This is a genomic window from Flintibacter sp., assembly GCF_046973065.1.
This window is the reverse complement of sequence record NZ_JBKVXZ010000001.1, coordinates 114,811-172,481: the sequence shown is the minus strand read 5'-3', so window position 1 is coordinate 172,481 and position 57,671 is coordinate 114,811. Positions and strand designations below refer to the sequence as shown.

Below are 57,671 nucleotides of genomic sequence, written 5' to 3'. Positions count from 1 at the left end.
CTGGGCGGTGACCACAGCATCGCAGCGGGCAGCATCTCCGCAGTCTCCAAGTTTTATGGTTCCATCGGCATTATCTGGGTGGATGCCCACGGCGACTGGAACAACGAGGAGAGCAGCCAGACCGGCAACATGCACGGCATGCCCTTCTCCGCTGTGTGCGGCTACGGTCCCGACTGTATGGTGGATTTCGGCCAGGGTCCCGTCTATGTGGATGTGGCCCACTGCGTCCAGATCGGCGGACGGGATATCGACACCCAGGAGCGCATCCGCATGAAGGAGGCCGGGGTGACCATCTTCCCCATCGATATGATCGACGAGCTGGGCATGGCGGAGGTCATGCGCCGGGCTATGGCGGTGGCCGGCGAGGGCACCAAGGGTATTCACCTGAGCTTTGACGTGGACGCCATCACCCCCGAGGCCGCGCCGGGCACGGGCACCGTGGTGCACAGCGGTCTCACCACCCGCGAGGCCTTCCTGGCGGTGGAGACCATCGCCCGCTCTCAAAAGCTGGTCTCCCTGGACATGGTAGAGGTCAATCCCATCCTGGACGAGCGCAACAAGACCGGCATTCTGGCCTCGGAGCTGGTCCAGTCCGCCCTGGGCAAAGTGGTATTTTAATCTTATGTTCCCTCTCTCAGCCCCACCGGCACTCTTTGCCGGCGGGGCTGTTTTCATCCCCGGCACTCCCTGCCGCATGTTTCCTCTTTCGATACAATATAGATGATTATAATCTGCTTTTGGGAGATGATCGGAATGAGAAAACCAATCCGCGCCTTTCACATCGTTCTCATGAGGAAGAGGTGGTGGACTGCCGCGGCATGTCTGTGTCTGGCCGCGGTCATGTTCTGCGTGGTTAATTACTACCCCGCCGCAGTGGGCGCTTCCGCCTCTGTACGGCAGCTGCCCATCTACTGTGTCCAGCGGGACCAGAAGCTGATCTCCATCAGCTTTGACGCGGCCTGGGGCAATGAGGACACCCAGCAGCTCATTGACATTCTGGACCGCTACGGGGTAAAAGCCACCTTTTTTGTGGTGGGCTCCTGGGTGGATAAATATCCTGAATCGGTAAAAGCACTTTCCGACGCGGGACACGAGGTCATGAATCACTCCAACACCCACGCCCACTATCCTCAGCTCACCGCCGACGAGGTGATCGCTGACCTCAACGCCTGCAACGACAAAATTGAGGCAGTCACCGGGGTGCGGCCCACGCTGGTTCGGATGCCCTACGGAGACTACGACGACAAGTCGGTGCAGGCCGCCCGGTCCATCGGGATGGAGCCCATCCAGTGGGATGTGGACAGCCTGGACTGGAAGGAGATCCCCGCCGACGAGATCACCCAGCGGGTGACCAGCAAGGTAGGCCCGGGGTCCATCGTTCTCTTTCATAACGCGGCCCTCCACACCCCCGAGGCCCTGCCCTCCATCCTGGAACAGCTCACTCAGGAGGGCTATACCTTTGTACCCATCTCCCAGCTGATCCTCACCGGCAACTATTCCATCGACCACACCGGGCGGCAGTGCCCGTGCTGAAAAATCAAATAAACACCTATTTTTGTCCCGCTCACTTCAACAAATCCAGAAACTGTCATCCATTATTTTTCCTGTATATCGCTTAAACGCAATCTTCTCTAAACTTATTTAAAAAGCGCCGCTGTCTCTGCTAAACATTTCGCACAGAGACAGCGGCACTTTTTTCTTTCTTCAAGCATTCTTAAGCTCTCCATTTTTCTTGATTCAGTTGCTTTGCACAATTCTTCCACTTAAAAATAGTGCACATAAGCAACAAAAAAATCAGATATTGCTCTTGACATCCTGTGCAAATGATGGTATTTTTTCACATAAATAACACGTTTACATTTGATGTAATTTTTTACACAGCAAGAATGAAAACACTTTAGGAGGAGCACTATGGAGACGTATGAAAAATTTAGTTTGGCGGGAAAAGTAGCCATTGTTACTGGTGCCACCCGCGGTCTTGGTCAGGGAATTGCTCTTGGCCTAGCCGGAGCCGGAGCTGATATTGTAGGTGTGGGGCGCTCCGATCACAGAGACACAAAAGAAAAGGTAGAAGCTCTTGGGCGGCGCTATCTGGAACTGAAACTGGATGTAGCGGACGAGAATACTCCGGATGTGGTAATCCAGAAAACCGTCGAACAGTTTGGAAAAGTAGATATCCTGGTCAATGCGGCCGGTATCACCCGGCGAGTCATGGCCATTGATATCTCTCGAAAGGATTGGCAGGATGTCTTGGATGTCAATCTGACTGCTCTGTTTTTCATGTGCCAAGCAGCGGCTCGGCAGTTTATCAAGCAGGGCGGCGGAGGAAAAATTATCAACATTGGTTCAATGACATCCTATCAAGGCGGCGTAAAAGTAATCCCCTATACCGCCAGTAAAGCAGCGGTACGCAATATCACCATGCATATGTGTAATGAGTGGGCAGCTCCCTATGGCATTCACATTAACTGCATCGCCCCTGGCTACATGGTTACCGATATGACCGCTCCTATGCGCTCCGAAGCTTCCCGCATGGCCGAAACTAACACCCGGATTCCTATGGAGCGCTGGGGTGTACCCGAAGATCTGGCCGGTGCAGCAATCTTCCTAGCCTCCGACGCCTCCGACTATGTCAATGGCTTTACCATTGCCGTGGACGGTGGATTCTTAGCAAAGTCTTAAGCAGCATAAAGGAGCTATTTTTGTTATGGGAAAAAAATATCGTGTCGGCCTGATTGGTGTGGGATCCATTGCACACATTGCACATCTTCCCATTCTGGCTGCCAGAAATGATGTAGAAATGGTTGGTGCCTTTGCTAAGCACATTGAAAGTGTGGAAAAAACACAAAAGAGCTATGCTATTCAGCACGCAGTACATAATCTGGATGAGTTACTTTCATTAGACCTGGACTGTGCTTTTGTGTTGTCTCCCAAAACCGTCCACGCGGAGCAAGTGATCCGGCTCTTGGAAGCTGGAGTTGATGTATTTTGCGAAAAGCCCATGGGAATGACGCTGAAGGAAGCCTATGATATGGCTGACGCTTCCGCCCGCACAGGCAAGAAGCTGATGATTGCTTTTAACCGCCGCTATGCACCGGTCTACCGAAAGGCCAAAGAGGTATATGGGCAATTATCCCCCGATGTGCTTATTGCGCAGAAAAACCGTCCGGCCAGCGAATACCGCGCCACTCTTGAAAATGCGATTCACATGGTCGATATTCTGCGTTATTTCTGCGGAGAATGTGTAAAGGTGGAAGCCTGTTCCAAATTTACAGATCCTCTCTATGAAACTTTAGCTACCGCATAGCTTCAGTTCGAAAATGGATCTGTGGCCATGCTTGTGGCGGATCGCGCTTCCGGCCAGTGGGTGGAGACCCTTGAAATGCACGGCCATAACAAAAGCGTTTTGGTCAACTGTCCGGACACAATTACCATTACCGATGGTCAGCAATCCCACACTACCTCTATGACTCCCTTGGCCTATGGCTGGGCTAAAGTCATTGATAAGATGGGCTTTACTCAGGAGGTCGACCACTTCTTTGACTGCCTCAGCAATGACAAGGAGCCTTTAACCAGCGGTGCAGACGCCTATAAAACCCAAGAACTAATGCACCGTATTCTCACCACAGCTGGGCTCCCCGGTTTGGAATGAGGTGAGTGGCTTGTTCAAAATCGCCGGACACACCATGGGAACACCCGAATACACTTTGCCCCAAGCTCTGGAACTTTTCCACCATATTGGTCTGGATGGCGCAGAGATCGTGGTCCAAGACGGTTATCGCTGCGCCATCCCGCAGCAGGCAGATTTGGACGAACTAAATTCTCTGCGCCGCCAGGCGGACAAGCTCGGTCTTCGCATCATTGCCTTGACCCCATATTATTCCCGTTTTAATGATTTGAGCTCTCAGGTCCGCGAGAAAGAAATTGATGGTTTGACACAGGTCATCGGTTATGCAAAGGTAATGGGAGCAGAATTTATTCGAATCTATGCCGGCAACTTTGCTCAAGGGGATACAGATCCTTCGGGAGAAAAACGTCAGGTCTTAGTGGACAGCATGCGCCTCTTGGGAGACCGCGCAGCAGAATACGGGATCAAACTCGTCATGGAAAATCACTTTAATACCATGACCGTATCCGCTGCGGACAGCATCTCTTTAGCACAGGAAATCAATCACCCTGCGGTCGGCATTCTCTACGATCAAGCAAACTTGACCTTTACAAACAACGAACCGTGGAATCAAGCCTTGCCCTTACAGTTCTCCAAAGTATACTATACTCATGTAAAAGATCTGGTTTTCCGGGATGGTTGTCGTACCTTCACTTCCTCTGATGTCTCTCATCCGAAAGAAGAGGAACGAAATGTTATCACCCGAATCGTAGGAGAAGGAATCGTTCCCTGGCCTGCAATTCTTCAGGAAATGAAGCGCCTTGGCTACGACGGTTGGCTATCTTTGGAATACGAACGGAGATGGCACCCTCAGGATATTCCAGACGCCTCTATCGGCATGAAGAAATCTGCCGAGTATCTCAGATCGTGTTTTAAAACCCTAAACTAACATATTAAGGAGGATTCTCACATGAAACGGATGAAAAAGACTCTGGCTTTGGCTCTGACCGGTGTTATGCTGCTGTCAGCCGCTGCATGCAGCAATTCCAGCGCGGGTTCCGGTTCCTCTACCGGTTCCAACTCGTCCAATTCTTCTGGATCTGGCGGCCTGAACGGATATCCGAATCAAAACGTAAACGTAGTAGTCCAGTACTCCGCTGGCGGCGGCACCGATCTGTCGGTCCGCGGCGTGTTGGATGGCGTACCCGATTTCCCTGTCAATTTCTCTGTAGCTAACGTCACCGGAAACGGCGGTTTAATTGGTTTGACTCAGGTAGCCAACTCTGCCGCCGACGGCTATACTCTGGGCGTCATGAATACCGACTTTATTATCAATATCATCCTGGGCAACACGGACCTGACAGTGGATGACTTCTCTCCTCTCGCCTGTGCTCTGATGGATCCCTTTGTACTTATTATCGGCAACAATGAAAATTACTCCACTTTGGAAGAGTTCGTGGCCTATGCCAAGGAGCATCCCGGTGAAATTGTAATTGGTGAAACCGGCACTGGTGCTGCCCCCACCCTGGCTATTACCGCCATGGAAAACGCTCTTGGCATTGACGTGTCCAACGTGACCTATGAGGGCAGCGCCGACTGCGTCACCGCCATCGTTGGCGGTCACATCGACGCCACCTTTGCCCAGCCCAGCAACGCCACCGCCCAGGTGGAGGCTGGCAACGCCAAGATCATCGGCACCCTTTCCAACGAGCGCCTGCCCGCTTTCCCCGACGTGCCTACCTTCGCAGAGGTTTTCCCCGACGAGATTGATTATGAGATGATGGGCTTCTGTATCATTTCCTCCCCTGCCGGCGTGGATCCTGCTATTCAGAGCTATCTGTCTGAGAACCTGCGCAAGGGCGTAGAGAGCGAGAGTTATGCCAATACTCTTTCCAGCTTGGGTATGCAGACAGAAAACCTTTCCCCCGAGGAACTGTCTGACTTTTTGGATCAGCAGATGGATCTGTATACGGATCTGCTCTCCTCCCATTCTTAAATTAACGCCTTACCTTTAAGGTTATTCCAACACAACATTAGTATCGTTCATGTAGCGTCTGAACACCGGGGCACCGGAATTGATTTTCCATTCCGGTGCCCCGCAGCTTGTCTGAAGAGAAAGGAGGGGTTGTATTCGTGAGAAAATACAACTATTTCTTGTCTGTATTCCTAATTATCATTGGGTTTTCAGGTATTTACATGGCATCAAACTTTGAAACCCGCAGTGGTAACAGTGGCGATCCCGGCGCTGCCTTTTGGCCTGTTTTGCTATGCTGCGGTCTGATTCTCTGTTCTGTCATTTTATTGATCCAGACTATTCTGGAATCCAAAAAGGCCACTGAAAAAGAAGATCCTCTGATTGACTATCGCTCTGCGGGCGTCCATTGTGTCTTCTTGATCTTTGTGATCATGATCGCTTATGCGGTCATTATGAATTACTTTGGCTTTATTCCTGCTACTTTGCTGTTCGTCATCGCCACTATGCTGGCCATGGGGGAGCGCCGCCCAATCTGGATTGGGCTCACCACGGTTGTAATCACTGGATTTATCTATGTGGTCTTCACCGTGATCATGGGTGTTATCCTTCCCCAAGGCAAGTTCTTCTAAGGAGGGATCCGATCCATGTTGACTGCTTTTACCGCCGGCTTGATGTCGGTATTTACTCCTATGGGATTATTAGCCATCCTGGGCGGTGTTCTATGTGGAATCTTTGTCGGCGTAATGCCCGGGCTTTCCTCCGTCATGGGCATGTCCATCATGTTGCCTGTCGCACTGGCTATGGACGGCAATATGGGCGTGCTGATGATGCTGGGTATTTTCTGCGGTGCTATCTACGGCGGCTCCATTACCGCTATCATGATCGACACCCCCGGCACAGCCAATTCTGCTGCCACTTGCCTGGACGGTTATCCCATGGCCCATAAATATCACCAGCCCGGTCGTGCCATCTCTATTTCCACCACTGCCTCTACTTTCGGCGGCCTGTTCTCTGCTTTAATGCTGCTGTGGACTTCTCCCATTCTGTCCAGTTTTGCTCTGAAGTTCAGTGCACAAGAGAGTTTTGCACTTGCCCTGTTTGGCATCAGCGTAGTGGCCAGTACTCCAGTGAAAATGTTTTAAAAGGTATTATGGGTGCTCTTATCGGCCTGCTTTTGGCCACAGTTGGAGTGGATACCACCACCGGTGCATACCGTTTCACCTTTGATACTGTTTATCTCACTGGCGGCATCTCCAACATCCCAGTTTTAATTGGTTTGTTTGCTTTCTCCCAGGGCTTGATCAACGTAGCAGACAATTTTGGCAAACACCGCGATAAGGTCAGCCAGAAACTGGAGCGTATTCTTCCTACAAAAGAAGATTTGGTTGCTATTTTCCCCACGCTGATTCGCTCTAGTGTTATTGGCACCATCATCGGAGCTATTCCCGGCACCGGCGGTGATATCGCTTCCTGGGTGGGTTATAACGAAGCCAAACGCTGGTCTAAGCATCCTGAGAAGTTTGGTGACGGAGCGCCAGACGGCATTGCTGCTCCTGAGGCTGCAAACAATGCTATTTCCGGCGGTGCTCTTATTCCCCTGCTTTCTCTGAGCATCCCTGGCGATGCTTGTACTGCCATTATGTTGGGTGCTTTAATGATGCTCGGCATCACTCCGGGGCCTTTGCTGATGAGTGAGTCCCCTGACAAGGTCTATATGATTGTCATTGGCCTATTTTTTGCCAATGTGTTTATGGGAATCTGTGGATTTGGTGGTATCAAGATTTTTGCCAGAATCTCCTCTGTTCCCGAAATCATTCTCACCCCCTTGATTTTTGTATTCTGCTTTGTGGGCACTTTTGCCGTCAACCATACGGTACAGGACATCTACCTGATGATCGTATGCGGTATTCTCGGCTTCTTCCTTATCAAAATGCAGTTCTCCATTCCTCCCATTATTTTGGGTATGATTCTGGGCGGCATTTTGGAAAAGAACTTCCGGCGTGCCTTGGTGCTGCCCAATGGCGATTGGACCACCTTCTTTACCCGTCCCATCTCCTGCGTGTTTATTATCATCGCCATTCTCTCTCTGTTCTACCCCTTTGTTCTTCCTATGTTGAAAAAGCGTAAAGCCCAGAAAGCTGAGGCGAAGAACCATGACTGAATGCTGTAAATTCTGCGGCGGAGAGGACCTGAGGCCTGATCTGATAGAAATTGGCGCACTTCCCGGTGGACGACTGTATCTTCATCGCGACCAAACGCATCCCGGACGAGTCATTCTGGTCGCTGACCGTCATGTCAAAAAGGTTACTGACCTGTCTCTTCCAGAATACAAAGCTCTGATGGAAAGTGTTTATCACACAGCCCAAGCAATTACTGACCAATTCAGTCCAGACAAGATTAACTATCTCATCTTTGGCGACACCAGCACTCACCTGCATGTTCATATTGTACCTAAATATCAAAACGGGAAGGATTGGGGCAAAGTTTTTCTTACTGATGAGCCGGAACCTCTTTTTCTGGAAGAAGATGCATATCAGAGTATCTGCGCTGATCTGTGTCGTCGGCTTGGACTGAATTAGAGGGGGTAATGTAATGGGAAAGGTTTTAATTACAGCGTCCCACTTTCAGACCCTGTGTCAGGAAGCTATCCAGCTGCTGGAATCCAATGGCCATAGCCTCATTCTCAACGACCACGAGCTCCCCTATTATTCCTTTGAGGAACTGGCTGTATGGGCCGGGGAAATCGATGCAGCTATTATCGGGATGGATCGCTGGGATGATCAAGTATTTCAAATTGCTCCCAAGCTGAAGATTCTTGCCCGGTTTGGTGTGGGTGTGGATAACATCGACCTAGAAGCTGCAAAGCGCCACGGGGTACAGGTTGTCAACGCCGCAGGTATGAACGCCAACGCAGTAGCCGAGTTGGCTGTTGCCATGATTTTAAACTGTCTGCGGGGCGTGCCGGAACTGAGCCAAAAGCTATCCCAAGGACAATGGCTTCGTTCTGTGGGGCGCGATTTACAGGGACAGACTGTTGGTCTTCTTGGCTTTGGAGATATCGGGGGGCGGGTCGCAAAAAAGCTTTCTGGCTTTGACGTCAAGCTGCTGGCCTATGATCCTTACCCCAACCAAGAAAAAGCAAGCGCCCTTGGTGTGACTCTGGCCGATCTTGATACTGTTCTGTCCAGCAGTGACATTTTGAGTATTCATATGCCCAGTCTCCCCGCGACTCACCACTTCATGAATCAGGATACATTCTCCAAAATGAAGGAAGGCGCCTATTTTATCAACACAGCCAGAGGCGCTCTGGTGGACACTCAGGCCTTAGTCCAGGCAGTATCCAGCGGCCATCTGGCAGGCGCTGCCGTAGATGTTTACGAGCAGGAACCTCTGCCCATGGATGCCTCCATTCTTCATACTCCTGGAATCCAATGCACTCCGCATGCCGGAGCCGAGACTCGTGAGACTTACCGAAATATCAGCCTAATGACCGCCCAAGCTGTGATTGACAGTCTCAGCGGAAAAGAGCCCAAAAATTGGCTGAATAAATAAGGAGTGAAGCAACATGAAAAAAATGAAGGGTGTTATTACTGCCATGACCACCCCCTTTGATAGTAAGGACCAGGTTGATATTCACGCTCTGGAAGAGCAGGTAGAATTTCTTATTGAAAAAGGCGTAGACTGCCTCTACCCGTGTGGAACTACGGGAGAAATGCTTATTATGACCCCTGAAGAGCGGGAATTGGTTGCCGAAACAGTTTTGAAAGCTGCTGCCGGCCGAGTTACCGTCTATATCCATGTGGGCGCTATGACTCTGAAAGAAACCGTGCGTTTGGCTCGCCACGCTGAGCGCATTGGTGCTGACGGTATCGGCGTGGTAACCCCTGCTTTCTTTGGCGTAAAAGATAAGGCTATGCTTCGCTACTATCAGCAAGTATCCGCCAGCGTCTCCAAAGACTTCCCCATTTACCTGTACGCCATCCCACAGTGTGCCGCCAACGACCTTTCCCCCGCCCTGGTGGCTCAGATCATCGAGACCTGTCCCAATGTGATTGGTATCAAATACAGCTATTCTGACATGATCCGTCTGAAAGACTACTTAAATCTGAACAACGGTAATTTCTCCGTTCTCTTCGGCGCAGACCGTCTTTTCCTCCCGGCGCTGGTCATGGGATGTGAAGGAACCGTATCCGGCTGCTCGGGCCCCATGCCTGAACACTTTGTAAATGTCTACCGTGCTTATCTCAAAGGCGATATGAAAACTGCTTTGGCCGAACAAAAAATTGCCAATGAGATCTGCGAAATTATGAAAAGCGGTGCAGATATGGGGATCTTCAAAGCCGTCCTTCAGTTCCGGGGTATGACTGGCGGACATATGCGGGCTCCTCTGATTGATCTGGATGAGGAGGAGAAGGCAGCCCTCCACACACAGATCGCGCCCTATCTGCCCCAATGAAAGTGCTGTGTTATGGTTCCCTGAATCTGGACCATATTTACAACGTGCTGGAGTTTATCCGCCCGGGGGAGACACTTCAGGCCCTGTCTGTGGAACAGCACTGCGGAGGAAAGGGATTTAACCAAGCGGTAGCAGCCGCAAAAGCGGGTCTGCCCGTGTACCTGGCAGGATGTATCGGCCCAGACGGAGGGATCTTTCGTGAGATTTGCCGCACCGTAGGAGTGGACGATACTTATCTGCGTGAGGAGAACCTCCCTACCGGCAGTGCGGTAATTCAGGTGAACCAGCGTGGAGAAAACTGCATCCTGCTTTACGGCGGCGCCAATCAGGCGGTAACCGAGGAACAGATTGAGCAGACTCTGGAAAATTTTCAGCCAGGAGATGTACTCATTGCCCAAAATGAAATCAGTCAGCTACCCAAGCTGCTCTCCTGTGCAGAAAAACATGGACTGCGCATTGCATGGAACCCTTCCCCCATGAACGAGAAAATTACCCCAGATATGCTCTCCAGCGTAAACTGGCTGTTTGTCAACGAGGTAGAAGCCGAGCAATTGTGCGGTAGCAATCAGCCCGAGATCTGCCTGGATCGTCTGTCGGCCTTGTGTCCCAAAGGAGCTGTGATTCTGACCTTGGGCAGCGCTGGCTCTTGCTATGCCGGTCCGGAAGGTCATTTTTTCCAACCCGCCTTCTCTGTACAGGCAGTGGATACCACCGCTGCCGGTGATACCTTTACTGGATATTTTTTGGCTAGTATACTGAAGGATGGAGTACCTCAGTCCGCTTTGGAACTGGCCAGCAAGGCATCTGCATTGGCAGTTACACGAAAAGGGGCATATGACTCCATCCCGTGGAAACGTGAAGTAGATGGTACGGCACTAAACTGAAATATACTTTTACCAAAAGCGGCTCCAACCCAAAATTGGCGCCGCTTTTCCTTTTCTTAATACGAAAACGATAACAATTGACATGATAAGCAACTCATGATATGCTGAAATAAAATGGATTGATAATTATTCCATCATCGGTCAATCGTTTTTTTATCTGGGACACAGTATCCCAATTTAAAAATCCTCTGTTTGTTAATGTGTGAAAGATAGATGGCTTCAAAGAAGGAGAGTATTTATGGCAGCAACTTTAAAAGATGTGGCAGAATATGCCGGAGTCAGCATCGCCACTGTATCACGCGTCTTAAATGATCCTGAAAAGGTGGCTGAGCAGTCTCGCAGCAGAGTTCTCAACGCAATCGATGTGCTGGGCTACTCATCCAATCTGCTTGCAAAGAGTCTGCGGAAAGATGGATTGAATGCCGTATCTGTTTTACTGCCAAGTTTAAGCGATCCCTTTTTCGCCCAAATGAACCAGGGAATTTCCGATGTACTGGCTACTTGCGGATATTTGATGCTTACTGTCGCTACAGAAGGTGTCCAAAGTATGGAAGAGGAATATCTGCTGAAGGCCAAATCCATGGGACTTGCGGGAGTTTTGGTATATACCCCTGCCCGTTGTATCCCCTCTAGTTGGGAATCTTTCTGCGGCAGTTTTCCAATCCTTTTTCTTTCTGATACCGACGCTCGCGGGCTCCCTAAAACAGAGCAACTGCCAGCGTCCTGGGAAGCTTTGGGAGATCAAGTGGCCAACTATTTTCTCAATCAAAAACGGCATCATTTGGTATATTTAGCCGATCACACATCCAGATTTTCTTCCGCATTCTTTACCCGCCTTCAAAACACAATTCGTGCAGAGGGAGGAACCTGTCAGCATTGCAGCGCAGGTTCTTCCTTGGACGATGCTTACAGAGAACTTACCCGGTATCTCAACCAAACCGAAACCCTGCCCGACGCAATCATCACCCAAAACTGCTACCAAGGCGCAGGGGCGCTGTCTGCACTAAAGCAGCAGGGAATTCGAGTGCCAGAACAAGCCGCTGTCCTTAGTCTGGAAAATGCTCAATTAGCCCAATTAACTTCTCCTCAGCTGTCTGTCTGGGGACCCTCCGGTTATCAGGTAGGCGTCTTGGGCGCTCAGCGTCTGTTGGAGTTAATCCGCCTGAATGAAGATACGCCTGCCGCCCCAAAAGAAGAGGTCAGTCTGACTTTAATTGTAAGGGGGTCCACAGATGTTAAAGCATGACTCTCCCCGGATTCTTTCTCTGGGCGTACTCAATCTGGACTTTGTTATGGAACTCGGCAATGAAATGATTGGGAAAAAGAAGATGGGCCGTCAGATCTCGATTAACGCAGGCGGCCACGGAAGTTCCCAGGCCATTGCCGCTGTACGATGTGGTGTTCCTACTGCATTAATTGGCAAAGTCGGAGACGATGCCTTTGGCCAACAGATTCAGTGCACTCTGGAAAAGGAGCATGTGGACTGCCGCTTTCTCACCCATGTTCCAAACGTCCACAGCGGTCTAGCTACTATTATCATTGAAGATCACACAGACAATACTTTTATCGACTTTCTGGGTGCAAACTATGAGTTGACCAATGAGGATATTGACCACTGCAAAGATGCAATCTGTCAGGCGGACTTGGTCATGATCCATATGGGACCGGCAATTATGGATGTAGCCACCCATATGATCGAACTGGCAAATGAATGTCATACTCCAGTTTTGGTTACGCCTTCTGTCATGACCGCAGATGTCCCGCTCCATTTTTGGAAGAAAGTAGACTACCTGGCTATGAATCTGGCTCAGGCAGCCGCTATCAGTTGTCTCTCTGGTGAAAATGCAAAAACAGCCCGAATTTCTGCCAGTATTCTTTCCAACCAAGTACGACAGGGCGTCGTTGTACACATGGACGGAGCCGGAGTGTTGGTTGCGGAAAAAGGTACTATGAGTCTTATGGACACTTGTTTTTCTGGTGAGATTCTGGATTATTCCGGTGCCACATCCTTTTTTACCGGTGTACTCGCAGCGGAATTGGTAAAAAACAGTTCCATCCAAGAAGCAGCCATCAAAGCCCACCGGGCCGCTCTTCTTTGCATGGGAAAAGTTGGTGTATATACGTCCTTCCCCTCCGCCGAGGTATTGAAAACATTATAACGCTCGTTAAAAGAGAAAATTTCCCACAAAAACTTCTTGACAAACGCCGGACTTCTATGATACTTTAACCACAACAGAGACTGACAACCGAATACCGAATCCATACAGCGGATGAACGATTCAGGAGAGACCGCGTATCTTACGCGGCACCGAAGGAGCAATGCCACACTCTCTCAGGTAAAAGGACTGGGTCGGGACGCAAATCTGAAAAGCATCCTTTGGGTGCACCGACGGGGCAACTGTCTGGAGGCGTTCAGGCTGGAATCTCTCAGGTTCTATGTACAGAGGCGCAGCGATATTAGGTATCGTTGCGTCTCTGTTTTTCTTTGCCCGAGAGATTATATTCTGAACGGAGGGAATCCCCATGAGCGAACTGAAACGCACCCAGCTTTACGACGTACATGTGGCAGCCGGTGCCACCATGGTGGACTTCGGCGGGTGGGAAATGCCCATCAAGTACCCCACCGACATCGTGGCCGAGCACCTGTACACCCGCAGCTTCTGCAGCCTGTTCGACGTCTCCCACATGGGCCGCATCCTGGTGGATGGTCCCCAGGCCGTCCCCTTCCTGCAGCATGTGCTCTCTAGCAACGTGATGGCTCTTGACGTGAACAAGGCGCAGTACGCCATCCTGCCCACCGAGACCGGCGGCGCAGTGGACGACGCCTACCTCTACCGCTTTGAGGAGGATCGTTACCTGCTGGTGGTCAACGCGGCCAACACCGATAAGGACCTGGCGCACCTGCAGCACCACATCCAGAACTTTGACGCCAGAATGACCGTCATCACCGCCGACTGGGCGGCCATCGCCGTGCAGGGTCCCAAGTCCAAGGAGCTGCTCATGACTCTGTCCGGAGGCGAGAGCATCACAGAGCCCATGAAAAACGCGCTGAACACCCTGGAGCTGGAGGGCCACACCGTCCGAATCGCCAAGACCGGCTACACCGGCGATCCCATCGGCTACGAGGTCTATGTCCCCAGCCAGGACGCTGTGTGGCTGTGGAACCGCCTGGTGGAACTGGGCGCCCGTCCCGCCGGCCTGGGTGCCCGTGACACCCTGCGTCTGGAAGCAGGCATGCCTCTCTACGGCCATGAGCTGGGCCTGTCCCCTGACGGGACAGAGATCCCCATCTACGCCATCCCCCTGGCCCGGTTTGCCGTCAGCTTCTCCCCCCAGAAGGGCGACTTTGTGGGCCGGGAGCCCCTCCAGCGCCAGTATGACGCCTTCCGTAAGATCATGGACCGGGACTTTTCCGATCTGGAGCATCTGCCCCGGCGTGTGCGTCCCATCACACTGCTGGGCCGCGGCGTCATGCGGGCCGGGATGCCGGTATACCGGGGCGACGAGGCCATCGGCTTTGTGACCAGCGGCACCATGGTCCCCTACTTCACCACCCAGGGCCAGGGCCTGGAGACCGAGATTTTGGAAAAGAGCGCCATGCGCTCCATCGGCCTGGCCTATATCGCCAGCGACGTGCTGGATGACGACAAGGTGGAGATCGACGTGCGCGGCCGCCGCATCGCCGCAGTCATCCCCCCCTACCATATGCGGGGCGACGCGCCTCCCTACGCCCGTCCCATTCTCTACCAGGCTCCCGAGGAGGAGAAAGCTGCTGCCTCCGGCGACCGCCTGCCCAAGGCTTTGGATCTTATCGCCCAGGCCACGGACAACCACCGCTGGCGCCAGGAGATGTGCATCAACCTCATCCCCTCCGAGATGACTCCCTCCCGGGCGGTGCGGCTGCTCTCCGCCAGCGACCCGGCCTTCCGCTATGCAGAGCACAAGAAGGTAAAGAGCTTCTACGACGCGGACATCTTCTACTACCAGGGCACCGAGTTCATCGACCAGGTGGAGCAGCTGCTCACCCAGGAGATGTGCACCTACCTTGGCTGCCGCGAGGCGGAGACCCGTGTCATCAGCGGCCAGATGTCCAACATGGCGGTGTTCTCCGCCCTCATGGACTTCAAGAACCGGCTCAACCGCAAGCAGACTCCCCAGCGTCTGGGCTACGTGCTCAACAACCACATCATCAAGGGCGGACACCTCAGCGCCCAGCCCATGGGCGCCCTCCACGACTACATCGCCGTGGACCCCGTCACCGAGCGCTCCGCCGTGGTGAACTTCCCCGTCTGCAAGGATAACATCTACAAGATCGACGTGGAGGAGACCAAGAAGGTCATCCAGCAGTATAAGCCCGAGCTCATCATCTTCGGCAAGAGCATGGTGCTGCACAAGGAACCTGTGGCCGCCATCCGGCAGTTTGTGGATGAGCAGAACATCCCCACCACCATCATGTACGACATGGCCCACGTGCTGGGACTCATCGGCGACCACTTCCAGAAGCCCTTTGAGGAGGGCGCGGAGATCGTCACCGGCTCCACCCACAAGACCTTCTTCGGTCCTCAGAGAGGCGTCATCGGTGTCAACTACGACAAGAGCGACCTGAAGTACGGCCTGTGGGAGACCATCGAGAGCCGCACCTTCCCCGGCAGCGTGTCCAACCACCACCTGGGCACCATGTTGGGTCTGCTGATGGCCGCCTATGAGATGAACCAGTTCAAGGACGAGTATCGGAAGGCCGTGGTGGAAAACGCCAAGCACTTTGCCAAGTGCCTGAAGGCGGAAGGTCTGGATGTGGCAGGCGATCCCGCCATTGGCTACACCGAGACCCACCAGGTCATCGTCTCGGTGGGTTACGCCGCCGGTCCCGAGGTTGCCGCCCGTCTGGAACGCAACAACATCATCGCCAACTACCAGGCTACCCCCGACGAGGAGGGCTTCACCGCCTCCGGTGCTCTGCGTATGGGCGTTAACGAGATGACCCGCTTCGGCTTTGGCAAGAAGGAGTTTGAGACTCTGGCCGCCCTCATCGCCGACTGCGTCCTGCGCGGCAAAGAGGTGGGCGACGAGGTGGTCAAGTTGCGCAGCGGCTACACCCAGATGCACTACTGCTTCCAGGATGACCAGACCCTGGCCGCGCTGGAGAAGCTGGCTGCCAACACCGGGATCTGATCTCCACCCGCGATTCCGTTCCACTTAAACATTCAACCTACATTATATATAAAGGAGAATTACTATGAACTTTCCTGCTGAACTGAAATATTCCAAGTCTCACGAGTGGGTTAAGATGCTGGACGAGACCACTGCCCTGGTGGGCATCACCGACTACGCTCAGAAGGAGCTGGGCGACCTGGTGTTCATCAACCTGCCCATGGAGGGCGACGAGGTCACCAAGGAGACTCCCTTCTGAAAGCTTTTGTCAAGGGGGTGCGTGGATATTTTTCATATTACTTACGCAGATTCTCTCTCTGCTTCTGCCTGAATAATGCGTTTCAACCTGTCCTCCGCAGTCAAACCGCTACTATGGTCAAAAAACACTTTGACTTTATAATTTGTTTTGCCTTGCTTAATCACAAAAACTCCATCCGGTTTGTTTTTCTCCGAATGGTTATTTGGGGTGGGTAGTGTACTGTTCACAATATTTGTCATACGATATTCCTCCTTAAATGAAAAAAGCCCGACAAGGAAAGGTCTGACAACGAAGTTCCGACAACGGACATCAGAAAACCTTTTTTCTTTATCGGGCGATACTATCTTTTTACTATTTCCTTTTTCTTTATAATATTGGTTGTCATGGTTGTCAGAAAGGGAAAAGTGCCGCAATATCAAGGCTTTCGGGATTTTTGCCCGACAACCAGACCGACAACCGGCTCGACAACCGAAGCGACAACGGGCTTTTATTTTTGCTTCAACCATTCTTCCGGAAGCCCTAACTGTTCCATTTCCTCTGTCGGGATTTCTTGAAAATCATCCATGCTGTTGTCAGGCTCGTTGTCGTTCCTGATACGCTCCCAGCCCTTTTGTCGGCGGTAAGGCTCTGGAAAATACCTCGGATTGCTGAACGCCCTCCAGCCTGTGACAGCGTTATTCATAATGTCATTGATCTCTCGCAGTTCCCATTGTTTCGGTTCGTCATAATCATGCCCCAGTGCTTCTTTGTAAAGCTGTTTGGAGCAAACTATGCTGCCGGAATAGCGTTCCAGATAGTCTAAAATCTGTCCTGCCTTAGTGTCCTCCGGCATAAAGTCCTTTTGGTGGGCTTTCAGATAAGCGTTCATAGCCGGACTGAATCTCAGACGGAAATTGCCGCTTCTGTAAATCTCCATAGCTTCTGCCCACATCTGATTGATATACGCTCTGGAAGCCTGTTCATCTGCCAAAATATGAACCTCAGCCCTTTCAGGATAGACCATAACCGGAACGAAGCGGCGGTTGCCTGTTCGGTCAAGGGGAAGAAAGTCAAGGGTATTAGAAGAACCTCCAAACACACATTGTCGTTTTCTGTCTGCCGGATGTGTTTCATACGGTATCTTATAGGTTTCCTTTTGGCGGCTCAGAAAGGACTTGATTTCTTCAATGCTCTTAGCGTTGGCGGTTGCAATCATTTCCGACATTTCAATAATCCAATGCCCCTGCATTTTGCGGTACACATTTTCATCATCCAGCTTTTTCAAGTCATCAGAGAACCAATCATCATTGACCGCAAGCAAACGGAAGAAAGAGGACTTTCCGGCTCCCTGACCGCCTACAAGACAGAGCATTACCTCAAATTTACACCCCGGCTGAAAGGCTCGTGAGATAGCACCCAACAGAAACAACTTCAATGCTTCATAGGTGTAATCATCTGTATCAGAACCGAGAAAGCGGTGCAGACAGAAGCGTATGCGTTCCGTTCCGTCCCATTGCAGGGCATTAAGAAAATCACAGACAGGGTGGTAACGGTTTTCGTTGGCAATAACCGCAACTGCGTCTATGATTTTCTTTTCTACGGTCAAACCATAGTTTTCTTCAAAATATAGGAGCAGATATTTCACATCCACATCCGTCAATGTCGGGCTGTCACGATACCAGCCGAGGGGCTTCACAATGTCGATTCTTTCGGTCAGAAGATTTTTTCGGATAGCCCCTTTCAAAAGCGGGTCATATTGCAGAACACGCTTATAATTTGCGGCAGTATTATAAACCTTACCTTTCTCGCTCTGCTCTAAGCTGTTTCGGATTTCTTCTACTGTGCATGGTTCTGTCTGCTGACAGTTCTGCAATTCGCTGTTCAAGTTTTAACACCTCCTTTCTCTGTTCTGCCACAAGTGCTTTTCGTTCCTCCAATGAACCATACAGAAGAATATCAAGCAGATATTCGATATAGTTCTTCTTATGCAGTGCTTCTGCAAACAGGGGATTCCATTCCTCATCCGGCTGTTTGGGAGCGTATTTCTTTTCCCATTCTCTAAGAAGATGAAAATAATCTGTCAGCACCTTGTAGCAATGATTTTCTTCTTTTTGATACTTCTGTTCCGGTGTCGGCTCACGAATACGAGGGCGAATACTGGGCTTTTGTCGGCTGTCATAGTTAAGACCAAAAGCTTCAGCAAGTTTGACAGCAGCTTCCCTCAGCCCGATACCGAATAGCTTCGCTGTCAGATCAACAGCGTCTCCGGTTGCTCCGCAGCCAAAACAGTAATAGCGTTCATCCAGCTTCATACTGGGGGATTTATCCGAGTGAAACGGACAACACGCCATACCTGTGCGACCCACTTTCAAGCTATAGGCTTCTGCGGCTTGTCGGGCAGTAACATTTTCTTTTACAACTTCAAATACATTCATGTGACTCCTTTCCTGAAACGAAAAAAGCACCTGTCATTTTCAAAACGAAAACAGCAAGTGCCTTAAAGTTCCATATCCAATTTTGGGTGCAAAAAAGCAGGAGACCTTTTCAGATTTCCTGCTTAATAACGCTGTGAAGATTTAATTGTAGTCAGTTTTTCTTATACCATCCGAAATTTATACTTTAATGTTCTCTCATAACAAAAATCAATTTTGTCCTCCAACAAAAATACCGTTTGGGGGATTATCCCATATAAAATTATCCTCAGCCACTTCGCTCTCCAATGCAATTTCAATTTTATATATCCCCACATTTTGGGCATTTTCATCATCCTGACTATACATATAAAAATTCATACAATACCTTTCCTTCTCTGTCAATATGAGATACATACCATCCAATTCCGTTTTCCTTTTACCATAGTTGCTTTCACTTGATGATGCACAATCGCCCTCAAACCTTTGGATACTGCCCTCAATATAATCGAAAAAAGCAGAGATTTCAGTGTCTAAATTCTCAATTCTCTTTTTGCTTTCTTCGGAAAATAGAGATTTGAGTTTCTCTGAATCCTGTTGCTTACATGCCTCGATAATTTGTTGACACATCTTATCCGTTTCATTTTGTTCAGAGCTAAACCAGTCATTGAAATATTTGTTAGAGCAGCCTGTTAAACCGAGTATAATAATCACACTGGAAAGCAACAATACTTTTTTCATATAATTACATCCTTTACTGAATAATTGCAAAATCACTTATTGGATTAAGGTCATTACAAAAAATTTCTTACTATCATTATACTTCATCAACCTAAAGAATGGAAGATATTTTCTTGTTTCTTAAAGCAAAAGCACCTGTCATTTTCAAAACGAAAACAGCAAGTGCCTTAGAGCTCCATATCCTGTTTTTTGCTTTTCGCCGGAATTGTCCGGCTGACTTCACGCTCTGCCATTTCTTTCTTCTTGCGGCTTAACTGCTCTATAATAGAACTTTTGGCTTTCTTCTTAATTTGCTCCGTTCCGGCTTTTTTGACCTCCGGTTTCATCAGCGTGGTTTGGATTTTCTGAATGGTTGATTTCATAGCATTTGTGATTCTGGCAATCACGCCATCCAATCGTTTCACTGCATACTCGATTTCTTTCTTTGAAGCCTTACGCTCAGGGGAGAGGACCCATGCCTTAGACTGCTCCACCAGCTTAATATCCTCCTTGTGCGTTTCCAGTTTTACAGTATCAGCAACGACCTCAACCGCCTTGTTATAGGCAATATCTGCAACCTCGTCCACCAGAGCTTCCACATCTTCAATCTTCATCGTGAGTTCTTCCAACTTTTGCTCCTGTGCTGCCAGTTGCTCCTTTTGCTTGAAAAGAATATAGTCCTGTTTTTCCAGATAAGCACGACCACCATATTCCGGTTCTTCTTCCAGTTGTAAGCCATGCTTTTTCGCCACATCAAACAACAGCACTCGGCAGGCTGAATCGAAAGTCATCTTGCGGTTATTTTTTCTTCCGACAGGCTTCTCCGGTTCTGGCAGTTCAAACCCCAGTGCTTCCAAAGCCTTTTCCTGTTGTGGGGCAATCTCCCCATATTGATTTTCACAGTCGAACACATGACGCTCGTGAATATGAGGGGTGCTTTCATCCAAGTGCAGCGCCCAATTCAGGATATGGACATGAGAGCCGAAACGCTCATTTACGATTTCCATAAATTCTGTGACGATCTCAATGAGCAGTTCCGGCGGAACATGATTGTCAAGTGTTCCAATCTGATAGACCGTTTCCTCAGGACAGGTCTTTTTGCTTTTGAGTAAATCTCCGGTTTCCTTATTTCTTTCAGGGTGTCGGTTCTTCACATTTCTTTCGTTCTGTCCGGTTACAAAATCACGATACCGCTGACGATAAAAAAGCTGTTCCACATCTTCAAAAGTGGCAGACAGCTCATTTTCCTTTTCGGGATTTTTGAAATTGCGGAAGCCATTGTAACAGTCCCAATAGAGATTTTGTTTGGCTCGTTCTTCGTCAATGTGTTCGCTGTTGGCAATGTCAAAACTGCGGTCATTGTGCTTCGGATTATAAACGCCATTCTTTCCGGCTCGTCCATTGTGCCTTGTTAATTTCACATGAGTTCCTCCTTTTCTTTTTGATTTCCCCGACAGGGGAGAAGGGCAGCGAAGCTGATTCCTTGCGGCTTTCTGCGTCAAGTAATACCCAGTACTAAGTGGCGAAACGCCACTTAACTGGGCAAGGCTGCCGCCCTTGACCTGCACAGGGATATTGCATTCCCTGTACCCATGCACAAAGGGTTGCACCCTCTGTACTCCCGCCCGAACAAACTGACTTCGCCCCGTCCCAAGCTCTGTCAGTTCCTTCGGTTTTACAAAACAGTCCACCGGACTATTTTGCAAAAAGAAAAACCGACGCATGATCGCTTTACGCTCAATACATCGGTTTCTTCATCTGACCTTAACGGTCATATTCAGTTATCTAATATTGTACTGTTATAAAATCTATGTCATTTACGATTTTTCTTATGCTGATTTACCCAGTAAGATTTTACAGGGATTCTTCTTCTCTCTATATCTTCCATAAATTCTTCTTTATCGATATTACTATCAATGGTAAATAGCTTTTCCCCATTTACATATACACGCATAGAACCTTTCTTTCTCTCACAGTATGTAATATCTTCAAAGCGAAAAGTTCTCTTTCTCCCAAAAGTTGAACGCCATGTGATTTCATCTCCGTTCACTTCCAGTTTCCACATTACCATATTGACTATTCCGCTTATGCCTACTAAAAAAAATATTCCAAATATACAAATGACAAACATATCTTCTTTTGCCATAAGACTCATAGCCGTACAATAAGCAAAAAATATTGTACCTACGATAAATGCCACGATAAGGAATTTCTCTGTTTTTATTGTATAATGCGTTCTAATTATACCTTTTTTCTGTTCTTCTTCTCGTTCTTTAGCTCTCTTTTGTTGAAGATTTACAATATATGTCAAAAGAAGAAGTACAACTAAATAGGGACCTATTTGTGTAATTATATTCAAACACATTCGTAAAAAATCATTCATTTTTTGCCCTCCATAGTTCCAGCTATATAAAAATGATTGTTTGAAATCGAGTATTAAAACCTCAATTTTTCATATCTCATTATACTTCATCAACTTAATAAATGGAAGAAAGAATTTTGTGTGCAGAGTTCCTGTTCAAACCTTATAACGCACATTTCTGCAAAATTCATAGTCCCTGATACTTTCCTCACAGGCGATAGGCAACGGTCAAAACATCAGGTCTGTACCTGACATTTTAACCGCATATCAGCCTTGATTATCACATTATCCCTGCTGACTGTTCAGCCCATGCTTTTTCGCATATTCACTGGCTTTCTGTCTGCGTTCCTCACTGTAAGGCGGCAGGAAGCGGATAGACAGACGGGATTTTGCCAGCTCATAAGAAACACCGCCTTGAGCATTGGATTTTTCCAGTCTGCAAAGGTCAGGGTACTTCTTAGCAAAAGCAGCCAACCTCTTTTTCAATCCGGCATTGTGGGTGTAGATATTTGCCTTATCCTCGCCCTCATTAAAGAGAACGATTGTTTCTTTCTCAATCTTTGTCAGTCTTGTCATAGCAGCCCTCCCTGCGGTCTTTCAACACCCTCAGCCTGCGGTAAAAGCAGCGATACCACCTTTCAACACCCTCAGCACTCAGCTTAACGGAAAGCATATAAAACAGCTTCTTCGTCACTGGATCGGGTGCAAGGGCAGCTACCATATGCAAACGCTCGACAGTTGCTTTCAGGTTCGGACAGCCAAAGGCATAAAGGACTTCCATTTCATTCCGGTTCATCTTCATTGTGTTTTCCTCCTTAAAGTTTGATAAATGAAAAGCGACAGACACTTCATAAGGAAATACCTGTCGCTTCGTTGATGATATAAAATTGTTGGTTTTGGACTTGATAAAATCAGCAGTAAATCATTTCCTGTCTGATGATTTCTTCGGCTCGGTTACGGATAGAGTTCATGGACTGTACCCACAACATCTGATTGTCTGCTTTCATGGTTTCGGTCACACCCTCGGCTTGTTTCATCTGCTCAATGATAAGGCTGCACCTTTCCGTTGCCTGTTCGTTCAGGTCAGCAAGGTGAGTATGCAGTTCGCCGGATAAACAGAGGGCAGAGAACCTTGCAGGGCGGTACTGCTCCAAATATATCCTGTGCAGTCTGCCCCACATACCGATAGGGCGGCGTTCCTCCGGAAGCTTCAAGTCCAGCACATAGTAATCACCCACAAGAACATAGTCCAGACCGTTGCTTTCATCATGGATTCGTGGTTTCAATTCTGTCATGCTATTTTTTCTCCTTTCACTTTTTGCCGATTTAATTTGCTTGTGGCGTTCTGTTCAGCACACAGCTTGCTATCAGAACTTTTTTCTTCTGCTATACGCTCATGCTCCGCAAATTTTTTTGATTTCTCACGAATCTTTTTCATATATTTACGATTGGATTCTCGTTTTCTGCGAAGTCGTTCCGCCTCTTTTTCAGCAGCAATCCTTTCTTCCTCTGTTGGTTCATGCTGCTCCACAGGTACTTGAAATTGCCCGACATAGTTAAGATATATCTCCACCTCTGTGGTGCGGTCTGCACCTTTTCCCTGTGGCTCGTGAACCAGTATTTTGTCTATAAATTCATTTATCATGGCAGGAGTAAGCTCTGTAATGTTCTCATATTTTTTAACCAGCTTTAGAAAACGCTCCACATTATTTTGACCGCCTATAATCCGTTGCATATCAGCGGTGTCAGTCTCAATAATCTTGTTTAGCTCGTTCTGCTCATTTTCATAATCAGTAAGCATACTCTGAAAAAGCCTGTCCGGCAATCTTCCAATTACATTATCTTCATAGATTTTCCTGATAAGCATATCCAGTTCGTGAACTCGCTTCTGATTTCTTTCAATGCGGTTTTTTACAGTTTCAGAAACAGCAATATCTTTCATCGCCGATTCTTCTTGCAAAGAATAGACAAACTCCTGCTCATTCAAAGAAACATAATGGCAAGTCTCTTGTATGGTTTTCAGAATGATGCTTTTAAGTGCTTTTGTTGAAATATGGTGGCAAGTACAATGCCGGTCATACTTCTGATAAGCAAGATTATAAGTGGAACATTCATAACAATCTGCCGGATTTGAATGGCTTATCCGCTTTTCGCCTTTGGTAGTATAGTATATTCTTTCACGCCCTTTTCGTTGCCTGTGATTATACATCGGCGCACCACAGTCAGCACAGTAAATCTTTCCGGTCAGAACATTAGGCTCGCCCATAGGATCGGCTTTTCTTACATTCTGCCTTAACTTTTGAGCAAGCAGCCATGTTTCTTCATCGACAATAGGCTCTTGTGTATCATCAAAAACCACCCAATCTTCCTTGTCTGCCCTTTTCGTCTTTTTGTCCTTATAGGAATTTTTGAATGTCCTGAAGTTGACAGTCTTTCCAATATACTCTGGTCGGGCAATCAGAGTAGTAACCTGATTTCCTCGCCACATATACGGATTTTCTTTGTCATAGTTGCTTGCATGATTTCCAAGTCCCTTTTTCCCAAGATAATAAGACGGTCTTTCTATTTTTTCTTCTGAAAGTTCTCTTGCTATCTGATAAGGTCCTTTTCCCTCAATAGTCATACGATAAATTCTGCGGACTACTTCAGCAGCTTCTTCATCAATAATCCAATGGTCGGGGTTTTCGGGGTCTTTCAAATAGCCGTATGGTGGGATATTACTTGTATGCGCATTGCCGGAAGAACCCCTGGATTTCAGTACAGCTTTAATTTTCTTACTTGTGTCCCTGACAAACCACTCATTCATGATATTCAGAAAAGGGGCAAACTCACTGGTTTCTTGACGGTCACTGTCAATACCATTATTGATTGCTATAAATCGAACTTCCTTTTCTCTAAACAGAATATCAGTGAAAAAACCTACTTGCAGATGATCTCTGCCGATTCTGGACATATCCTTGCAGATACAGGCAGTGATTTCTCCGTTTTTAACGCCTTCAACAAGTTTATTCCATGAAGGTCTGTCAAAGGTCGCTCCACTCCAACCATCATCAGTAAAATGAACAAGATTCGTAAAACCATGTTTAATAGCATAATCTTCAAGCATTTGCTTTTGATGAACTATACTGTTACTCTCTCCAGCATTATCATCATCACGAGACAGTCTTTCATACAAAGCAGTAATGCCATTGCTTTTATCTTTTTTTCTTCTCATGCTGAACTCCTTTCTTCAATTCCTATCCACTCCTTACGCTCACAAAATATCACATCTGCGACGTGGAGTCGGTCAAGGCGGTCTCCGACGTAATGAGCCCGGTCTCCGGCACGGTGGAGAATATCACCGACTTTGAAGAGCTGCTGGACGCCGACGCCTATCAGGCCTTCATCCAGGCGTAAGCCCCCGACCCCGGGCCGGACCTTCCGGCCCGGGGTCCCAGGAATTGAGAAAGGAATGAGCCGTTATGGGATCCTATATTCCCAACACCCCCGCCCAGCGGCAGGAGATGCTGGCCGCCATCGGGGTCTCCTCTCTGCGGGAGCTATACGCCAATGTGCCGGAGCAGATGCTGCTCAGCACCCAGGATCTGAAGCTGCCCCAGGGGCTCAGCGAGCTGGAAGTGCGGCAGAAATTGACCGCCCTGGCTCAGAAGAACCGGGTCTACCCCACTCTGCTGCGAGGCGCGGGCGCCTATCGCCACTTTATTCCCTCGGTGGTCAAGAGCGTGGCCTCCCGGGAGGAGTTCGTCACCGCCTACACCCCCTACCAGGCGGAGATCAGCCAGGGTATTCTCCAGTCCATCTTTGAATTTCAGACCATGATCTGCAATCTCACCGGCATGGATGTGGCCAACGCCTCGGTCTATGACGGGGCCACCGCTGCCGCCGAGGCCATCGCCATGTGCCGGGACCGCCGCCGCAGCAAGGCCTATGTGTCCGCCTGCGCCCATCCCCAGGTCATTGAGACCATGCAGACCTACTGCTTCGGCTCGGACACCGAGCTGGTGATCGTACCCGAGAAGGACGGACGCACCGACCTGGAGGCCCTCAAGGGCATGCTGGGCGCCGACGCCGCCTGCTTCTACCTCCAGCAGCCCAACTACTACGGCAACCTGGAAGACGCCGCCGCCATCGGCGAGGCCGTCCACGCCGCGGGAGCCAAGTACATTATGGGCGTCAATCCCATGGCCTGCGCCGTGATGGAGACTCCCGCCGCCTGCGGCGCCGACGTGACCGTGGGCGAGGCCCAGCCGCTGGGCCTGGAGCTGGCCTTCGGCGGGCCCTATCTGGGCTTTATGGCCGCCACCCAGGGGATGTTCCGCAAGCTGCCCGGCCGCATCGTGGGCCAGACCCACGACAACAAGGGCGAGGTGGGCTATGTGCTCACCCTCACCGCCCGGGAGCAGCACATCCGCCGGGAGAAGGCCTCCTCCAACATCTGCTCCAACCAGGCGCTGTGCGCCTTTATTGCCGGGGCTTACCTCAGCGCCATGGGCGCCCAGGGGCTGACCCAGGCGGCGGTGCTGTCCATGTCCAAGGCCCACTATCTGGCCGAGGAACTGGAGAAAATCGGGCTGCACCGGGTACACCAGGGAGAATTTTTCCACGAATTTGTCACCACCTGTCCTAAGCAGGAGCAGGTGCTGGCCGCGCTGGACCGGGAAGGCATCCTGGGCGGACTGCCCGTAGAGGGCGGACTGCTGTGGTGTGCCACCGAGGTGGTCACCCGCTCCGAGATGGACCGCGCGGTTTCCATTATCAAGGAGGTGCTGGGCGCATGAAGCTGATTTTTGAAACCGGAGCGCCGGGGCGGCACCTGACTCTGCTGCCCCCCTGTGACGTGCCCCAGGTGACCCTCTCTCAGGGCCGCACCCAGCCTCTGGTGCTGCCCGAGGTGTCAGAGACCGAGCTCACCCGCCACTACACCGCTCTGAGCAAGCGGGTCCACGGCGTCAACGACGGGTTCTACCCTCTGGGCTCCTGCACCATGAAGTATAACCCCAAAATCAACGAGGATATGGCCGCCCTGCCCGGCTTTGCTCAGGTCCACCCCCTCCAGCCCCAGGAGACTGTCCAGGGCTGCCTGGAGGCCTACGCCCTGGCGGAGGAGCTGTTTGGGGAGATCACTGGCATGGACGCCATGACCTTCCAGCCTGCCGCCGGCGCCCATGGTGAGTTCACCGGCCTGCTGCTCATCAAGGCCTACCACCGCAGCCGTGGTGAGCTGGGCCGCAACAAGATCATCGTCCCCGACTCCGCCCACGGCACCAACCCCGCCTCGGCGGTGATGGCCGGCTTTCAGGTCATCAACATCCCCTCCGGCGCGGACGGCTGCGTGGATGTGGAGGCCCTGCGGGCAGCGGTGGGGCCTGACACCGCCGGACTGATGCTCACCAACCCCAACACCGTTGGTATCTTTGATAAAAATATTTTGGATATCACACAAATTGTTCACGAAGCCGGCGGTCTGTGTTATTATGATGGAGCGAACCTCAATGCGGTGATGGGCGTGGTCCGTCCCGGCGACATGGGCTTTGACGTCATTCACCTCAATTTGCACAAGACCTTCTCCACCCCCCACGGCGGCGGCGGTCCCGGTGCGGGCGCGGTGGGCTTCAAGGAGCTGCTGCGTCCCTTCCTGCCCGGCCCCGTAGTGGTCAAGGGAGAAAGCGGCTATCAGTTCGCCCAGCCGGAGCAGTCCATCGGCCGGATGAAGAACTTCTACGGCAACTTCACCGTGGTCATTAAGGCCCTCACCTATGTCCTTACCCTGGGACAGGAGGGCATCGGCGAGGCGGCTCAGAACGCGGTGCTCAACGCCAACTACATGCGCAAGCGCCTGGAAGATACCTTCCACATGGCCTATGCTGGTCCCTGCATGCACGAATTTGTTATGTCTCTGGACGACCTGAAGGAGGAGACCGGGGTGTCCGCCCTGGATCTGGCCAAGGGGCTGCTGGACAACGGCATCCATCCCCCCACCATGTACTTCCCCCTCATCGTCCACGAGGCGCTGATGGTGGAACCCACCGAGACCGAAAGCCGGGAGACTCTGGACGAGGCCTGCGACGTGTTCCTCAAGCTGTGGGAGCAGGCCCACACCCAGCCTCAGTCCCTCCACGACGCCCCCGTCGCCACGCCGGTGGGCCGTCTGGACGAGGTGGACGCGGCCCGTCACCCCGTGCTGCGGTATCAGCCATGATCCGGCGGATCTTCCTGTGCCGGGCCACCGGCACCGACCCCCACGAAAATCTGGCTCTGGAGCAGTATCTGCTGGAGCATGTGGAGCCGGAGAGCTGCATCCTCTATCTGTGGCAGAACCGGCACACCGTGGTGCTGGGCCGCAACCAGAACGCCTGGCAGGAGTGCCGCTGCGCTCAGCTGGAGGCCGACGGCGGCTTTCTGGCCCGGCGGCTGTCGGGCGGCGGCGCGGTATTCCACGACCTGGGCAACCTGAACTTTACCTTCCTGGTCCCCACCCAGGACTACGATCTGGAGCGGCAGCTCTCGGTGGTGGCTCAGGCCTGTCTGGGTCTGGGACTGTCGGTGGAGCGCTCCGGGCGCAACGATGTGCTGTGCCAGGGACGAAAATTTTCCGGCAACGCATTCTATTCCCACCAGGGGAAAAGCTACCACCACGGCACCTTGCTGGTGGATGTGGATCTGGAGGCCATGGCCCGCTATCTCAGCCCCTCCCCTGCCAAGCTGCAGGCCAAGGGAGTTGCCTCGGTGCGCTCCCGGGTCGTGAACCTCAAGCAGCTGTGTCCCCAGCTGACCGTGGAGGAGATGGGGCGGCAGATGGAGCTGGCCTTCGGTCAGGTCTACGGCCTGCCGGTGGAGATCATGGATCCCCGGCAGCTGGATGCTCAGGCTATCCAGGCCCTCACCGAGCACAACCGCAGCTGGTCGTGGCTCTATGGCCGCAAGCTGCCCTTTACCCTCCAGTGCGCCCAGAAATTTGACTGGGGCGAGCTGACGGTACAGCTCAAGGCGGACGAGGGCGTCATTCAGGAGGCGGCGGTGTACTCCGACGCCATGGACTGGACGCTGGCCCCCCAGCTGGAGGCCGCCCTCACCGGCTGTCCCCTGGAGCGGCAGGCGCTGGAGCACCGGCTGGTGGAATTCCCCAAGGAGCTGCGGGAGCTTTTGCAAAGCGCATTGTAATAAAAGTCTCACAAACCGCGCCCATGCCCTGTGCTGGGCGCGGTTTCGGATAATATGGAGATGACAGATATGAGCGACTATGAACTGATGGTAATCGGCGCCGGTCCCGGCGGCTATGTAGCCGCCCTGCGTGCAGCGAAGCTGGGACTGAAAACCGCCATTGTGGAAAACCGGGATGTGGGCGGCACCTGCCTCAACCGGGGCTGCATCCCCACCAAGACCCTGCTCCACTCCGCCGAGGTAGCTCGTGAGGCCCAGGAGGCCCAGGCCACGGTGGACTTTGCCGCCGCCCACCACCGCAAGGCTCAGGTGACCCAGCAGCTGCGGGAGGGCATTGAGGGGCTCTTCCGTCAGCAGAAGGTGGACCTGATCCGGGGTACCGGCACCATTCTGGCCCCCGACCAGGTTGAGGTGGAGGGCAAGATCTACTCCGCCGATAAGATTCTCATCGCCACCGGCTCCGTCCCCGCCCGTCCCCCCATCCCCGGGCTGGAACACGCACTGACCTCCGACGAACTGCTGGAGCACCAGGATCAGGTGTGCAAGTCTCTGGTGATCATCGGCGGCGGCGTCATCGGCATGGAGTTTGCCTCCCTCTACCAGATGCTGGGCTGCCGGGTCACGGTACTGGAGGCCATGGACCGGATCCTGCCCAACATGGACCGGGAGGTGTGTCAGAATCTCAGCATGATTCTGAAAAAGCGGGGCGTACAGATCTTTGCCGGAGCCCGTGTGGAACAGGTGGAGAAGGCGGAGGAGGGTTACACCGTCCGCTTTACCCAGAAGGGCCAGAGCGCCCAAGTCCAGGGCGAGGTGGTGCTGTGCGCCATCGGCCGCCGTCCCAACACCCAGGGGCTGTTCGGCCCGGACTTCTCCGTGGAACAGGAGCGAGGCCGCATCCTGGTGGACGAGAACTTCCAGACCAGCGTGCCCGGCGTGTACGCTGTGGGCGACGTGTCCGCCCGCATCCAGCTGGCCCATGTGGCCTCCGCCCAGGGAACCGCCTGCGTGGAGCGCCTGGCTGGGAGCAATCCCCTGACCAATCTGAACGCCGTCCCCTCCTGCATCTACACTGACCCGGAGATCGCCTGCGTGGGACTCACCGCCGACGAGGCCAAGGCCGCCGGGCGGGCGGTAAAGGTGGGCAAGTACGTCATGTTCTCCAACGGACGTACGGTGATCGTCCAGGGCCAGCGGGGCTTTATCAAGGTGGTGGCCGACCAGGAGACGGGCGTGATTTTGGGTGCCCAGCTCATGTGCCAGCGGGCCACCGACATGATCTCCCAGTTTACCGCGGCGGTGGTCAACGGTCTGACCGCCCAACAGCTGCTGGCCGCCATGCGTCCCCATCCCACCTTTGACGAGGGCGCGGGGGAGGCGCTGGAGGATCTGCTGGCCAAACTGGAAGCCCGCTGAAATACCAAGAATTGACCCGTCAAGGAGGACGCTATGAACGTATTTGATATCATTGGTCCGGTGATGATCGGACCTTCCAGCTCCCACACCGCGGGAGCTGTGCGGCTGGGCCGGGTGGCCTGGAAGATCTTAGGGGAAGATGTGGCGCAGGCCGACATCCAGCTGGCCGGCTCCTTTGCCCAGACCTACCGGGGCCACGGCACCGACAAGGCGCTGATTGCGGGGATCATGGGGATGCACTCGGATGACGAGCGCATCCGCCGTTCCCTGGAACTGGCCCGGGAACGGGGCCTTGCCTTCTCCTTCCGGGAGGAGGACATCCCCGGTGCCCACCCCAACACCGCACGGATCTCGCTGGTGGGAGAACACGGGGCCCGGGCTGTGGTCCAGGGGGCCTCGGTGGGGGGAGGAAACATCCTGATCACCCAGATCAACGGCATGGCGGTCTCCTTTACCGGGCAGTATAACACCCTGCTGGTGCTCCATCATGACCAGCCGGGCGTCATTGCTGCCGTTACCAACTTCATTGCTTCTTCCGATCTGAACATCGGCAACTTCCGTCTCTCCCGCCCCCGAAAGGGCGGGGAGGCGGTCATGACCATCGAGGTGGACGGAGACGTACCCGACAGCCTCATGGAATCTTTGCGCGGTCAGCCTCACGTGCTCAACGTGGTGCTCATCCGGGCCATTTAAAGGGGGGGAATCGCCATGCTGGAGTATACTTCGATTTCTGAGCTGTGCCAGGCGGCACAGGAGCAGGGCGTGAGCTTGTCCCAGCTGGTTCTGGCCGACCAGGCCCAGCAGATGGAGCTCTCCCCCCAGCAGCTGCTGGACAACATGCAGCACCGCTTCACGGTGATGCAGGAGGCGGTGCAGGCCGGGCTGGACCCGGAACTGCGCTCCACCTCAGGGCTGACCGGGGGTGACGGCGCCCGCCTGTGGCGCTACGCCCAGAGCGGCGGCATCACCGGAGCGTTTCTCAACCGGGCCATCGCCCGGGCTGTGGCAGTGGCAGAGTACAACGCCGCCATGGGCAAGATCGTAGCCGCTCCCACCGCCGGTTCCTGCGGGATTCTGCCTGGAACCGTGGTATCCATGGTGGAGGAGGAGCGCTGCAGCCGGGAGGCGGGCGTGATGGCCCTGTTTACCGCCGGCGCGGTGGGCATGGTCATTGCCCAGAAGGCCTGCATCGCCGGAGCCCAGGGCGGCTGTCAGGCCGAGTGCGGCTCGGCGGCGGCCATGGCGGCCGCTGCCCTGGTGGAGCTGCAGGGCGGCAGTCCCGCCCAGTCGGCCCACGCCTGTGCCATCGCCCTGAAAAACCAGCTGGGGCTAGTGTGCGACCCGGTGGCCGGACTGGTGGAGATCCCCTGCATCAAGCGCAATGTGGGCGGCGTAGTCATCGCCTTTTCCTCCGCGGAGATGGCCCTGGCCGGAGTGGAGAGCAAGATCCCGGTGGATGAGTGCATTCAGGCCATGGGCGCGGTGGGCGAGTCCATGCCCTGCTCCCTGCGGGAGACCGCCCAGGGCGGTCTGGCTGCCACACCCACCGGCCAGGCCATGCGCCGGGCCGTCTTTGGAGATTAAAAAAATGGGAGAGGACCAAATGTCCTCTCCCAAATACGTATCAATCGATGGGAGGAGACCGTTGGTCTCCTCCTGTTTTCTTTAACAGACCACCCGGCACAGGGTAAATTCCCCGTAACCGGAGATCACCCGGTAGTAACCGCACAGGTTCTCATTGAGCTCCGGGTCAATGGTATCTACCCACAGAGGCTCTCCCCGCAGCTGGGCCAGCTTGGCGGGGGTAGCCAAAAGGATGATGTTCTCCTTTCCCACCTGCCGCAGCACCTGGGGAGTGAGCTGCTGGTTGCCCCGTCCAAAGAGGCAGCCCTGTCCGCCGGTCACCGTCACCACCAGCTTGGTGGGTCGGCCCTCCAGCAGGGCGGGAATATCCAGTCCGGACAGGTCGGAGGCAATGAGTTTGCCGTCCCGCACCAGGTCCACGCCGATAAGGGTATTGGGCAGCCCCAGCACCTCCATCACACCCCGGGTGGTGGTGCCCGCTCCAATGAGATAGTTGACCCCCGGCTCCATGTGATCGGTAACCTGGAAAGCAATGGCCCGGATGGCCTGGGCATCGGAGAGAGGGGTGGGGGCCTTCCGGCTCTGGGTGAGGCCGGGCTGGGCGGGAATGGTAAGATAGCCGTACAGCCGGGTGTTGATGCGGCCCTGGCGGTAGAGCTCCTCGTCGATGTCCAGTACCTCCTCCTCCCGGGTGCGGCCCGTCTCCTGCTCCAGCCACAGGGCGGCCAGCCGCCCGGCATCCCGGGGGCTTCGGCCAAACACGGGGGAGTGGATCTTCACGCCCGCGGGGATGCCCAGCACCGGTGTGCCCAGTCCCAGAGCGTTATAGACGTCCCGGGCAGTCCCGTCGCCGCCGGCAAACAGGATGAGGTCTACCCCCTCCTCCGCCAGCGCCTTGGCCAGGGCCTGGGTGTCCTCTCCCCGGGTGGATTCCCCCTGGGGAACGCCGGGCAGCAGGCGGCAGGGAAGACCCAGGCTCTGGGCCGCGTCGCCGCCCATGGCTCCGGGCCAGGTGACCACCTGGAAGGGAACTGCCGTCTGTGCCAGGGCCTGAAGTGCCTGGCAGGTCCGCTCCCCGGCATGGGGGACTGCGCCCCGGCGCAGGGCCTCCTGGGCCACGTGGTCGGTGCCCTTCAGGCCGACGCTGCCTCCCAGTCCGGCGATGGGGTTGATGATCAGGCCAACGGTTTTCATAGGCATCCTCCTATATTGGAACAGCCGGGGCGGGCTCCATGCCCGCCCCGGCTGTCAAAGATAAGTTTCCTGGGGGAGGAAATCAAATCTCGCTGTACTTGCGCAGGTAGGTCTTCCAGGAGAGGGCCCACTTGGCGGGATCGTCCATACCGGACTCATCCACCTGGTGGGTCACGCTGCGGTGCGGCGCGGTGCGGATGATGTCGGGATTCTCATGAGCCTCGCGGAAGACGTATTTCAGCGTCTCAATGTACTCGTCAATGTCCTGCTTGGAGGGAGTCTCGGTGGGCTCCAGAGTCATGGGCTCAGGCAGATAGTAGGGGTGGTGAGAGGTCCAGTAGTGCATGCCGAAGTCCATCATGCGGCGCTGAATGTCGCCGGTGGAGATGCCGGTCTCCTTCTCCAGGTTCTCCAGGGAGTAACGGGCCTGCTCCACACGCTGGTTGTTGCCGTCCTCGTAGTAGGCGGTGACGTCGGGCAGCTCCATGAGCTTTTTGAACAGGTAGTTGTTGTTGAGCACTGCGGTCTTGGCCACCTGGTACAGGCCGTTGGCGCCCAGGCTGCGGATCCAGCAGTAGGCCTTCAGCACGACCTGAGCCACACCGTACCAAGAGCGGACCTTGCCCACGCCGGAGGGATCGGCGCACACATCCCGGTTGAGGAAATAGCGCTGGCCGTCAAAGTCCACCAGGGGACCGGGCAGGAAGCGCTCCAGATCCTTGCGCACACCAGTGGCGCCGCAGGCGGGACCGCCGCAGCCGTGGGGAGTGGAGAAGGTCTTGTGCAGGTTGAAGAAGCACATATCAAAGCCGGCGTCCCGAGCGCGGGTGACGCCCAGCAGGCCGTTGGCATTGGCCTGGTCGTAAGCGCACAGGCCGCCCTTGGAGTGGACGTAGTCCACAAATTCCTTCACGTGGCTGTTGTACACGCCGGTGTCCTCGGGGTTGGCCACGATGTAACCGGCGGTGCGCTCGGTGACCGCTGCCTTCAGCTGCTCCAGATCGGGCAGACCGGTGATGGGGTCAGGCTGGAGGTAGACGATCTTGAAGCCGGCCACGGCCGGAGCGGCGGCATCGGAGGGATGGGAGTAGATGGTGGTGATGATCTCGTCCCGGTCCTCTCCCTTATCCTTGAAGTAGGCGCGGATCAGGCTGGCCATGGTGAGGATACCCTGGGAGCCGCCGCCGGGCTGGAAGGTAAAGCGGTCCATGCCGGAGATCTCACACATATAGCGGTCGGTCTCATAGAAGATCTGCAGCAGGCCCTGGACGGTGCTCTCGTCCTGGAGCGGATGGTAGTCCTCAATGAGGCGGGCCAGCTGGTCGTTGACCTTGGGGCTGTACTTCACGGTGCAGGTGCCCTGGCCGATCTCAATATTCACATCGGCGCCCAGGGTCTGCTGGGCCAGACGGGCGTAGTGGCGCAGTACCCGGTTCTGAGCCATCTCCGGCAGATTGACCGGAGTGCTCCGGGCCATGCCGGCGGGGATGGAGGAAAAGCCGTCGCCTACCTCCTGGGCTACCTGAGCGCTGGCCTTGGGGACCAGGATGCCCCGCTCACCGGGGGTGCTCAGCTCATAGATAATGGGCTCGTCCCACTTTGCCTGGTGGAAACCCACGCGAACCTTCTCCGAGCGGTCGATTCGTTTCATACTTCACCACTCCTCTCTCACAGGATCTCCGCCAGCGCGGAGGTCAGCTCGTCCAGGTCCTCTTTGGTGTGAATCTCAGTCACACAGTAGAGGGCGGACTGCCCCAGGGCGGGGAACTGCTTGGACAGATCCTTGCCGCCGAAGATACCCTTATCCCGCAGGGCCTCGTTGATCTGGGCCACCGTCTTTCCGGTCTGGGTGAAGTCCACCACAAACTCCTTGAAGAAGGTGCCGCCCAGGGCGTTGGCCTTGACGCCGGGAATGCTGCTGAGCTTCTTGGCAGCGTAATGGGAATTTTGCAGAATGGTCTGGCCCACGTCCTTCATACCCTGAGGACCCATGGTGGCCAGATAGACGCCGGCGGTAATGCCCCACAGGGCGGACTGGGTGCCCACGTACTCCTTGCCCCGCTCACGCAGGTGGCCGAAGGAGGTGCGGTCATAAGCTACGTCGCCAAAGCCGTACTCGCCGGGCTGGGAGGTGGGGGCCAGGCCGAAGAGACGGGAGGGGAATTCCATGACGAACTTCTCCTCGTCCCGGGTGGCCATAAAGCCGGACTGGCCGCCGCCGTAGTTCATATGGATGCCAAGAGGCTGCAGATCGCCGCAGACGATGTCCGCGCCGTAGGAGGGGGGAGCGGCCAGCACGCCCAGGGAGATGGGATCCACGCCCACCAGGCTCAGACCGCCGGCAGCGTGAACCAGGTCGGAGATCTGCTGGCCGTTGGGCTCGATGACGCCCAGGTAGCCGGGGTTCTCAAAGTAGACGCCGATGACCTGGTCATTGAGCTTAGCCTTCAGGTCCTCCAGGTCCATAGTGCCCTGGGAGGTGGCGGCGACGGGCTGGAAGGTGATGCAGCTCTCGCCGTAGTTCTTCATAGCCTGGAGCTTGTCCGGATCCATGTACTCCGGCACCAGCACCACGCTGCGGCCGGTGATGCGCTGGGCCATGCGCACGGTGGTGGCGGCGGCCTGGGCCCAGTCCATGGTGGGGACGTTGACCACGTCCATGTCCACCAGCTCAGCCACCATGCTCTCATACTCAAACAGCGCCTGGAAGCGTCCCTCGTCGTTGTAGGGCTCGCCGCCGTAGGCGGTCAAAAACTCGCCCTTGCCGTTGATTTCGTCGCAGATGGCGGGCACATAGTGCTGCCAGCAGCCCGCGCCCAGGAAGTTCAGGTTCTTCTTGCAGCTGGTATCCTTGCCCAGCAGACCCTCCACATGGCGGCGCAGGGCGTACTCGGATTCAAATGCGGGGGGCAAGTCCATTTCCTTTTTCAGCTTCAGCAGCTCGGGCACATTCTTGTGCAGCTCCTCCAGAGAGGACATACCCAGCTCCTGCAGCATCTCCTGCTGCACCTCGGGTACCGAGTTGGGAATATAGGGATGGCGTTCAAAGCCGTTCATAAAGTCCATTCCTCCTTGCAAACGTTATCGGGAAGATCAGGCGATACCGCCGCCGTCCACCACCAGCGCCGCGCCGGTGATCCAGCTGGCCAGATCAGAGGCCAAAAACAGCACCGCGTTGGCAATATCCTCAGGCTGTCCGATGCGGGCCAAGGGACGGCTGGAGCCGCAGTCGGCCAGATAGGCGTCCATGTGTCCGTCGCCGGCAGTGACCGCGCCGGTCTGACGGCCCTCGTCCCGCAGCATGGCGGTGTCGGTGTCGCCGGGGTTGACGCTGTTGACGCGGATGTTCTTGGGACCGTGGTCAATGGCCATGGCCCGGGTGACGTTGACGATGCCGCCCTTCACCGCGCAGTAGGCCGCGGCCTGGTCGCCGCCCTTGAGACCCCAGCCGGAGCCGGTATTGATGATGCTGCCGCCGCCGTTGGCCTCCATGACGGGGATGACGTGCTTGGAGAACAGGAACAGGCCCTTCAGACCTACATCCAGCACAAAGTCCCACTCCTTCTCCGTCAGGTCGGGCATGGTCTTACGCACGGTAACGCCGGCGTTGTTATGAAGGATATCGATCTTGCCCCAGCGGTCCACAATGGCCTTCACGGCCGCCATGACGCTGGCCTCGCTGGTCACGTCACATTGGAAGAATTCCACCTCACGGCCGGCATCCTGGAGCTCCTTGGCTTTATCTGCTCCCTTGGGGCTAATATCTACCATAGCCACCTTGGCGCCGTACGCAGACAGCAGTTCCACAACGCCCAGTCCGATTCCGGAGCTTCCGCCGGTCACGACGGCGACCTTTCCGGTAAGATTCAAGGGATCCTTCTTCTGCAGCATAATATGTCTCCTCCTTCTGCAATGATGGCACGTCGTTGCCCTGTCGGGCAGGATTTTCTTTGGATGCCCCTATACATAAGCAAACGGCGTGCCAAATAAGAAATTTTAAAACAGAAAAAATTCATGACTAAGAAAAAATGATGGAATGGCCGCTTTTTTCTCTCTCCCCGGCACTTCTGGGAGAAAAACCACCAGCGGCCTTTCTCCTCCTCCCGACAGCCGCCGCAGCCCCGCGGCAAAAAGTTGTCAAAGTCAGGAGAAATTGTTTGTCACGTGGCAAACATTGTCACACAAAAATTCGATGTTGGCAACTCGGCAGCATGCGTGCTATAATGTCGAAAACAGCCTCTGCATTCTTATTTTGCTCTGTTTTCACGGATTTTGCAACGGTATCAGGGGATAAAGGAGGGAATCTGCATGTATCAGATGGATGCTATCCGCCCATCCATTGAACGTCTGTCCCTGGCGATTGCCAATTCTCTGCGCTTGGAAATTGCCATTTTTGACCGGGATCAGCTGTTTTTCTGCACGCCCACCTATCTGAAGAAAAAGGGCCGCACCGTCCATAGTCCCTCCATTCAAGAGGTGATGAACAGCGGCAGCGTGCTGGTCAACACCCCCGGCGAGATGCCCTCCTGCATTGGCTGCCGCTTTAAAAACCATTGCCCGGCTACCATTGAAATTCTCTGCTGCATCCGGGTGGACACCCAGGTGGTAGGGGTGGCGGCGCTGACCTCCTTTACCAAGGAGGGACAAAAACGCATCCAGGAGAACACTCCCTTATATTTGGATGCGGTCACCGAGCTGGGCACTTTGATCAGCGACCATCTGAAGACCGCTGTCGGAGACCAGGGCAGCGCCAGCCAGGACCATCTGCTGCAAAGCGCTCTGGATGTGAACAGCCAGCCCATGGTGCTGGCCGACCCCCACGGGGTGATCCTGCGGTATAACCAGCGGGCGGCCCAGCTCATCCAGTCCTGCGGAGCCACCACCTCCTCTCTGTGGCAGATCCTGCCCGAGGAGACGGTGCGCCGGCTGCTGCGGGGCAGCGACCTGTTTGAATGCCGGGTGCCGGTGGGAGACGGGATCGCAAAGCTCACCACCCGAGCCGTGCGGGTAGATGACCACATCTCCGCCGTGCTGCTGCGCTTTTCTGACGAGGTATTCCCCAAGGAGACCGGCGCGCCGGGCGGGATCGTGGGAGACAGCGCCGCCATCCAGTCCATCCACCGCATGGTATCCAAGCTGGCCAACAGCCCCACCCCGGTCCTCATCACCGGAGAGACGGGCACCGGAAAAGAGCTGGTGGCCCGGGCGCTGCACAACCAGAGCAACCGCAGCCGCTACCCCTTTGTTGCCATCAACTGCTCCAGCATCCCGGAAAACCTGTTTGAGAGCGAGTTGTTTGGCTATGAGGAGGGCTCCTTCACCGGGGCCAAGAAGGGCGGCAAGATGGGCAAGATCGAAATGGCCCAGGGTGTCACCCTCTTTTTGGACGAGCTGGGGGAGATGCCTCTGTCCGTCCAGCCCAAGCTGCTGCGGGTCTTGCAGGAGTATGAGCTGGAGCGGGTGGGCTCCACCGAGAAGATCCATCTGGACATCCGTGTGGTGGCGGCTACCAACCGGAATTTAAAAGAACTGATCCAGGAGGGCAAGTTCCGGGAGGACCTCTACTACCGCATCAGCGTCATCAACCTGACTATCCCGCCCCTGCGGGAACGAAAGGGCGACATTCTGCCCATCGCCAAGCACTATCTGCAGCGCCTCAAGCAGCGCATGGAAACTCCCCTTCAGACCTTCTCTCCCCAGGCTGAACAGCTGCTGACGGAATACCCCTGGCCGGGCAATGTGCGCGAACTGCAAAACGCCATTGAATACAGCGCCAACCTGTGTGAGGAAAAGGAACTCACCCCCGACGCCCTGCCTGAGTATCTCACCTGTCCTGCCCAGGAGCTTCCCTGCAAGGCTCCCGCTCCGCCCCGGGAAGAGGATCAGATCAAAGCCCTGCTGACCAAGTACGGCTACACCCTGGAGGGCAAGAAGATGATCGCCAAACAGCTTGGCATCAGTCTGCGGACACTGTACCGCAAGCTGGACCAGTATCAGCTGAGCGGAAAAAACTGATTTATTGTCACGAGTTGTCATGACATCCTGTGACATGGCAATCCCGCATGGCAAAAATGCCATTTCATCATAGCTGGTTTTTGCTCCTTTTTGTACAAAGTTGAACCACTTTATTTTTATTTTCTTGCGTCCGTTCCACCCCACAGGAGGAACGGACGCAGTGTTTTTTTCGAATATTTCACACAAAAAGCCGAGTTTCTCTTTTTCCCGTCTCCCCCTGGCAAAAGAATTGGCACGAAATTTGCTGTTTTTTTAGGCATGGAATTTCAAAAAAGGAGGAACTCGTATGGACACCAACTATGGCATCCTGGCATTGATCCCACCTCTTGTGGCTATTCTTCTGTGTTTTGCCACCAAGCAGGTGCTGCTCTCTATGTTTGCCGGCCTGTTTGCCGGTACGCTGATCATGAGCAACTGGAACCCCTTTGCCGGCGCCGCCCTGGCTCTGGAGCAGATCGCCACCAACATGGCAGACAATGTGATCCTGCTCCTCTTCACCCTGTTTATGGGCGTGGGCATTTCCTTTATCTGGCGACTGGGCGGCAGCCTGGCTCTGGCTGAAGCCGCCAAGCGCAGATTCAAAAAGAGACGCTCGGTCTGTCTGGGAACCTGGGGTCTGGGCATGCTGTGCTCGGTCAACGACTGCCTGGTGGCCGCCGTGGACGGCAACGTGTTCCGTGATATCTGCAAAGACTACAAGATTTCTTCCGAAAAGTTCTCCTATGTGCTGGACTCCACCGCCGCTCCTGCCGCCGCGTTCTTCATCTCCGACTGGATCGCTTACCAGATCGGCATGATCAGTCAGGGCCTGGATGCCGCCGGCATCGACAGCATCACCCCCATGGGCGCCTACATCAAGAGCCTGCCCTTCAACATGTACTCCATCTTTACCCTGCTCTTTGTGGGTATGCTTATGTACACCGGCCGGGACTACGGCCCCATACTCAAGGCTGAGGTCCGCGCCCTTACCACCGGCCAGTTCACCAAGACCAACGCCCACCCCATGCTGAACGTAGGCCATGAGCTGGGCGAGCCCAAGCGCACCAAGCCTATGATCCGCTCCTTCGTGCTGCCCATCGTGGTCACCTTTGCCATCATTATCTTCGGCATCATCTACACCGGCATGACCAACCCCGACCGGGCGGGCACAGATTTCATGTCCATTCTAGATGCCTGCGACGCTCAGCTGGCTCTGTACTGGGGCTCCTTCGGCATGGCAGTGACCGGCATCACTGTGGCGCTGTTCTCCAAGATCCTCACCTTCGAAGACACCATGAGCACCATCGTGGACGGCTTTAAGCTGATGTCCCTCACCGGCGCGATCCTGGTCATGGCTTGGTCTCTGGCCGCAGTGACCAAGAGCATGGGTCTGGGCGACTTTGTAGCCGCCACCGTAGGCGGCAGCGTGCCCGTGGGCCTGCTCCCCGTTCTGGTTCTGGTCTGCTCCATCATCATCGCCTTTGCCACCGGCACCTCCTGGGGCACCATGGCCATCATGACCCCGCTGGCCATTCAGCTCGGCTACGCCATCACCGGCGACGTGAACTTCGCTGCTGGCATGTGCGGCGCGGTCCTCTCCGGCGCCATCCTGGGCGACCACGCCTCTCCTGTGTCCGACACTACCGTCATGGCCTCCATCTTCTCCGGCGCGGACCACATCGACCACGTCGGCACCCAGCTGCCTTACGCCCTTACTGTGGGCGGCGTGATCGCCGTGATGTATCTGATCTATGGCTTTACTCAGGTCACTCCCTTCGTGCTGCTGCCGCTGGGTGTGGTGATCCTCTACTTCCTGCAGATCGTCTTCCACAAGTGGTCCCTCAAGCGCTATAACATCGACCCAGGCTACCGGAAATACATGACGGAAGACCACAAGCAGTAACCATTCTTACATACTTTATCAGGAGCTCCGGACCAATTTAAGTCCGGGGCTCCTTTTTGTTTCATCCGCTGGAAATCCGAACCACGTTATAGGTACTGCCTTTGGCAAAAAGCACCGCTGTAAGGATGGCTTCCCCTCTGGACTTTTACTTCCAGAATATGTACAATGCGGTCATAACCAATAACCAGTGGAAAAACAATAAGGGGGTATCTGTCTTGAATCCCATCTACCATATCCAAACCACGCCCGCTACCTGCCCAGAGAACATTGTCGCCGGGCAGCACTACCGCATCACGGTGCTCACCCAGGGCCTGCTGCGCCTGGAGTACAGCCCCGACGGAGTCTTTGAGGACCGGCCCACCCAGACCGTCCTCCACCGGGATTTCCCCAAAACCAATTTTCGGGTACTGCACCAGGATGGACAGTTGGAGATTCACACCGACCGCGTGCACCTGGTGTATAACGAAAAGCCGTTCTCTCCCCAGGGTCTGAGAATTCAGGTGAAGGGCGGCCTCACCCAATACCACAGCATCTGGCGCTACGGCCAGAAGGCCAGCGACCTGGGCGGCACCGCCCGCACTCTGGACGAGGCCAACGGCGCCATTCCTCTGGAGAGCGGTATTCTCTCCCGCAACGGCTTTGCCGTGCTGGATGACAGTTCCTCTCAGATTTTGCTGGAGGACGGCTGGCTGGAGCCCCGAAAAAAGGGCATCCAGGACCTGTACTTCTGGGGCTATGGACACGACTATACCCAGGCTCTTCAGGACTTTTACCATCTGTGCGGCTCTGCCCCCATGCTGCCCCGCTTTGCTCTGGGCAACTGGTGGAGCCGCTACTACCGCTATACTCAGGACAGCTATCTGAAGCTGATGGACCGCTTCCAGCAGGAAAACATCCCCTTCACCGTGGGGGTCATCGACATGGACTGGCACCTGGTGGACATCGACCCCAAGTACGGCAGCGGCTGGACAGGCTACACCTGGAACCGGGAGCTTTTCCCCGACCCGCCCGCACTGCTGGAGGAGCTGCACCGCCGCGGCATGAAGGTGACCCTGAATGTACACCCCGCCGAGGGCGTGCAGGCCCATGAGGAGCAGTATCTGCCCATGGCCAAGGAGATGGGGGCGGACTGGCAGGCGGAGGACCCGGTGGCCTGCGACCCCGCCGACCCCAAGTTTTTGGAGGCTTATTTCAAGTACCTCCACCATCCCTTGGAGGAGCAGGGCGTGGACTTCTGGTGGATCGACTGGCAGCAGGGAAGCTTGTGCAAGGTGGAGGGGCTGGATCCCCTTTGGATCCTGAACCACTACCACTTCCTGGACAGCGGCCGGGACGGCAAGCGCCCCCTCACCTTCTCCCGCTACGCCGGTCCGGGCAGCCACCGCTACCCCGTAGGCTTTTCCGGAGACACCATTGTTACCTGGGAGTCTCTGAACTTCCAGCCCTACTTTACCGCCAACGCCTCCAACATCGGTTACGGCTGGTGGAGCCACGATATCGGCGGCCACATGCACGGCTACCGCAACGATGAGCTGGTCACCCGCTGGGGACAGCTGGGCGTGTTCTCCCCCATCAACCGGCTCCACGCCTCCAACAGCCCCTTCCAGGGCAAAGAGCCCTGGCGCTACAAGGAAGAGTCACGGCAGGCGATGACGCAGGCGCTTCAGGAGCGCCACCGTCTGGTGCCCTATCTGTACACCATGAACTACCGCGCCTGGAAGGAGGGCCTCCCCCTGGTGGAGCCTCTCTACTACCGCTGGAGCGAGGCGGAGGAATCCTACCAATATAAGACCCAATACTGCTTCGGCACCCAGCTGATGGCCACCCCTGTTACTACGCCCCGCATTCAGGGACTGAACGTGGCCAAGGTGCCCACCTGGCTGCCGGAGGGGACTTGGTACGACCTGTACACCGGCATGGTGTACGCCGGCGGACGGACACTGGACCTGTACCGCAGTCTGGACAGCATCCCCGTGTTGGCTCCCGCCGGAGCCATTCTGCCTCTCACTGACGAGATCTCGGGCACCCAGGCGGCCTCCAATCCCACCTCCCTCCGCATCAAGGTGTTCGCCGGAGCGGACGGAGACTTTACCCTCTATGAGGACGACAACGCCACACAGGCCTATCTCAATGGGGTATGTGTCACCACCCCCATGACCTACCGGGAGGCGGACGGCCGGGCCGTATTCACCGTCCATCCCGCCCAGGGAGAACGGAGCCTCATCCCCAGCAAGCGCAGCTTCACCGTAGAGCTGACTGGCTTTGCGGATGCCGCCGGAGCGGTGGAGGTTAAGGTGGGCGAAACTGCGGCATCCGCCCAGAGCTCCTACGATTCCTTCCGCCGTATCCTCACCGTTACGGTGGAAGATGTCCCCGTGGAAACCGGGCTGGAGATCTCTCTGGGTCTGGAGCACCGGAAGATGGACAACGATACCACAGAGCGGTGCTTCCGCTTCCTAGATCAGGCAGAGATCTCCTTCGATCTGAAGGATGAGATCTACCGCCGCATTGCCAAAGAATCCCGCATTCCTGTGCTGCTGGGTCAGCTCAACGCCATGGAGCTGGACCATGACCTGTATGGCGCTCTGCTGGAAATCCTTACCGCTTGGTAAACATGAAAAAACCGTGGAGATCGCTTTTTGCGGTCTCCACGGTTTCTTTTTCAGTCCTTGGCGGCGGGATACTCATTACACAACAGGCGGTAGGGGGGCTCGTCCTCCTCGATGGCGGGGAAGCGGCCCAGCTTCTCGTAGAAACGGTTGTCGGTGTTGTCGTCGTTACACTGGCTCACCTCCCCTAGCAGCACAGGCCCGGAGCCGAGCTCCACCTCAAAGTCGTGGTAGAGGTAGGGGTAGATGGTGATGCTCTCACCGGGGGTCAGCCGGACCTGGCTGCCCGCGGGAACCACCATTTCCCGGCCGTCCACGTGGACATGGACCTCAGACTCCTTGTCCAGCTCCTCATCAGGGGTGGAGTTATACACCCGGATGAGCACGTTGCCGCCGCCCCGGTTGATGATATCCTCCATCTTGGACCAGTGGAAGTGCATGGGGGAGTACTGTTCCTCCTTGATGTACAGCAGCTTCTCTGCATAGGTCTTGGTGTACTTGTCCATCTTCAGGTTGCCGTTGCGGATGGTGATGAGAGAGAAACCCATCTTATCAAAGTTGCCCATGCCGTAGTCGGTGATGTCCCAACCCAGCATATTGTCCCGAATCTCATCGTAGTCGTGGCCCTTTTCCTGCCACTGCTCCGGAGTAAAGTCACAGAAGGGTGGCAGGGCGAAGCGGTACTCCTTCACCATCTGCTCCATCTCTTTCAAAGCGGCGTTAATCTCACTGCGTTTCATGGTATGGTATCGCTCCTTTTTGGGCTGTTTTGCCTTTTGATTCAGTGTATCACAAGCCGTTTTCCCTTGCAACGCCTTCTAATCAAGGACACCAAAACAACATACGCCCGCATTTTCCGGTCAGTTATGTCACAGGAAGAACCTTGACCTGGAAGGGGGCCAGCTCCTGTCCCAGGGCATGGACAGGAACCTCGTTGTGGTTGAGAAGGATACGAACCTGGCTGTCCCCTTCGCCCCGGAGTACCGACTCCACGCCCTCGGGCAGGTCCAGCCGCTGCAAACCAACTTCCTCCATGGCCTGCCCAAGCACCTGGTCCAGGGTGGCCTGGTCGGGGGTAGTTCCCAGATAGTAAGCCGCACCCTGCCCGTAGGCATTGCGGGTGATGGCTGCGTAGGAGCGGTAGAAGGGATCATCATAGCGCCACAGGACCTGGGCTCCCTGGGGTACCACCATATCCCGGAAGATACCGGCAGTACCGCTGCCCTTCTCCCCGGCAAGGGGGATGCAGTCATACGCCTGAACACTCTCGGTCTCCTCCACATACAGGCCCAGCAGGTCACCGCAGTCCACAGGGATGGTCTTGCCAAAAACCAGATTGTTGTCCCGGTCCTTCACCGCCGTGCGGTAGGTCACCACCGCCACGCCGCCTCTGGCTACATAGGCCTTCAGCCGGGCGGCAAAGTCGGGATCGGTGACGATCAGATTGGGCACCAGCACCAGTTTGCAATGGGAGAAGTCCCGGCTGGCGGGGATAACGTCCACACTCTGGCCCACCCGGAACAGACAGCTGTGCAGCCGCTTCATCTCCCGCTCACAGTCCAGCAGGCAGCTCTGCTGCTGGATCCGGAAGGAGGCCAGGGCATCAAAGTCGTAGAGGATGGCCACATCGCTGTGGACAGGAGTAGTGAGGACCTGCTCATAGGGACGAACTTCCCGGAAGAAACTCTGCACCTCAAAGAAGCGTCGGCGGGGGACATTGTCCGCATCCAGAATTCCGTAGCAGAACTGCTCAGCTCCCTTGGTGGCTCCCCGGTAGCGGAAGTACATCAGCCCCTCGCAGCCGTGGGCCATTCCCTGCCAGCTCCACAGCTTGGCCTGGTTGGGCCGGGGCAGAAATCCGGTGATATCATGGCCCTGGGCTCCCATGATAGCCTCGGTAATCCAGAAGTTTTCCCCTCTCAGTCCCCGGATGTAGTCCAAGCCGAAGGCGATCTCGCCGGGAGACAGGGGCTCCTTCTGACCACCCCAGACCGGGTAGTTATTATAGGCCACTCGATCCAGCTCCTGAGCCACACCGGAATAATCCACTCGCTTGCCCAGCCCGCCGCCGGGAAAGTCGTGCATCACCACAGCTCCAGGAATGATCTCATGGAGCAGTTTGGCCTGGAAAGCGGCAAAGGAGCGGATGTTCCAGCTGCAAAAGCGCTCCCAGTCCAGACGCAGGGCAGGGTTATGGGTGGCAATCGTGGGGGTGGGCAGGGGAATTTCAGCAAAAGAGTTGTACTCCTGGCTCCAGAAGGTGGTGCCATAGGTCTCATTGAGGGCCCGAATATCGCCCCTAAATTTCTCACTCAGGAAGTTCTGGAACTTGGCACGGCACCGGGGACACCAGCACTGGTCGCTGCCCTCGTGGCCCAGCTCGTTGTCAATCTGCCATGCCACAATGGCCTTTTCATCCTTGTAGTGCCGGGCCAGCTCTGTGACAATCCTGGTGCAGTGCTCCCAGTAGGGCAGGCTGCTGTAACAGAAGGTATGGCGGCCGCCGAAGGCCCGGGAGGATCCGTCAGGGAACTGGGAGAGGGTATCTGGGTGCTTGCGGATCAGCCAAGCAGGGGGCGTGGCGGTGGGGGTACCGAAAATGATCTGAAGACCTTTCCTCTTGGCCATATCAATGACCCCGTCAAAGTAGGAAAAGTCAAACTTCCCCTCCTCTGGCTCCATGTGGTGCCAGGCAAATTCGCCGATCCGGATCACGTTGCACCCCAGCTCCAGGATGCGGTCCATATCCGCCTCCATAATGGCGCTGTCCCACTGTTCCGGGTAATAGTCAACACCTAACAGCATAAGATATCCTCCTGTAAATCGAGATAAGCTGATTCTCGTTATTGGCAAAACGGGTCTGCACTCCACTTGGAGCATTCTCAACCGTATGATACCAACAAAGGCGGTGTATTGTCCAGGGAGCAGCGCCATTCTGATGCTAAATGACTTGGAACACACTATACTTTTTCCTGTATCTCAAAGTTAAAAATCTCCTAGTTTCCCCATAAACAACGGAAACCAGGAGATTTTTTCTATTCAGAGAAGCCTATCAAAAATTCATTGGTGATGAACTCAGCTATTATAGGAAAATACCCCGTTCCAACAGTTGCTTTTCCAAATCCCGCACATGGAGAGACGCATTGGGATTGAGGGCCGCACCCGCTCCGCGGCAAATAGCGTTGATTAGAGACATACAACTGGCATAGCACGGGAAATACGCACTAGACGTAACCGAGCAATGGAATACTAGATCTGCATATGGGTAGGCCGGAGAAAGTCCTGTATCTGTAATCAGGACAATTGGAATACCTTTTTCATGCAGATCACGCAACGAGTCTACAATCAATTTGGTATATCGTGGGAAGCAGAAGGCAATAACCAGATTTTCGGTGCTAATCGTAGAAATTTGGTCTAAATAGTCTCCTACACCGCCCGTCATAGTATGTACCTGCAGTCCCAGATAGCGCAGCGTACTGGCCAGATGCTCCGCTAACGCAGAGGACGATCGACCACCTAATGCATAGATCCCCTTTGCTGACTGAATCATTTGAATCAGGTGATCCATGTTGTCCAGATTGATGGGATTCGTCAAAGTAGACTGAATATTAGCCGTATCCTCCTCTAAAACTTCCGAAAAGGGAGAATGCTCGGAGTGAGGCGACAAACTGCTGCGCGAAATCTTGTTGTACATCGTCAGCTCAGAATGGACATAATCAGAAAAAACCTTTTTAAAGTCACCAAACCCTGAAAACCCCAGTTGATTGCAGAACTTTATGATTGTGGTATCGCTAACCCCAATATTTCTGGCCAGTGCAGTAATGGAGAGAAATGGAATCTGATAATAGTTATCTACTACGTAGGCTGCAACTTGCTTTTGTGCGGCGGGAAAAGAATCTTGTTCTTTCATAATCCGCTCTAACAATTCCTGCATCCTAAATACCTCTTTTCTCGGGAACTTCCCCGTAAAGATAGAGATTCTTGCATTTAATTATAGCATAGACTGACAAAAAAACCACATATATTTCGTTTTTAGTCGAACAATCCAGAATTGTGCAAAACATAGAATTCAAAAAGAAAAAATTTATTTTTTTATTTCAAGATGCTTGCAAAAATATTTTTTTGTGATATGATTGCGTTAAAGAAGAATATTCTTCTTGTTTGGCCAAACAAAAAAGAAAATTTTTTCTAGAAGGAGGAGAGTACCAAAGTATTGTTTCCTTGCATCAGGATCTGCCCCCCTCATATCAGAAAGATTACTAGCAGCCTTCACTTTGGTTGACTAACACTCCGCACTCAAAAGAAGGGAGAAATCATACCATGATACCTGTAGAAAATATCTCCAGTTCAACAATGGGCAATCTCCTCTACTATGTAGCGATTGTGGGACTGTTGTTGGTAGTAGCTACACTGATCCGGTTAAAGGTTCCTCTGTTACGGAAAGCTTTCATCCCCGCCTCTTTGCTGGCCGGACTGATAGGCTTGGCTCTTGGCCCATACGCACTCGGAGTAATCCCCCAAGATATGATATCTTCAATCGGGACATTGCCAACTCACATGATTACCGTGGTATTTGCCTGTATGCTTCTTGGCGTTAAAAAGTAGGAATCCGGCAAAGAAGTTTTTCACGATGCCGCTGCTGGTTTGGGCTGGTTATGGTCCAACAGCTTCATGCAGGTAGGTGTGGCCAGTCTGCTTTGTGCGGTGCTGTTTACTCCTGTGTTTGGCGTAAATCCTCTCTTTGGATCTCTGTTTGAAATCGGTTTTGCCGGAGGACATGGCACCGCCGGCGGCATGGCCAGTGTCTTCAAAGAGCAGCTGAACTGGGCTGACGGCGCCGACTTGGCTATGACCACAGCGACCATTGGTCTGCTGTGCGGTATTTTCGGCGGCATGATCATCATTAACTACGGCGTTCGCAAGAAATATACCAAGGTGCTGACTGAACCTGCCACGGGCGGAACTACCAAAGAAGTATTCCCTGAGGGAGCGCGCGAGCCTGCTGCTCATATGACCATCAGCCAGGACGTGGTAGAGCCCTTCGCCTTCCACCTTGGCATTATCGGCATTTCCATTCTCATCGGCCGTATCATCGTGTGGGGCTTTGCTCAGATCTTTGGTTACTCCGGTCTGCCTCTGTTCCCCTTCGCCATGATCGGTGGTTGGCTGCTGAATGCGATTATGCAGCGCACCTCGTTGCGGGACCTGCTGGATCGAAACATTTTCCAGCGTATTCAGGGAATGGCGCTTGAAATTCTGGTTGTCGGTGCAATGGCTTCCATCAAGATCCCTGTGGTGCTGGCTTACTGGGCTCCTCTGCTGATCGGTTCTGTTGTAATCATTGCTCTGATGGTGCTCTGGTTCTTCTGGCTGAGCCCCCGGATCTTCCAGGACTGTTGGTTTGAGCAGGGTATCATTCGCTTTGGTGCGTTCACCGGTGTTGCCGCTGTCGGCTATATGCTTCTTCGCACTGCCGACCCCAAAATGGAAACTGAGGCTGGAACCATCTATGCTCTGGACTGTCCGCTCATGAGCCCCTTTATCGGCGGCGGACTGGTCACCACGGCATATCCTTATATCATCCAAAGCTTTGGTGCTTTGAATACTGGTCTGATCTTCTGTGCAGGCTCCATCGCAATTATCCTGCTGCTGCGAGTCCTGTTCTGGAATCGGAATTTCAAAAAACAACAGCGGTAAACTTGCTAGTTGATCTGCTCATAGAAATTGATCCACGTGTAATAAAAGATTGGAGGAGTGACATGTGGAAGAAACAGTTGCTGTAATTGGAGCCGGTAATGGCGGCACTGCAATTGCCGGCTATCTGGCCAGCTGCGGTGCAAAGGTCAACCTATGTGATTTGTTCCCGGAGTACTTGGAAGGAATTAAAAGCGCGGGCGGCATTGAGCTTGTCTTAGAAGAGAAGACCAGCTTCCAAACCCTGAATATGGTCACCTCGGATGTATCAGAAGCAATTTCCGGCGTTCGGCTGATCATGGTAGTCACCCCTTCGTTTACCCATCGTATTATCGCCCGCTCCTGTGCCCCTGTGCTTCAGGATGGGCAGATCATCGTGCTCAACCCCGGCCGCACAGGCGGAGCTCTGGAATTTTTAGAGGTGATCCAGAAAGAGGGCTGTCACAAAGATATCATCGTGGCAGAAACACAAACCCTCATCTATTCCTGCCGAAAAGTAGGAGACAACAAGGCGGAAATATACGGGGTAAAGAAAGAAGTGGATCTGGGTGCATTTCCCGCAAACCGCACCCAGGAGGTGCTGGACGCACTCCATCCCTACTATCCCCAATTTCAAGCGGCAAAAAATTGTCTTGAAACCAGCTTGTCCAACATCGGCGCACTGTTTCATCCATCCCCCATTCTTCTGAATATCGGTCGGATCGAAAATGACAAAAACGGTTACCGCTACTATTGGGACGGAATCACTCCTTCGGTGGCCGTATTGGTAAAAGCTGTGGACCGGGAGCGGATGGCAGTAGCCCACGCTTTCGGTGTTGAGGTACTAAGTGCCGAAGAGTGGCTGCGCCAGTCTTATGACACCTATGGGGATGATCTTTACCAGCTTCTCCAGCATAATCAGGCCTACGGCGACATTCAAGCTCCCCACACCATCCAGGCCAGATATGTAACCGAGGATGTCCCCATGAGTCTTGTTCCTATTTCAGAGCTTGGACACATCGCAGGTGTGTCCACCCCCGACATTGATTCCGTCATTACCCTGACATCCACCATCTATCAAAGAGACTTCCGGGGTGAGGGCCGCAACGCCGTCAATCTCGGCATTCAGGAAATGACCTTAGAGCAGGTTGCTCACTACTTTGAGACAGGCAAGAAAGAAACCCAGCCCCTGTTGATGGGCGAAAGGAAAACGGAGGCAGCATCATGAGCGTCAATCTTTTATTTCTGAATAATGCGGATATGGACCGGCTCGGAGCCGGAGATATGCAGGCAGCAATTCACGATGTAGAGCGTGCCTATGTTCTGGTGGAACAGGGCGACGTGTTGGTTCCCGGCAAGTGCGTGATGCGTTGGGGCTCCACTCCGGAGGACGAGAATGTGCTGGGCCGTATCAATGCTATGCCTGGATATATCGGCGGCGAATACAATATGGCCGGCATCAAGTGGATCGGCAGCGGACCTCAGAACTATAAGAAGGGTCTGCCTCGGGCCAGTGTAACTGTGATTCTCAACGATCCGGACACCAAACTCCCCGTCTGCGTAGCCGACGGAACAGAAGTCAGCGCCAAGCGCACGGGCGCATCCGGCGGCGTGGCCATGAAGCTGCTCGCCCGCAAGGATGCTCAGGCAATGGCCATCTGCGGTGCCGGTGCACAGGGCCGTACTCAGCTGGAGGCCGCACTGATCGTTCGCCCCTCCATCCATACTGTCTACGTCTATGATATCCGTATGGAAAGTTCGAAAAAGTTTGTGGAAGAAATGAGCGCCAAATACCCCGGCGTCGAGATGATCGCGGTGGAAAACCCAGAGGAAGGCTGCCGCAAGAGCGACATCATTGTCACGGTTACCTTGGCCAACGAGCCCATTGTCCAGGCCGAGTGGATCAAGAAGGGCGCCTTGATGCTGAACATGGCGGATTATGAATTTACATATGATTGTGTGAAGATGGCGGACAAAATCGTTGTCGACAACTGGGACACTATCAAGCACCGCATGATCAGCACAGTGGCACTTATGTGGAAAGACGGCCTGATCAAAGATGAGGATATCTATGCTCAGCTGGGGCAGATTCTGGATGGCCAGAAGAGCGGCCGGGATAACGATGATCAAATCATTTACTTCAATGCAGTCGGAACCGGCATTTTGGATCTCGCCGTAACCACCCGCTGCTATCGAAAGGCCCTGCAGGAGGGAGTCGGCACTACGCTGGCTTACTGGGAATAATCAATCCTTTTCGTCATATTGCGCACAATGCCGCGCTCTCCGTGTTCAAACGCAGGAGGGCGCGGCACTTTTATTCTCTGGCAAGCCACCTATTTGCACGTTATCCCCTGGAAATCTGCTCCTCATGTTCCTTCCACTTCTGATTCCAGTCGCTGTATGCGGGGTCTGCGCGGTGGTCGGTAAGCCCACCCTGCTTTTGCAGGTAGTCGGCCAAGAACTTGGTTGCCTTCACCGCACCGAAGTGGTTCAGGTGATCTCCCTTATCAAAGGTATCCTTTGTCCAGTCGATACCCACGGACTCCAGATTCATATCCACATAGGTACAGCCCAGCTCATCGGCAAACTTCTGGATGCCGTTGTGCCGCTCATAGCTCCAGTTGACAGGGCTCGGGGTGCTCACCAGCAGCAGCTGCGCGCCGTGGCGGTCGCACAGCTCCTTGATGGCTCTGACGTAATACTGATTCACCAGAGCAATGGATGCTACCTTGTCGGTGGGATGCATGTATTCCTCGTTGTCACAGGGCACCACCTTGGTGATGTGGGCATGGCCTTTATAGGGATGGGTCTGGGTGGCGGTGACTTTCTGGGTGACATCATCCATGCTCAGGTCCTTCCAGCGGTCGTGGTAACGAAAGACCGGCAGGGCTCTGGACAGCTCCTCCAGCACCACATTATCCAGCTTGATGGGCCGGTAGATGGCCAGTGTCTCCAGGATGACCACCTTGGGATGCTGCTTCTCCAATGCCCGCTCCAGCATGGTCCTGGTGTAGGTAAGCTTCTGGGCGTCGGTGCCGCAGGTATAGCTGGTGTACCCCGTCTCCTTCCACATCAGCAGCGGGGAGTAGCCGTTGTACGATTCGCTGTCCCCCATCACCAGAATATCGATGGAGTCCGGGGGTTCCCCCAGGATGCCATTGACCCGGGCATACTCCATTCCCGCCTCCGCAGTGTTATCTTTTGGCGCAAAAATACCAGATGCAATATAAAGTAAGGCAATCAGCCCGGCAAAAAAGAGCAGCCAGGCAATCACTCGTTTGAAATAACCCATGCAACGCCTCCTAGGAAATTAAAATCCCGCATAGATGGGGTCCACCGGCACATAGCCCGCACCGTAGGCGCCGAAGATGATCAAAGCCAGGAGGACGGCGTAGTAAACCGCCACACGCAGCGCAACCGGCGACTGCCGCAGGCGCGTTCCAAGGTGGACGCCACGCTCCTGGGCGATTCCCACCAGCACAAGCACAACCAGAAAAACCGCCACGAGCAGAAAATCCTTCTTCCGCATACCCATCTGGAACAGGCTCCCGCTGCGGATACATGCCAGAGAAAACTGGGTGACCATCTTATGAAACATAGCCAGCCCGTTGTACAGTCCATTGGCCCGGAAAAACAGCTCGCCGATGCACACCAGGATCCCAGTGCGGACCATCTGGAAGCCGCGATAGGGGACGCTGGTGCGGGAGATGCCCAGAGCCCCCGTCCACCGGACCGTCAGAGGCTCGGTCAGATTGCCCATCAGGATCAGGACAAAGTGGTACATTCCAAAGAAGACATAGTTCCACGCCGCTCCGTGCCACAGGCCGTTGCACAGCCATACACAAAGCAGAGCAATGGATCCGGCAACCAGGGGGCCATAGTGACTGCCCAGACGCTTGCGGGCCTTTGTGGTAAGCTTTTTCAGCGGCTTGGACATGGACACGGGGTAGAAGATGTAGTCCTTGAACCAGGTACCCAGGGAGATATGCCAGCGCTGCCAGAACTCCGGAATGGAACGGGAGAAGAAGGGGCGCTGGAAGTTTTCCGGAATCTGAAAACCGAAGATTCGTCCCGCTCCCACCGCCAGGTCCATGGTTCCGGAGAAGTCCATGTAGAGCTGGATGGTATAACACACGGCGGCCACGGCGATGACCAGGCCGTCATAATCCTCATAGTGATCAAAGACTGTTTTGATAAACAGGTTGAGCCGGTCGGCCACCAGGATCTTCTTCAGCAGGCCGTAGCTCATCCGCTGCAGCCCCAGCATAAAATTCTGGTAGCGCAGGGGAGGTGCCTCCCACAGCTGCTGGGCAGTCTGCTGATAGCGGCAGATGGGTCCCTCCATCAACAGGGGGAAAAAGCTGAGGTAGAGGGCCAGACGGAAGAGATTGCGGTCGGCGGGCACTTTTTGACGGTAGACATCAAAGAGGTAGGAGGCCGCCTGCATGGTGTAAAAGGAGATGCCGATGGGCAGCAGAAAGTGAGGGATACGCAGGGTGACAGGCAGGGACAGGGCTTGCAGCAGGGCGTTATAGTTGGAGAGGAAGAAGGGGGTATACTTCAGCACCACCAGCATGCCCAGCTGGAAGAGAAGGCCCAGAGCCAGGATCCTGCGCTGCTTGGTCTGCGCTCTGGCACGAAGGGCCCGGCGTTCCTCCTTGGGGGTCTCCTCCAGAAGCTCTTTGGTTCGGGCCTGGTCGTGGGCCAGCCACAGCCCGGTATGATACATAGAGAGGGTGGACAGGAGCAAATAGGCGATCAGTTTTCCGCTGACCGCCCAGAAGCACACATAACTAAACAGCAGCAAAACCGCCCGCCGGCCCCGCTGCCCCGCCAAGGCGTAGAGCAAAACGGCGGCCGGCAGGTAGAGGGCCAGATATCCGGGGGAAAAGTAGGAGGAGAAAGAGAGCATCTTATCCTTCCTCGCGCAGACGCTGGATCATCTCCCAAAGGCGCTGGGCGGAGTTGAAGTTTTCCGGGATGATCTCCACGGTGGGTACGGTGATGTCAAAGGCATCCTCCATCTCCGCTACCAGGGAGAGGATGTCCAGGGAATCCAGATAGTGTCCGTCAATGAGCTCCTCACAGTGGAGGTAGTCCACATCGGGCTGGATCTCGTTCAAAATTTCAAGCAGCTGTTCCATGGTATCGTCTCGCTTTCTGTTTTCATAATTTGGGGTATTCCAGGTACAGGTCTGAACGGGACTGCGCAGACAGAGCACCTGTCCGTCCGGGCGGCGCAGCAGTACGCCGGGCAGGTCCCGGCTGAGAAAGAGGCTGATCCCCTCGGTCATGCAGTAGGCTCCCGCGTTGCCGAAGGCCAACACATCCCCCACCTCCAGCCGGGAGAGGGGGAGCTGTTTGACCAGGATGTCATTGACGGTACACAGGGAGCCGCAGATGTTCCAGTTTTCCACCCCGTCTTCATCCCGTGGCTGCAGAAGCTCCACCTGGGGACGACGCATGGCCATACTCTGGCCGAAGTAGACCAACTGGTGGATGCCGCCGTCCACAATGGCGTAGTGCTGACTCTGATTGGTCTTTCGGTCCACCACCCGGGTCATATAGGTGCCGCAGCTGGCGGCGATGCTTCGTCCCAGCTCCAGGGTGAGCTTTCCGGGAAAAGACAGCTGGGCCAGCTGCTGGGCCGCCTGAAGGAGGACCTCCTCATCCCGCTCCGCGTCGTCGGTAAAGTAGGATACCGGGAAGCCCGGCCCCAGCTCCAGCTCCGGAATGGGACCGTACTGGTCCCGGAGGGAGGAGAGAAACTCCTCCAGCATGCGCAGCTCCCGCCCCAGGCGCTTGACCGAGGTCTTTTGGGTGCCGGAGAAATACTGGATACCCCGCACCTCAATCTGGGGGTCAGGCTGGGCCAGGATCTGGTGGATCTCCTGCCGCTCCAGTCCAAACTGGCTGCCGCTGGTCAGACGCAGCAGCAGCTTCAGCTGCCGTCCATACTTCCGGGCCACCTGGCACAACAGGTGGTACTGGGCCATGGACTCCACGGTGCAGATCATCTTCTCCACATCTTCCCGGCTGGCCAGCTCCTCCATCCACTGCGGATCCTTATATACGCCGGAGATCACATACTGCTCCGGCTTCAGGCCAAGCTGGCGGCAGATGGCATACTCCCCAGGGGAGCAGATCTCCAGCCGCTCTACCAGAGTGCTCACCTCCCGGGCCAGGAAGGGGTTGGCCTTCACCGCATAGCACAGGGCGGTATCCCGGGGCAGGACCTCCCGCAGGTGGGCCACCCGGCGCTCCAGCGTCTCCCCATCAAAGAGATAGAAGGGGGTGGGAAAGCGCCGGGTCAGCTCCAGCAGTTCTATTTTATCCACGCTTTCCGCCTCCTTTCAGCAGTTCTTTGCGGTCGATCTTTCCATTTTTGGTCAGCGGGAACTTTTCTACCGCCGTCAGGGTGCTGGGCACCATGAAGTAGGGAAGCTGCTCCTTTATTTGGCGGCGCAGCTGGGCCGCCTCTACCCCGCCCACATAGAAGGCGTGGATCTTCTGCCGCTCCTCCTCGTAGACACAGCAGCAGCGGTCCACCTCCGGCAGGGCGGACACGGCCCGCTCGATCTCCTCCAGCTCCACCCGGTGGCCCAGGTGCTTAATCTGAAAGTCCTTGCGTCCACTGTACATAAATTCTCCGTCCTCGGTATACCGGCCCAGGTCGCCGGTGCGGTAGATGAGCTCGGGGTAAGCGGGGTTGCGGGGGTCAGGCACAAAGGCGGCCGCCGTCTGCTGGGGCGAGCGGTAGTAGCCAAGGGCCAGCGCCGTACCCCGTACGCACAGCTCTCCCACCTGACCGGGCGCATGGATCTCCCGGTCCTCTCCGTCCAGTAGGAAGACCTCCTCGTTGGGGAAGGGGCGGCCGATGGGGATACCGCCCTGGTAGTCCCGCTCCCGGTCCAGGATGTGGTGGGTACAGTTGCAGGTGATCTCGGTGGGACCATAGAGATTGACAAACTGAGCCTTGGGAAGGTGCTCCATCCAGGTTTTCAGATGCTTGAGCGGCATCACCTCGCCGCTGAAGAGCACCTTGCTCACCGTATCCGGGGTACGGTAGTCCAAACCGTGGAAGGTGCTGATGAGGCACAGGGCGGATACCGCCCAGACGAGGGTGGTGACCTTGTGCTCACACAAAAAGTCCAGCAGCTCCTTCGGCCGGGAGAAGAGCCGCCGGGGAATGATAACCAGGGTAGCCTGAGCCTTCAAGGCTCCATAGATATCCTTGACCGACACATCAAAATCAAAGGGAGCCTGATTGCCGATGCGGTCCGTCTGCGTAAAGGAGAACGCGTCGGTGAAGACGTCAATGAAATCCAGCACCGAGCGGTGGCTCACCAGCACTCCTTTGGGCAGCCCCGTGGAGCCGGAGGTAAAGTTGACATAGAGGGGGTCGGTGTCGATCATCGCCGCACGGATCGCCGCCAGCTGGGACTGATCCTCCTGGCTGATCATCAGCTCCTCCACCAGCAGGATGGAGGAGGCGGGGAAGATCTCTTCCATCACACTGCGGTGGGCCTGATCGGTGATCACGCAGGATGCACCCAGCACGGATTGGATCTGCTGCAGCCGCGCCGCAGGCAGTTCCGGGTTAAAATAGGAGTAGAAGCCGCCGGCGTATACTACGCCAAAAAAGGCGCTCAGGGCGGCGCAGCCTTTTTCCATATAGATGGCTACCGGCTGCCGGGGTCGGATGCGCTGGGACAGGGCGGCGCCCACCGCCCGGCTGATATGGCACAGTTCCTGGTAGCTGAGGCTGTGTGTCTCATCCACACAGGCAGTCCGCTCCGGCGACAAAGACGCGGCCCGCTCCAGGTATTGAAGCACGTTTCGAATGGGAATCACCTGCCGTTTTGGATTAAGCAGCTTTTTCTGCTGTTGAAATTATCATAGCAGGCGTTGCTTAACGATTTGCGGTAGGGAATCTTAAAGATTCTTAACCTGCATACTCAGTAAACGTATAGGTAATTCCTCTTTCAGGGCAAAAACGGAATACCGAACAAGCGACAGAACAATCATGGGGCGCTTACCGGCGTTTTATCCATGTAGCGACCCTTTTGTCTGTTAATAAATTTTGAAAAATTTGCAATTATTTTGTCTAGAAGAGCTTAAAACATGGAATTTCTTCGAGAATCATCTTGCATTTTTTATCTAAAGTAGTAAATAATTCCATTAGATAGGAAAGGAGGAAACCCACTAATTTAATCCTTGGCGCATTATAAAATAAGGAGGAAAACATCAATGATAAAAATGCGGACACGCATTGGCAGCATTGTTCTTGCGGTAGCAATGTTGCTAACTCTTCTTCCTGTAACTGCGTTTGC

General features: G+C 54.4%; 50 protein-coding genes, 2 pseudogenes and 1 riboswitch (1 of these 53 running past the window's edge). Of the genes and pseudogenes, 31 read left to right on the top strand and 21 right to left on the bottom strand.

The window, feature by feature from the left end; translation table 11 throughout:
* From rocF to ACLTXB_RS00710, 17 genes and pseudogenes are all read left to right on the top strand, one after another.
* Positions 1-618 carry the 3' portion of an arginase gene (rocF, locus tag ACLTXB_RS00790; RefSeq protein ID WP_428226052.1) on the top strand. It extends 273 nt beyond the left edge of the window, so only the last 618 of its 891 coding nucleotides appear in the window; its start codon lies off the left edge, out of view; its stop codon occupies positions 616-618.
* Positions 619-753: 135 nt separating this feature from the next.
* Positions 754-1,533, top strand: coding sequence for a polysaccharide deacetylase family protein (locus ACLTXB_RS00785; RefSeq protein ID WP_151075240.1), 780 nt, complete (start codon positions 754-756; stop codon positions 1,531-1,533).
* A gap of 378 nt (positions 1,534-1,911) precedes the next feature.
* Complete coding sequence (gene kduD / locus ACLTXB_RS00780) at positions 1,912-2,682, top strand: 2-dehydro-3-deoxy-D-gluconate 5-dehydrogenase KduD (RefSeq protein ID WP_428226051.1); 771 nt, start codon at positions 1,912-1,914, stop codon at positions 2,680-2,682.
* Positions 2,683-2,707: 25 nt separating this feature from the next.
* Complete coding sequence (locus tag ACLTXB_RS00775; RefSeq protein WP_428226050.1) at positions 2,708-3,307, top strand: Gfo/Idh/MocA family protein; 600 nt, start codon at positions 2,708-2,710, stop codon at positions 3,305-3,307.
* A gap of 21 nt (positions 3,308-3,328) precedes the next feature.
* Complete coding sequence (locus tag ACLTXB_RS00770; RefSeq protein ID WP_428226049.1) at positions 3,329-3,652, top strand: hypothetical protein; 324 nt, start codon at positions 3,329-3,331, stop codon at positions 3,650-3,652.
* A gap of 10 nt (positions 3,653-3,662) precedes the next feature.
* Positions 3,663-4,556, top strand: coding sequence for a sugar phosphate isomerase/epimerase family protein (locus ACLTXB_RS00765; RefSeq protein WP_428226048.1), 894 nt, complete (start codon positions 3,663-3,665; stop codon positions 4,554-4,556).
* 21 nt (positions 4,557-4,577) lie between these two features.
* Positions 4,578-5,603, top strand: coding sequence for a tripartite tricarboxylate transporter substrate binding protein (locus tag ACLTXB_RS00760; protein WP_428226047.1), 1,026 nt, complete (start codon positions 4,578-4,580; stop codon positions 5,601-5,603).
* 137 nt (positions 5,604-5,740) lie between these two features.
* A complete protein-coding gene (locus ACLTXB_RS00755) occupies positions 5,741-6,211 on the top strand; it encodes a tripartite tricarboxylate transporter TctB family protein (RefSeq protein ID WP_428226046.1) in 471 nt (156 codons plus the stop codon).
* A 15-nt stretch (positions 6,212-6,226) separates the two neighbouring features.
* Positions 6,227-7,743: pseudogene (locus tag ACLTXB_RS00750) on the top strand (tripartite tricarboxylate transporter permease).
* On the top strand, positions 7,736-8,161 hold the full coding sequence (locus ACLTXB_RS00745; protein ID WP_428226045.1) for an HIT family protein: 426 nt from the start codon (positions 7,736-7,738) through the stop codon (positions 8,159-8,161). The pseudogene ACLTXB_RS00750 and the gene ACLTXB_RS00745 overlap by 8 nt, the downstream one beginning before the upstream one ends.
* Positions 8,162-8,174: 13 nt before the next feature.
* Complete coding sequence (locus ACLTXB_RS00740; protein ID WP_151075233.1) at positions 8,175-9,134, top strand: phosphoglycerate dehydrogenase; 960 nt, start codon at positions 8,175-8,177, stop codon at positions 9,132-9,134.
* Between the two features lie 13 nt (positions 9,135-9,147).
* Positions 9,148-10,038 carry a dihydrodipicolinate synthase family protein gene (locus ACLTXB_RS00735; RefSeq protein WP_428226044.1) on the top strand — a complete coding sequence of 297 codons (891 nt, stop codon included), beginning with the start codon at positions 9,148-9,150 and terminating at the stop codon, positions 10,036-10,038.
* A complete protein-coding gene (locus ACLTXB_RS00730) occupies positions 10,035-10,922 on the top strand; it encodes a ribokinase (RefSeq protein ID WP_428226043.1) in 888 nt (295 codons plus the stop codon). Before ACLTXB_RS00735 ends, ACLTXB_RS00730 begins: the two co-directional genes overlap by 4 nt.
* Before the next feature lie 238 nt (positions 10,923-11,160).
* On the top strand, positions 11,161-12,168 hold the full coding sequence (locus tag ACLTXB_RS00725; RefSeq protein ID WP_151075230.1) for a LacI family DNA-binding transcriptional regulator: 1,008 nt from the start codon (positions 11,161-11,163) through the stop codon (positions 12,166-12,168).
* Positions 12,155-13,081 (top strand): PfkB family carbohydrate kinase, encoded by a 927-nt coding sequence (locus tag ACLTXB_RS00720; RefSeq protein WP_428226042.1) that lies wholly within the window; start codon positions 12,155-12,157, stop codon positions 13,079-13,081. The genes ACLTXB_RS00725 and ACLTXB_RS00720 overlap by 14 nt, the downstream gene beginning before the upstream one ends.
* A 111-nt stretch (positions 13,082-13,192) precedes the next feature.
* Positions 13,193-13,280, top strand: a riboswitch (glycine riboswitch).
* 165 nt (positions 13,281-13,445) lie between these two features.
* Entirely contained in the window at positions 13,446-16,094 is a 2,649-nt protein-coding gene (gcvT, locus tag ACLTXB_RS00715) for a glycine cleavage system aminomethyltransferase GcvT (RefSeq protein WP_428226041.1), read from the top strand.
* A gap of 64 nt (positions 16,095-16,158) precedes the next feature.
* Positions 16,159-16,314: pseudogene (locus ACLTXB_RS00710) on the top strand (glycine cleavage system protein H); the annotation flags it as partial.
* Positions 16,315-16,373: 59 nt separating this feature from the next.
* Here the strand turns inward: ACLTXB_RS00710 and ACLTXB_RS00705 are convergent.
* The 10 genes from ACLTXB_RS00705 to ACLTXB_RS00660 all read right to left on the bottom strand — a co-directional run bounded on the left by ACLTXB_RS00705 (position 16,374) and on the right by ACLTXB_RS00660 (position 25,018).
* Entirely contained in the window at positions 16,374-16,838 is a 465-nt protein-coding gene (locus ACLTXB_RS00705; protein ID WP_237948570.1) for a transposon-encoded TnpW family protein, read from the bottom strand.
* Complete coding sequence (locus ACLTXB_RS00700; RefSeq protein WP_428226057.1) at positions 16,820-18,184, bottom strand: VapE domain-containing protein; 1,365 nt, start codon at positions 18,182-18,184, stop codon at positions 16,820-16,822. The genes ACLTXB_RS00705 and ACLTXB_RS00700 overlap by 19 nt, the downstream gene beginning before the upstream one ends.
* Positions 18,108-18,746 (bottom strand): CHC2 zinc finger domain-containing protein, encoded by a 639-nt coding sequence (locus tag ACLTXB_RS00695; RefSeq protein WP_428226040.1) that lies wholly within the window; start codon positions 18,744-18,746, stop codon positions 18,108-18,110. Before ACLTXB_RS00695 ends, ACLTXB_RS00700 begins: the two co-directional genes overlap by 77 nt.
* 207 nt (positions 18,747-18,953) lie before the next feature.
* Entirely contained in the window at positions 18,954-19,463 is a 510-nt protein-coding gene (locus tag ACLTXB_RS00690; RefSeq protein WP_428226039.1) for a DUF5104 domain-containing protein, read from the bottom strand.
* A 167-nt stretch (positions 19,464-19,630) separates the two neighbouring features.
* Positions 19,631-21,052 (bottom strand): serine/arginine repetitive matrix protein 2, encoded by a 1,422-nt coding sequence (locus ACLTXB_RS00685; RefSeq protein ID WP_428226038.1) that lies wholly within the window; start codon positions 21,050-21,052, stop codon positions 19,631-19,633.
* A 203-nt stretch (positions 21,053-21,255) separates the two neighbouring features.
* Positions 21,256-21,825 (bottom strand): DUF6560 family protein, encoded by a 570-nt coding sequence (locus ACLTXB_RS00680; protein WP_428226037.1) that lies wholly within the window; start codon positions 21,823-21,825, stop codon positions 21,256-21,258.
* A 264-nt stretch (positions 21,826-22,089) separates the two neighbouring features.
* On the bottom strand, positions 22,090-22,380 hold the full coding sequence (locus ACLTXB_RS00675) for a molecular chaperone (protein WP_253095036.1): 291 nt from the start codon (positions 22,378-22,380) through the stop codon (positions 22,090-22,092).
* Positions 22,358-22,606, bottom strand: a complete 249-nt coding sequence (locus ACLTXB_RS00670) for a ferredoxin (protein WP_253095038.1) — start codon at positions 22,604-22,606, stop codon at positions 22,358-22,360. Before ACLTXB_RS00670 ends, ACLTXB_RS00675 begins: the two co-directional genes overlap by 23 nt.
* Before the next feature lie 109 nt (positions 22,607-22,715).
* On the bottom strand, positions 22,716-23,099 hold the full coding sequence (locus ACLTXB_RS00665) for a TnpV protein (RefSeq protein ID WP_428226036.1): 384 nt from the start codon (positions 23,097-23,099) through the stop codon (positions 22,716-22,718).
* Complete coding sequence (locus ACLTXB_RS00660) at positions 23,096-25,018, bottom strand: recombinase family protein (protein ID WP_428226035.1); 1,923 nt, start codon at positions 25,016-25,018, stop codon at positions 23,096-23,098. The genes ACLTXB_RS00665 and ACLTXB_RS00660 overlap by 4 nt, the downstream gene beginning before the upstream one ends.
* Positions 25,019-25,080: 62 nt before the next feature.
* Here ACLTXB_RS00660 and ACLTXB_RS00655 point away from each other — a divergent pair, with 62 nt between their 5' ends.
* The 7 genes from ACLTXB_RS00655 (at position 25,081) to sdaAA (ending at position 31,965) form a co-directional block, all read left to right on the top strand.
* Positions 25,081-25,200, top strand: coding sequence for a hypothetical protein (locus tag ACLTXB_RS00655; RefSeq protein ID WP_428226034.1), 120 nt, complete (start codon positions 25,081-25,083; stop codon positions 25,198-25,200).
* A gap of 65 nt (positions 25,201-25,265) precedes the next feature.
* The gene (gene gcvPA / locus ACLTXB_RS00650) at positions 25,266-26,582 is read left to right on the top strand and encodes an aminomethyl-transferring glycine dehydrogenase subunit GcvPA (RefSeq protein ID WP_428226033.1); all 1,317 of its coding nucleotides are present in this window, start codon (positions 25,266-25,268) and stop codon (positions 26,580-26,582) included.
* Positions 26,579-28,003 (top strand): aminomethyl-transferring glycine dehydrogenase subunit GcvPB, encoded by a 1,425-nt coding sequence (gcvPB, locus tag ACLTXB_RS00645; protein ID WP_428226032.1) that lies wholly within the window; start codon positions 26,579-26,581, stop codon positions 28,001-28,003. The genes gcvPA (ACLTXB_RS00650) and gcvPB (ACLTXB_RS00645) overlap by 4 nt, the downstream gene beginning before the upstream one ends.
* Positions 28,000-28,965 (top strand): lipoate--protein ligase, encoded by a 966-nt coding sequence (locus ACLTXB_RS00640; RefSeq protein WP_428226031.1) that lies wholly within the window; start codon positions 28,000-28,002, stop codon positions 28,963-28,965. The genes gcvPB (ACLTXB_RS00645) and ACLTXB_RS00640 overlap by 4 nt, the downstream gene beginning before the upstream one ends.
* 69 nt (positions 28,966-29,034) lie before the next feature.
* Positions 29,035-30,381 carry a dihydrolipoyl dehydrogenase gene (lpdA, locus tag ACLTXB_RS00635; protein ID WP_428226030.1) on the top strand — a complete coding sequence of 449 codons (1,347 nt, stop codon included), beginning with the start codon at positions 29,035-29,037 and terminating at the stop codon, positions 30,379-30,381.
* A 33-nt stretch (positions 30,382-30,414) separates the two neighbouring features.
* Positions 30,415-31,074, top strand: a complete 660-nt coding sequence (sdaAB, locus tag ACLTXB_RS00630; protein ID WP_428222536.1) for an L-serine ammonia-lyase, iron-sulfur-dependent subunit beta — start codon at positions 30,415-30,417, stop codon at positions 31,072-31,074.
* Between the two features lie 15 nt (positions 31,075-31,089).
* Positions 31,090-31,965, top strand: a complete 876-nt coding sequence (gene sdaAA / locus ACLTXB_RS00625) for an L-serine ammonia-lyase, iron-sulfur-dependent, subunit alpha (protein WP_428226029.1) — start codon at positions 31,090-31,092, stop codon at positions 31,963-31,965.
* A gap of 81 nt (positions 31,966-32,046) precedes the next feature.
* Here sdaAA and ACLTXB_RS00620 read toward each other — a convergent pair whose 3' ends face one another.
* The 4 genes from ACLTXB_RS00620 to ACLTXB_RS00605 form a co-directional block, all read right to left on the bottom strand.
* Positions 32,047-33,159: an ATP-NAD kinase family protein gene (locus tag ACLTXB_RS00620; RefSeq protein ID WP_428226028.1), complete on the bottom strand. Its 1,113-nt coding sequence runs from the start codon at positions 33,157-33,159 to the stop codon at positions 32,047-32,049.
* 82 nt (positions 33,160-33,241) lie between these two features.
* A complete protein-coding gene (gene gcvPB / locus ACLTXB_RS00615; RefSeq protein ID WP_110442241.1) occupies positions 33,242-34,810 on the bottom strand; it encodes an aminomethyl-transferring glycine dehydrogenase subunit GcvPB in 1,569 nt (522 codons plus the stop codon).
* A 17-nt stretch (positions 34,811-34,827) separates the two neighbouring features.
* Entirely contained in the window at positions 34,828-36,216 is a 1,389-nt protein-coding gene (gene gcvPA / locus ACLTXB_RS00610) for an aminomethyl-transferring glycine dehydrogenase subunit GcvPA (RefSeq protein ID WP_428226027.1), read from the bottom strand.
* 36 nt (positions 36,217-36,252) lie between these two features.
* On the bottom strand, positions 36,253-37,050 hold the full coding sequence (locus tag ACLTXB_RS00605; RefSeq protein WP_110442243.1) for an SDR family NAD(P)-dependent oxidoreductase: 798 nt from the start codon (positions 37,048-37,050) through the stop codon (positions 36,253-36,255).
* Between the two features lie 417 nt (positions 37,051-37,467).
* Here ACLTXB_RS00605 and ACLTXB_RS00600 point away from each other — a divergent pair, with 417 nt between their 5' ends.
* From ACLTXB_RS00600 to ACLTXB_RS00590, 3 genes are all read left to right on the top strand, one after another.
* Positions 37,468-39,174 (top strand): sigma-54 interaction domain-containing protein, encoded by a 1,707-nt coding sequence (locus tag ACLTXB_RS00600; protein ID WP_428226026.1) that lies wholly within the window; start codon positions 37,468-37,470, stop codon positions 39,172-39,174.
* Between the two features lie 286 nt (positions 39,175-39,460).
* Positions 39,461-41,056, top strand: coding sequence for a Na+/H+ antiporter NhaC family protein (locus tag ACLTXB_RS00595; protein ID WP_428226025.1), 1,596 nt, complete (start codon positions 39,461-39,463; stop codon positions 41,054-41,056).
* A 215-nt stretch (positions 41,057-41,271) separates the two neighbouring features.
* A complete protein-coding gene (locus ACLTXB_RS00590; protein ID WP_428226024.1) occupies positions 41,272-43,668 on the top strand; it encodes a TIM-barrel domain-containing protein in 2,397 nt (798 codons plus the stop codon).
* Between the two features lie 50 nt (positions 43,669-43,718).
* Here the strand turns inward: ACLTXB_RS00590 and ACLTXB_RS00585 are convergent, their stop codons facing one another.
* The 3 genes from ACLTXB_RS00585 to ACLTXB_RS00575 all read right to left on the bottom strand — a co-directional run bounded on the left by ACLTXB_RS00585 (position 43,719) and on the right by ACLTXB_RS00575 (position 47,599).
* Positions 43,719-44,405: a D-lyxose/D-mannose family sugar isomerase gene (locus ACLTXB_RS00585; RefSeq protein ID WP_428226023.1), complete on the bottom strand. Its 687-nt coding sequence runs from the start codon at positions 44,403-44,405 to the stop codon at positions 43,719-43,721.
* 124 nt (positions 44,406-44,529) lie between these two features.
* Positions 44,530-46,470 (bottom strand): beta-galactosidase, encoded by a 1,941-nt coding sequence (locus ACLTXB_RS00580; protein ID WP_428226022.1) that lies wholly within the window; start codon positions 46,468-46,470, stop codon positions 44,530-44,532.
* Between the two features lie 277 nt (positions 46,471-46,747).
* Positions 46,748-47,599: a MurR/RpiR family transcriptional regulator gene (locus tag ACLTXB_RS00575; RefSeq protein WP_428226021.1), complete on the bottom strand. Its 852-nt coding sequence runs from the start codon at positions 47,597-47,599 to the stop codon at positions 46,748-46,750.
* A gap of 386 nt (positions 47,600-47,985) precedes the next feature.
* Between ACLTXB_RS00575 and ACLTXB_RS00570 the strand changes: the two genes are divergently transcribed.
* The 4 genes from ACLTXB_RS00570 to ACLTXB_RS00555 all read left to right on the top strand — a co-directional run bounded on the left by ACLTXB_RS00570 (position 47,986) and on the right by ACLTXB_RS00555 (position 51,582).
* Complete coding sequence (locus ACLTXB_RS00570) at positions 47,986-48,270, top strand: hypothetical protein (RefSeq protein WP_428226020.1); 285 nt, start codon at positions 47,986-47,988, stop codon at positions 48,268-48,270.
* Between the two features lie 39 nt (positions 48,271-48,309).
* Positions 48,310-49,362: a sodium/glutamate symporter gene (locus ACLTXB_RS00565; RefSeq protein ID WP_428226019.1), complete on the top strand. Its 1,053-nt coding sequence runs from the start codon at positions 48,310-48,312 to the stop codon at positions 49,360-49,362.
* 64 nt (positions 49,363-49,426) lie between these two features.
* Positions 49,427-50,566 (top strand): NAD/NADP octopine/nopaline dehydrogenase family protein, encoded by a 1,140-nt coding sequence (locus ACLTXB_RS00560; RefSeq protein ID WP_428226018.1) that lies wholly within the window; start codon positions 49,427-49,429, stop codon positions 50,564-50,566.
* The gene (locus ACLTXB_RS00555) at positions 50,563-51,582 is read left to right on the top strand and encodes an ornithine cyclodeaminase family protein (RefSeq protein WP_428226017.1); all 1,020 of its coding nucleotides are present in this window, start codon (positions 50,563-50,565) and stop codon (positions 51,580-51,582) included. Before ACLTXB_RS00560 ends, ACLTXB_RS00555 begins: the two co-directional genes overlap by 4 nt.
* 100 nt (positions 51,583-51,682) lie before the next feature.
* Here ACLTXB_RS00555 and ACLTXB_RS00550 read toward each other — a convergent pair whose 3' ends face one another.
* The 4 genes from ACLTXB_RS00550 to ACLTXB_RS00535 are packed head-to-tail and all read right to left on the bottom strand — an operon-like array spanning position 51,683 to position 57,192.
* A complete protein-coding gene (locus ACLTXB_RS00550) occupies positions 51,683-52,630 on the bottom strand; it encodes a hypothetical protein (protein ID WP_428226016.1) in 948 nt (315 codons plus the stop codon).
* Between the two features lie 18 nt (positions 52,631-52,648).
* Positions 52,649-54,250, bottom strand: coding sequence for an MBOAT family O-acyltransferase (locus tag ACLTXB_RS00545; protein WP_428226015.1), 1,602 nt, complete (start codon positions 54,248-54,250; stop codon positions 52,649-52,651).
* Between the two features lies 1 nt (position 54,251).
* Entirely contained in the window at positions 54,252-55,676 is a 1,425-nt protein-coding gene (locus ACLTXB_RS00540; protein WP_428226014.1) for an alanine racemase, read from the bottom strand.
* Positions 55,669-57,192, bottom strand: coding sequence for an amino acid adenylation domain-containing protein (locus ACLTXB_RS00535; RefSeq protein WP_428226013.1), 1,524 nt, complete (start codon positions 57,190-57,192; stop codon positions 55,669-55,671). The genes ACLTXB_RS00540 and ACLTXB_RS00535 overlap by 8 nt, the downstream gene beginning before the upstream one ends.
* Positions 57,193-57,671 lie beyond the last annotated feature (479 nt).

Bases quoted from the DNA above. Each gene is read 5' to 3' on its own strand.
- ACLTXB_RS00785 (WP_151075240.1), top strand. From the start codon at position 754: ATGAGAAAACCAATCCGCGCCTTTCACATCGTTCTCATGAGGAAGAGG.
- kduD (WP_428226051.1), top strand. From the start codon at position 1,912: ATGGAGACGTATGAAAAATTTAGTTTGGCGGGAAAAGTAGCCATTGTT.
- ACLTXB_RS00775 (WP_428226050.1), top strand. From the start codon at position 2,708: ATGGGAAAAAAATATCGTGTCGGCCTGATTGGTGTGGGATCCATTGCA.
- ACLTXB_RS00760 (WP_428226047.1), top strand. From the start codon at position 4,578: ATGAAACGGATGAAAAAGACTCTGGCTTTGGCTCTGACCGGTGTTATG.
- ACLTXB_RS00745 (WP_428226045.1), top strand. From the start codon at position 7,736: ATGACTGAATGCTGTAAATTCTGCGGCGGAGAGGACCTGAGGCCTGAT.
- ACLTXB_RS00740 (WP_151075233.1), top strand. From the start codon at position 8,175: ATGGGAAAGGTTTTAATTACAGCGTCCCACTTTCAGACCCTGTGTCAG.
- ACLTXB_RS00735 (WP_428226044.1), top strand. From the start codon at position 9,148: ATGAAAAAAATGAAGGGTGTTATTACTGCCATGACCACCCCCTTTGAT.
- ACLTXB_RS00730 (WP_428226043.1), top strand. From the start codon at position 10,035: ATGAAAGTGCTGTGTTATGGTTCCCTGAATCTGGACCATATTTACAAC.
- ACLTXB_RS00725 (WP_151075230.1), top strand. From the start codon at position 11,161: ATGGCAGCAACTTTAAAAGATGTGGCAGAATATGCCGGAGTCAGCATC.
- ACLTXB_RS00720 (WP_428226042.1), top strand. From the start codon at position 12,155: ATGTTAAAGCATGACTCTCCCCGGATTCTTTCTCTGGGCGTACTCAAT.
- gcvT (WP_428226041.1), top strand. From the start codon at position 13,446: ATGAGCGAACTGAAACGCACCCAGCTTTACGACGTACATGTGGCAGCC.
- ACLTXB_RS00705 (WP_237948570.1), bottom strand. From the start codon at position 16,838: ATGGTTGAAGCAAAAATAAAAGCCCGTTGTCGCTTCGGTTGTCGAGCC.
- ACLTXB_RS00695 (WP_428226040.1), bottom strand. From the start codon at position 18,746: ATGAATGTATTTGAAGTTGTAAAAGAAAATGTTACTGCCCGACAAGCC.
- ACLTXB_RS00690 (WP_428226039.1), bottom strand. From the start codon at position 19,463: ATGAAAAAAGTATTGTTGCTTTCCAGTGTGATTATTATACTCGGTTTA.
- ACLTXB_RS00680 (WP_428226037.1), bottom strand. From the start codon at position 21,825: ATGAATGATTTTTTACGAATGTGTTTGAATATAATTACACAAATAGGT.
- ACLTXB_RS00675 (WP_253095036.1), bottom strand. From the start codon at position 22,380: ATGACAAGACTGACAAAGATTGAGAAAGAAACAATCGTTCTCTTTAAT.
- ACLTXB_RS00670 (WP_253095038.1), bottom strand. From the start codon at position 22,606: ATGAAGATGAACCGGAATGAAATGGAAGTCCTTTATGCCTTTGGCTGT.
- ACLTXB_RS00665 (WP_428226036.1), bottom strand. From the start codon at position 23,099: ATGACAGAATTGAAACCACGAATCCATGATGAAAGCAACGGTCTGGAC.
- ACLTXB_RS00660 (WP_428226035.1), bottom strand. From the start codon at position 25,018: ATGAGAAGAAAAAAAGATAAAAGCAATGGCATTACTGCTTTGTATGAA.
- gcvPA (WP_428226033.1), top strand. From the start codon at position 25,266: ATGGGATCCTATATTCCCAACACCCCCGCCCAGCGGCAGGAGATGCTG.
- gcvPB (WP_428226032.1), top strand. From the start codon at position 26,579: ATGAAGCTGATTTTTGAAACCGGAGCGCCGGGGCGGCACCTGACTCTG.
- ACLTXB_RS00640 (WP_428226031.1), top strand. From the start codon at position 28,000: ATGATCCGGCGGATCTTCCTGTGCCGGGCCACCGGCACCGACCCCCAC.
- lpdA (WP_428226030.1), top strand. From the start codon at position 29,035: ATGAGCGACTATGAACTGATGGTAATCGGCGCCGGTCCCGGCGGCTAT.
- sdaAB (WP_428222536.1), top strand. From the start codon at position 30,415: ATGAACGTATTTGATATCATTGGTCCGGTGATGATCGGACCTTCCAGC.
- sdaAA (WP_428226029.1), top strand. From the start codon at position 31,090: ATGCTGGAGTATACTTCGATTTCTGAGCTGTGCCAGGCGGCACAGGAG.
- ACLTXB_RS00620 (WP_428226028.1), bottom strand. From the start codon at position 33,159: ATGAAAACCGTTGGCCTGATCATCAACCCCATCGCCGGACTGGGAGGC.
- gcvPB (WP_110442241.1), bottom strand. From the start codon at position 34,810: ATGAAACGAATCGACCGCTCGGAGAAGGTTCGCGTGGGTTTCCACCAG.
- gcvPA (WP_428226027.1), bottom strand. From the start codon at position 36,216: ATGAACGGCTTTGAACGCCATCCCTATATTCCCAACTCGGTACCCGAG.
- ACLTXB_RS00605 (WP_110442243.1), bottom strand. From the start codon at position 37,050: ATGCTGCAGAAGAAGGATCCCTTGAATCTTACCGGAAAGGTCGCCGTC.
- ACLTXB_RS00600 (WP_428226026.1), top strand. From the start codon at position 37,468: ATGTATCAGATGGATGCTATCCGCCCATCCATTGAACGTCTGTCCCTG.
- ACLTXB_RS00595 (WP_428226025.1), top strand. From the start codon at position 39,461: ATGGACACCAACTATGGCATCCTGGCATTGATCCCACCTCTTGTGGCT.
- ACLTXB_RS00585 (WP_428226023.1), bottom strand. From the start codon at position 44,405: ATGAAACGCAGTGAGATTAACGCCGCTTTGAAAGAGATGGAGCAGATG.
- ACLTXB_RS00580 (WP_428226022.1), bottom strand. From the start codon at position 46,470: ATGCTGTTAGGTGTTGACTATTACCCGGAACAGTGGGACAGCGCCATT.
- ACLTXB_RS00575 (WP_428226021.1), bottom strand. From the start codon at position 47,599: ATGCAGGAATTGTTAGAGCGGATTATGAAAGAACAAGATTCTTTTCCC.
- ACLTXB_RS00570 (WP_428226020.1), top strand. From the start codon at position 47,986: ATGATACCTGTAGAAAATATCTCCAGTTCAACAATGGGCAATCTCCTC.
- ACLTXB_RS00555 (WP_428226017.1), top strand. From the start codon at position 50,563: ATGAGCGTCAATCTTTTATTTCTGAATAATGCGGATATGGACCGGCTC.
- ACLTXB_RS00550 (WP_428226016.1), bottom strand. From the start codon at position 52,630: ATGGGTTATTTCAAACGAGTGATTGCCTGGCTGCTCTTTTTTGCCGGG.
- ACLTXB_RS00545 (WP_428226015.1), bottom strand. From the start codon at position 54,250: ATGCTCTCTTTCTCCTCCTACTTTTCCCCCGGATATCTGGCCCTCTAC.